This is a genomic window from Clostridium sp. 1001283B150210_160208_E6 (assembly GCF_015669365.1).
Classification (GTDB): Bacteria; Bacillota; Clostridia; order Clostridiales; family Clostridiaceae; genus Clostridium; species Clostridium paraputrificum.
In genome coordinates, this window is sequence record NZ_JADPAA010000003.1 from 9,327 (window position 1) to 66,997 (window position 57,671).

The window sequence follows — 57,671 nt, forward strand, 5'->3', positions numbered from 1 at the left end:
AAGGCGGTAAAGTTAAATCATCAGCTTTCGGATATATGGATGCAGATGATGCCTTAAGGTATAATCAATATTGGGATGATGTAGCAAAGGGATTGTATAATAATCCTTATGGCAGAAAGTTATCTTTAGATGAAATATCAAGAATGCAATGTGGCTTTGATAAAATAGCACAAAAGAATTGGAAATATGAACCAGGATTAGATAGATATAATAATAGAATTCTTGATTATCATAATGAAAATGCGATAAATAATGCTATAAAGGGTGGAAGTTCATCTACATACTCAGGAGAAGAATGGTGTAGATATTTTAGAGAGACATATGGTTCAGATAATGTAGTATGGGAAAACGCAACACCATCACAGCTGGCTCGAAGCTGGCAAGGTACAGGAAAGTATATTGGTATTGATGATTATATAGACACAACTGTACCAAAGGGAACTATATTATATAGAGGAGAGCCGAATGGAACAGAGTACTTTACTACTTTAGATGCAATTGAAGATGCTGGAAGAGATGCAACAAATGTATTTGAGGGCTTACAGGTAGAAAAGAATCCAATACATGGCTATAGAGGAGAAATGCAAGGGTATGTTTTTAATGAGGATATTGCCAGTGCATATGGAATAACAAATGCGAATCCTCAATTTGGAAAGGGTGGATTGCCACAGTACTATATTCCAAATGTACAGGAGTTGATTGATAAGGGAATATTAACTCCTGTAGATAGCATCAAATTGACCAAGTAAGGAGAAATGAAATATGATTGATAATAGTAATGGATATATTAATATATCAGATGAGTTAACGATTTTCCCGGGATTCTCATTTGAACAGTTTAAGAATACAAAGTTTTATGACAATCAAGACGGCGTAAGAATTATTTATTTGAATGAACACCAAATCATTAATGGAAGAAACTATATTGTTAGTTTGTTCTTTAGGGACAGAAAGATATATATGGTGTCTTTGATATGTTGTGATAAAGAATTTTCTGAACAGGATGAGAAAAAAAGAAAGGAATTGCATGATACAATACTAAGTGAATTAGGACTTAATTCCCATATGAAATATAATTGGGGTGAGATTTCATCAGATTTTGATGCCAGAAGTAATATAAGTAGTATCAATATTATTTATTTTTAATTATGGTTATACTTTAGGACTTCAAAACCCCTAACTCAAAAAGCTATTTTAATTTCTGTCTGTTCATGAAGTGAGTGACATACAGAGGTTAATAATAGCTTTTTGTCATTTACCTAAAGGGGAAAGGACAGCTTATAGCGAAATTTGCCACTAGGAATACAAAAGGATTTGTCTGACATTTTCTTGAGTTTATTTTGCAAAAGTTTGATTTGACTGACTTCTTATGAGTTGATAAAAAACAATCTTCCACAGAACCAAAGTTTACTTGATTATCTACAGATGCATATGAAGAAGAAGGGATAGCATATTGTTTTGGGTATGGAGCAGGTGAAGTAGCACAGTTTGTTGTAGGAAGTAAGTTAGCATCAAAATTAAAAGGCGGTAAAGTTAAATCATCAGCTTTCGGATATATGGATGCAGATGATGCCTTAAGGTATAATCAATATTGGGATGATGTAGCAAAGGGAGTATATAATAATCCTTATGGCGGAAAGTTATCTATAGCTGATGTAAGTAAAAATATAAATAACCATTCTAGTACTTTGTTTAAAGGTACTGAGGGGGTTAGTAACCCTAGAAAGATATCTGGAGTTGCTACTGGAGGAGAGAATTTATCTAATCCAATTAAATCTATGAGAGGCTCAAATGGTAATATAGGATTAGTGCCTAAAGAAGTTGCAGACAACTTACGCGGAAGAGAATTTAATAGTTTTGATGATTTTAGGAATGCCTTCTGGCAAGAATATTCAACTTCAAGTTATGCAAGTGAATTTAGTAAAGCTAATATTAAGCGAATGAGTCAAGGTTTAGCACCTAAAGCACCAGCATCACAACAATATAAAAATATTTCTAGCTATGTACTTCATTATAAAAATCCAATTTATAATGGTGGAGGAGTATATGATTTAGATAATATAATAATATCATCGCCACGAATGCATCAAGAAATATTAGATAAGGGATTCCACTTTAATAAATAAGGAGTGAAAATGTATGTTAAAAAAATTAACACGAGAAGAATTGATAAATCTAGTAAATAGAATAGTAGAGTGTGAAGGGTCAGAAGAAGAAATTGATGAAATGATAGAGGTTGTAAAAAGAAATGTACCTCATCCAGAAATAAGTGATTTAATATATTGGAATGATGAAGAACTTACTCCAGAACAAATAGTTGATAAAGCATTAGAATATAAACCAATTCAGCTTTAACAGTTGAAATAATACTTTTTACTGCATAATAAATAGATGATTAACTGCATAAAAAATAATAGATGTATAATCTAGTTAAATCAATAAGAGTAAGCGTATTTAATACTGCATAATATTAATACTGTAGTAAGAGAAGCACTAAATGAACTAGCTGAAAAATAAGTAGGCTAGTTCATTGCTTTTATAGTGATAAAATAGTGGGAGAGATTGAAAACAGTAGACTCTACAACTAAAAGATAATAAGACAGACTCTGCCCCAAGGGGGTAAGTAAAGCTGAGATAAATACTGCTGAAGGTATTAAAAACATTATTAATAGAAAAGGATATTCAGTAGATGATTTTGCTAAGTTATTACATCCAGATAGAATGTTAACAGATTCAGAAAAAGTTCTAGTTGATTCTATAAGAAAAGAGATAGGATTACCATCAGCAGACACTTTAATGTGTAAAGTAATACCACAAAGTGATATATATAAATATTTATATAATGAATATGACGGAGTAAGAGGTTTTACAGCGGTAAGTGAACATGGAGCTAATTTAAATACATTACTTGATAAATATAATGGAGCAAGATTGGATTACAATAATACTGCATTTAAAACTACAACTGGTGTAGATGGAGTTTCACAATCAGTAGGTTTACCAGATAAGTTCTATGGCACAATAGAATATAAAGCAAATGATGTTAGTGAAATATCAATTCCTGATTGGGCACCGAAACCAGGTGATTATCCTTATACGGGAAAAGCATTTACTGGGAGTACAGATATTATTTTACCAGAATATTTCCAAGGTACCAGAAAATTCATTGATGGAGATATAATTAAGATTATAGATAGTGATACTGGTAAAGTTGTACAACAATTTATTTATGATATGGATACTGATATAAAATGGGTTATGATAGGAGGAAATTAAAGTGATATATGCTGTTTACAAAAATAAAATATATCTAGCTAATATTAGACAGTCAAAAGTTAGACTTAAAACCAGGGTTGTAGAACCAGGATTTAATGAATTAGTTGATTTAGCAGGTAATATTCATAAGGGTATATTTATAAAAGAAATTGATATTAATGATGTAGATATAATATATGCAATAGAGCATAGAGTTTTATATAAAGGGAGTGAATATAAATGCTTAAAAGTAAATTCACAAACTTTAGATATAAATTATATAACCATTTATACAAGTGACTCTGATATTGCTAAAAAATATGGATTTACAAAAAAAGAACAATTTATTTTTGATAAAGATGTATCTTTAGATGAAATAGATGCATTAATTGAAATTAAGAAGCCTATATTAAAATTTAGTAATTTAAAAGGGCAAAAAATAACAATAAACCAAAAAGATATTAAAAATTATCTATCAAATATTATTGAATAATAACTGCAAAAAATTATAATAATTAAATTCATAATAATAGATAAAGAAATAATAGTAATATTTTTATAATAGAGATAAAAATAATTTATTGCATAATTTTAATAATGCAGTGAAAGAAGTTAAAAGGTTAATGTTTCAGTAAATGGAGCATTAATCTTTTTTTCGTGCATAGAAATATTTATAAAATAGATGATAGATATATATTATACTAAAGTGAAAGTTAGAAGAGCAAAATATAAAATTTTGATTCTCACTTTTAAATCTGATAAAAGAGTTAATGTTTCTAATGAAGGAAGTAGCAACTCTTTTTCTATAAAATTCAATTGATGTATAAAAAAGTAAGTGATAAAATTATAATTGATAATATAATTTAGAATGGAGTGTTTTTATGGCAGGTGGAGACACAATAAAATTCAATTACGAAGATATTCAAGTTTCTTATACAAAATTAATAGATATAAGCGAAAAAACGAAAGAAGCTTTAGATAGATTAGAAAAAGTTTGTGATGTAGCAGATCAAGATATGAAAGGAAAATATAGGGCTGGTTTTAAAGATAAAAAAGATGAGGTATTTAAAGAAGTTAAGGATGTTGCTGTAGACGGTGTAAGAAAAATAGCAAAAATAATGAATGTTACAAGCAAAGATATGGAAAAAAAAGAATTAGAGATAATTCAATGCCTAGAAAAATAATGGGGGAAAGTGTATGAGTAATCAAGAGATTTGTAATGAAATTAATTATATAAATCGAAAATTAGGTATATATAGTGAATATATCTTTACAGTTGATAGAGCTAAGAGAACATGTAGTTCTATTTCAAATGGATTAGAATATATAAAAACAAAACAAGTAGAAAAAATTTGTGAGAACTGTATAGAGGCATTAGGACAACAAGAAGCACTATTAGAAAAATTAGAATTATATCACAAGAATATATTAGATGTTTATGACAATATGCATTCAGAAGTTAGTGAAGCATCAGTAGCCATAAATAATGAGATAGATAGATTAGAAAGAAGAAAAAATTATCTATATTCTCAATTAGATTAAAGGAGTTAAAAAGATGCTTAGGAGTAATGATAATCTTTATATTAATTTGGATACAATAGAAATGTTAAAAGATTCATTTAATAAAGAAATAGAAAATTTAACAGAGTTATTTTTAGAATTAATAAATGAAGTCAAGATAATAGAAACTAGTGATATGTGGAGTGGGAAAAGTTATGATTCATTTAAAACTGAATTTGAAACTTGGAAATTAGATTATTTAGAAGGAATTACAAAACTACTTCAACTTAAACAATATTTAGAAGAAGTTAAGGCAGTAGGAGAAAGCTTAATTAGTGAAAGAAATTCTCTTACAACATTTTTAGAGGTGTAATATGTCAGATAATATTTTTCAAATTGATTATAGTAATTCTGATGACACAAAAAGAGAGGCACAAAGTTTTCTAAATTATTTCGAATATATTCAAGATTTATTAATTGATTTAGAAAGAGATATAAGTTCTTTAAGTATAGCATCATTATGGAGTAGTTCAGAGTTTTACTCAGAAAAAGCAATATTAGATAAATATATTAAAGAAGAAATATCTAGGTATAAAAGATTCAAAGAAGGATTTTGTGATTTTTATTCAAAGATAGAAGATTTAGATTCAAGTCTTGAATATATGATTGATAGTCAAATTAATTTTGTAGAAGATAATAAAAATTATGAGACTTATATAACATTATTACAATATAATCAAGAAGATGATAGTCAAGAAGAGTTATATGAATCGTTAAAAAAATATGGCTTATCAGATTCCGAAGCTATGAAGATATCTTTGCTATTTGATGTTGAAACAAGAAGATTGTTAGAAGAATTATCTAAGATGGATGAATGTGAATTAGAAAAGGCTGTCATTGATATAAAAAATAAGGCGATTAAGAGTCCAGAGGAAGTAGTATTAGTTGATTTACTATCATTAGATAAAGCAAGTGGATATCTTGATGCAGTAGGAAGTTTGAATAATATAATTGCAACTGGATCGGTTTCAGCTTTGCTTAGTAGCAAATATGTTGGAAAAAATATTAATAATTACAAATTAGATATAAAATCTTTAGACGGTCAAATAAATAAATTAAACCAAAGGATAAATACAAGTCAGTTGGGAAAAGTAAAAGTAGATAAGATGAAGGTAGATTTAGAGAGATTAAAAAGTATTAGAGATTCAAAAATAACTAAATCAACTAAGGTTGCTAAAGTAACAGGTACATTAGGAAAGGTTGTAGGAACAGTTACTAATGTATATACTGTTGTAACTATGTCTTTGGAGCAGTATGAGCAATTTACAAAAAATGGAGAAGAAATTGATGATATAGTAGCAGCAGTTGGAATAGATGTAGGTGGAATTTTAGTAGCAGGAGCAGCGGGACAAGCGGCAGGACAATATATTTGTGGGCAGTTGGCACTGCAGTTGGTGGCCCTGTAGGAACAGTAGTTGGTGGAGTAGTTGGAACAGTTGGAGGGTTTGTTATAGGTGCTACTGTTAATATAGTATATAGCACGGTGGTAGATCCAATTTTGACAGCAGCATATGATAATGTAGTAGAGCCCGTTGGCGAATGGGTAGAAGATAAATTAAATGATTTAGGAGATTGGTGGGATTCATTATGGTGGTAGAACAAGAAATTGATAAACTAATTAAAGAAAATAAAAGAAGTGAAGTTAGAAAAATAGTAGATGAGTATAAAAAACAAATTAAATTTCATGTAAATGCTCCATTTCTAAGAGAAAAAACAGGAACTTTTATTTTTGTTATTATAGGAATATTTCTGGGAATAGGTGCATTAGTAATTGGAGATGAAGTTTCATTAGTAGTAAAATTAATATATATAGTTCCTTTAATTATAAGTAGCATAACTATTTTAATATTATATTTTAAGGCAAAGAGTAGTGATTTTTCAGATGAAAAAACTATGGAGCTAATGCTTAACTTTATTTTGCTAGAGACTATTTGTATATGTTTTTTAAGTTCATATTTTTATCAATATTTTTTATTTAAAGATTTTACACAAATAGATTATTTAAAAAATATGGGATTTGTATTAGTATGCATTGGATTAATAACTATATTAACATTACTTGATGCACCAAAGAAGTTTATGAAAGAATTTAAAGTAGAAAAAAAGAAATATATATATCCAGGAGCGATATCAGGAGGATTAATATACACTTTAGTATTAATAGCAAATATAACTAAGCCATATACATTATTATTAATATTGGCATATGGATTAATTATGATTTTAACAAGATTTTATGTTTATGGTATGTTTAAATACAGTAAATATGATTATATAAAGAATTTAAAATACTAGTGTAAAGGAGAGGAAGATAATGGTGAAGTTATTACCATTAGGTTCAGTAGTTATCATTGATACAGAAAAAAGTGAAAAAATATTAATAGTAGGTAGATTAGTAAGAAAAGATATTGATAGTAATGTATTTGATTATTGTGGTGTAAGGGCTCCACTTGGCTTAAATGGAGAGGAACTAGTAATGTTTAATCATGAAGATGTAAAAAGATTAATGTTTGTAGGGTTCCAAGATGAGGATGAGTTGGTATACTCATCTACTATAACTAAACAAAGAGAGGATGTCAAAAAAAACAATACAAAGGATTGATAAGTTTCTAATATGTTATATATAAGGATTAAATTATAGTTATTTATATCCAGGTATAAGCATCACAGAGGTGAACTGTAACCTTTTAAGTAGACAGGGGGAAGTTTAAAAAGTGATGCTTTTTGTTAGATTGAGATGAGATTTATAAATGAATAAATATTTACCAATAAGGTCAGTAGTACCTTTAAAAAATGGATAACACAAATAAGGAATTAAAAAGAATAGATGAAAGGCTCAGTAAATTAAAAGATTATGAGGTGTAGACATGTTTAGAGAAATGAGAAGAAAAAAGCAAGAGCTATCACATGAGGAATGCATAAGTGTACTTAATAAATGCACATCAGGAGTTTTAGCTGTAGAAGGTGATGATAGTTACCCATATACTGTTCCTTTAAGTTATTCTATTAAGGGAGATGAGCTATATTTTCACTGTGCAAAGATTGGACACAAGCTTGATTCTATAGCAAGAAATAACAAGGTTAGCTTTTGTGTAATAGATAAGGATGAAATTATTCCTGAGAAGTTTACTACACATTATAGAAGCGTAATAGTATTTGGTAAAGCTAAAATAGTTGAGGATGAAAAGGAATGCAAAGATATACTTATGACTTTAGTAGAAAAGTATTCTAAGGGCTTTGAAAAAGAAGGAGCATTGGAAATTGAAAAGGCCTTAAAAGCTACAAACTTAGTTAAAATTAAGATTGAGCATGTTACTGGAAAAGTAGCAAAAGAGCTTATATAGGTATTATTGTAAAAGAGACTATATTGGAGTACTATAGTCTTTTTTTACTGTCTAGTAAATTATAAAATTTCAATTAGCTATAAATCAAAGGGGGGATTACATTCTGTGACTTGGATCTTGCTACGGAACAAGCAAAATAAATATCTACCCCACCTTTTTTAATCTTCATAATTGCTTCAAAAGTCTAGTGTATAATCTAAAGCTAATTCAAGGCGGAGGATTAAGTGATGAAAAAGAAGATGATTAAATATTTGACTATATTATTAATTTGTAACATTACAATAAATTATATTGAAAGTCCTATTAGAGTACATGCTGATACACTTCAGGAAAAGAAGGATAAGAAAGAGGATATAGAAAATAAGCTAGAAGATACTAAGGATGAAAGAAAAGTTATAGAAAAGGAAAGTGCAAAGCTTCAAGATGAGCTAGATTTAGTTAAGACTAGATTGGACAAGCTTAATGAGGAAATTAATACCCTTAATAAAGAAAATAAGAATATAGAAGAAGAGATATTAGAGGTAGAAAAAGTTCTTGAGGAAAATTATGAGATAATAAGAAGTATTATTAAAATTCAATATGAACAAAAGGTTGGGGGATATTTATCTATACTTTTAGAGGCTAAGGACTTTGGAAATTTCCTTAGAAGGTTAGAGGTAGTTTCAAATTTAATAAAGAATAATGATGAAACTATAAGAGAGATAAAAGAGCTTCAAGTTGAGTTAGAAAGCAAAAAAGAAACTTTAACTAAACAAATGGATGAGATTAATAAAAATAAGATAATAGTAGAAGAGGAAAAGGGTAGACTAGATAAATTAAATAAAGAAAATAAAGCTAAGGTTAAAAAATTAATTAAACTTCAGGGAGAGTTATCTTCTCAGATTAAACTTACAGAGAAAGAAATATCAGAGTTAGAGTCTAGAGGACAAGAAATAAATAATGAGATAGTTTCTTCTTCAGGTGGAGGAAGTTACAATGGAAGTAAGATGGCTTGGCCAGTAATAGGATATACTACTCTTTCGTCAAAGTTTGGATATAGAATACATCCTATTTCAGGAGAAAAGAAGCTACATACTGGAATTGATATTCCTGCACCAGCTGGAACTCCTGTAGTGGCTGCAAATTCTGGAACAGTAATAATATCTAGATATGATAACTCTTATGGTAATATGGTTGCAATTGATCATGGTGGCGGAATTGTTTCTTTCTATGCCCATAATACAGAAAGACTAGTTAAGGTTGGAGATAAGGTTTCAAAGGGACAGAAGATTTCAACTGTTGGAACAACAGGATATTCTACAGGAAATCACCTACATTTTGAAGTTAAGAAAAATGGAACTTTTGTAGATCCAATGAACTACTTATAGTGGGAGGGGAAATGATGAAGTCTTGGACAATAAAAGCACTATCTAAAGATGGTTTGAGAAGTATAAAAAGTAATAAGTTATTGGCTTTTGCAGCTATCTTAACTTCAGTAATATCATTTACCTTACTTGGAATATTTTATTCAATAATGGATATTACTAATGACAATATTATAAAACTTCAAGAGGAAGTAAGAGTTGTAGCTTTCTTAGAGGAGGATGTTGAAGAATCAGAAGTATTAAATATAAAAGAAGATATTGAAGAGTTAAGTGGTGTAGAAAGTGTTATATATGTTCCTTCAGATGAAGGGTTAGAAGCTTATAAGAGAGATATTGTAAGTGAAGAAGACGATGATATGATGAGAATAGTTGAGGAAGCAATAGATAAGGGAAAGAATCCAATTCCTGATACCTTAGAAATAGAAACAGAAAATATAAATATTAATGAAGAGGTAATGAATAAAGTATTAGAGTTAGAAAATGTTTATAAGGTTTCTGATGGAAATTTAATCACAGATTTTCTTAAAACAATGAGTAAATATGTAAGGATTTTTGGTATAGCACTAATTCTAATATTAGTTATTTCATCAACTATATTAATATCTAATGTAATAAAGGTTTCAGTTTTTGTTAGAAAAAGAGAAATTGGAATTATGAAGTATATTGGAGCAACTGATAACTATATTAGATTACCTTTCATAATAGAGGGGGCAGTAATAGGAGCTTTGGGAGCAGGAATTAGTGCTTTAATGGTATCCATAGTTCATTCATTGGTTAATACTAATATGTCTGAAATACTAGTTAGTTTTATACCAGGTTTTTATATTACACCTTTAGGAAACATAATGATTATTTTATTACCATTACTTTTCTTCATGGGAATAACTATAGGGGTTGTAGGAAGCCTAATATCATTAAAGAAATACTTAATAGTATAGAATAAAGTCTATAGGAATAGTAGTTTATTTAGCTACATTCTTATAGACTTTTTGTGGTATTCTATAGAAAGCTTATGGAGCAAATATGAAGATTCTCCATAAAAAATACATAAGTTATTGATAAGATTACAAATAATATTAAGAAGAACATTTAGGAGGAAGACATGTATTTAGATGTACTAATTGTTGAGGATGAAGAAAAAATTTTAGATGTAATAGAAGCTTATTTAAAAAAGGATGGATTTAATACAATAAGAGCAGTAGATGGTGAAGAAGCTTTAGAAAAGTTTGAAATATTTTCTCCTGATATTGTTATTTTAGATTTAATGCTACCTGATATTTCTGGAGAGGAAGTATGCAAAAGAATAAAGAAGGCCTCTAATACTCCTGTAATAATGCTTACAGCAAAATCAGCTGAAGAGGATATTTTAAATGGATTTTCTTTAGGATGTGATGATTATGTGGTAAAGCCTTTTAGGCCTAAGGAGTTAGTTGCAAGAGTTAATTCAGTATTAAAAAGAACTTTAGGAATAGATAATATGAGTGAGCTAATCTTTAATGATGGAGAATTAAAGATTAATTTAAAGACAGGAGAGGTCTTTAAAAATGATAATCTTGTTACATTAACTCAATCAGAATATAAAATATTACAAACTTTAGCTACAAATCCTAAAATAACTTTTACTAGGAATGCATTAATAAGCAAACTTAATGATGAATCAGGAGCTTTTGATAGAGTGATAGATACTCACATAAAGAACCTAAGGGCCAAGATAGAAGAGAATAGCAGAGAGCCAAAGTTTATAGTTACAGTTTATGGCGTTGGATATAGATTTGGAGGGGAAAATGAAAACACTAAATAGAAGAATGTTTCTATCTTTTATGATTATTTCCTTTGCAATCATATTTCCCATTAGCTTTACATTTAAATATATTATAGATAGAAGCTTCAACTCCTATATAGAAAACTGCAATGTTGAAAGAATGAATGAGGTAGCAACAAGCTTAAGTTATGCTTATTCTAACGGTAGTTGGAATAAGGGGGTTATAGAAGATGTGGCATTAAAAGCATTGGATGGTGGACTTATTATAAGTATTTATGATAATAAAAATAATTTAATTTGGAGCACTAATGAGGAGCATAAAGAACAATGTGAATCTATGATGAAAAATGCCTTTAGTAATAAATTAAACAATGGAATGCTGAGTAGAAGTTTTAAGATTATTAAGAATGGAGAGAAAATTGGAAGTGTAAATATAAGTCATTATGAATTTTACTATAGAGAGGTTGATACAATTTATTATGATACTTTAAACAAAGTTTTAATTATCATAACTATTATGGCAACTATTTTATCCTTAATTATAAGTTTAATACTTTCTAAATCCATTAATAAACCTATTTATAAGGTTATAGATACAGTTAAGCTATTAGGAAAAGGAAAATATAAGGAAAGGGTAGATAATAGCAGTAGTATAGTAGAAATTCAAGATATGATAGAGTCAATAAATATTATGGCAAAAAGACTGGACTCTCAAGATGCTATGAGAAAGAGATTAACTAAGGATATAGCTCATGAATTAAGGACGCCTATTACCATAATTTTAGGACAACTTGAAGCTATTAAGGATGGAATATGGGAGCCAACAGAGGAAAGACTTAATGGTATTTATGAAGAGATTCAAAGGATTGATAGGTTAGCAAATTCATTAAATAGTTTATCAAAGATTGAGGAAGAAAATGGGGCATTACATAAGGAAAAAGTGGAGATATCTGAGCTTATAGAGAATATATTTATAAATTTTGAAAAAGAACTTCATAATAAAAATATAGATGGACAGCTCCACTTAAGTAAATGCGAAATAGAAGTTGATAAGGATAAAATTAGTGGAGCAATTATAAATCTCATATCGAATGCTTTAAGATATACTGAAAATGGTGGCTCAATTAATATAAAAACATTTGTAAAAGAAGATCACTTATTTATTGAAGTAGAAGATACTGGCATAGGCATAGCAAAAGAGGATATTCCTTATGTTTTTGAAAGATTTTATAGAACAGATGAGTCAAGAGCAAGGGTTACAGGAGGTGCAGGTATAGGCCTTTCAATAACTTTAGCAATAGTTGAAGCTCATAATGGAATGGTTTATGTTAAGAGTGAATTGGGCAAGGGGAGTAAATTTATAATAGAGTTGCCTATTAATTCATAATTTCTTCATAAGACTTTTTTATAATCATATTAGATTTAAGAAAGGTGGAAAAATTTATGTTTGGATGCGGTATTTCTAATGTAGGAACAATGGGAGGTGGCTCATTAATATTTGGGCTTTTATATTTAGGTTTTAGAGTTGCTGTAGTTGGATTAATTATATATCTACTATTTAAATTATTTAATGGAGGAAACAGTAATAATAAAGCTATTAATGTTTTAAATGAAAGATATGCTAGTGGTGAAATAAGCTTTGAGGAATATGAAGAAAGAAAGAGTAATTTAAATAGAAAGTAACATAATTTTATAATTTCCTTACTTTAGAATGAGAGAAGTGGATATTTGTTTTGCTATTATTACGGAAGAAGCAAAATGAATATCCATTTTTTTGCAGAAAAATAATGTATAATAAGACTGTAGAATTAATTTTTAAGGGGGAATAGATTATGAGGAAGAAGGTATTTATAATACTATTAGTGATTATTTTATCTATAGGGGGATATGCACTTTATAAGGCAATAAATTTAGATCCAAGTATAAATTCTATTGAAGAGATGGATGTTATGAAGTTTGAAGGGGTAGAACATTTTCCAATGTTTAGTATAGAAGAATATTTTAAGGATAAAGACAAAGGTAATATAGCAAAAATATTAAATGCTTTAAAGGATAGAAGTAGGAAAAATGATAATGTTCTATTAGGGAATAGTAAAGGGTATGCTATTGATATGATGTATAAGAAAAAAAGTAATGAAGAAATTTTAACACAATATAGATATAAGCTATGGGTTAAAGATGAAAGTGTTTATATAACATTACATTCAAATGAACAAAAGTGTTATAAGTTAGATGATGAAAGCGCAAAGATAATAATTGAATATATGGAGTCTGTAGTTGGATAAAAAGCTCTGAGAAATCGGAGTTTTTTCTATTTAAGAATATCTTTACAGAAGAACAGATGTTCTGATATAATAGGTACGAACAGATGTTTGTATTGGAGTGGAAGTTATGAAAGTAGTATCAAAATCAATTGATGTTATAGCGTGCTTTGAAAAAGATGGGGGAGTAAAGCCTTTAAGGTTTAGAATAAGTGAAGATGAGGAAGAAAAAGTAATTAAGATAAATAGGGTAGTAAATAGGGAAATAGAAAAGCTTGCAGGAAATGTAATGGAGAAGTTTGTATGTATAGCTTCAGTTAATGGAGTAGAGAGAATTTTTGAAATTAAATATGAACTACTAACTAAAAAGTGGATTTTATTTAAGTTTTAGGTGAATTAATATGAGTAATAGAATAATATTTCATATTGATGTTAATTCAGCTTATCTTTCATGGACTGCAGTAAATCTTCTTCAACTTGGGAAAAGTACAATAGATATTAGAGAAGTACCTTCAATAATAGGAGGAAAAACAGAAGAGAGGCATGGAATAGTATTAGCAAAATCAATACCTGCTAAGAAATTCAAAATTAAGACAGGAGAATCTACTTATGAAGCTTTAAGAAAGTGTCCTAAGCTCTTAATATATCCTCCAGATTATGGTCTATATATGCAAAGCTCTAATGCAATGTATAAGCTTTTATGTGAATATTCCCCTAAGATACAAAGGTTTTCTGTAGATGAGGTATTCATGGATGTATCTCATTATAAAGAAAATTATATGGAAAAAGCATTAGAAATTCAAAGTAGAATAAGGAATGAACTTGGGTTTAATGTAAATATAGGTATAAGTACTAATAAGCTACTTGCAAAGATGGCAAGTGATTTTAACCCAAAGAATTCTATTCATACACTTTTTGAAAAGGAAATAGAAAAGAAGATGTGGCCTTTACCAGTAGAGGAGCTTTTTATGGTTGGTAGGGCGACAAAGAAAAAGCTTGAAAAGTTAAATGTAGAAACTATAGGTGAGCTTGCAACTTATAATGTTGAAATTTTAAAGAGTATATTTAAAAGCTTTGGGATAGTTCTTCATAATTATGCAAATGGAATAGATTCTTCAGAGATAAGAAGCACAAGCTATATAAATATGAAAGGTTTAGGTAATTCAACTACCATTCCATGGGATGTTACAAAGAGAGAGGAGGCTCTAAGGATTATTCTTTCTCTTGTAGAAATGATGAGTTTAAGGCTTAGAAAGTGTGATAGTTTATGTAGAGTGGTTGTAGTTTCTATTAAAAGTAATGCCTTTGAAAAATATAGTCATCAAAGGAAGATGGAGAATTATACAGATTGTACAATAGATATTTATAAAGAAATAGTTAAGGCTTTTGATGAAGCTTGGAGTAAGGAGCCTATTAGGCAGATAGGGGTAAGGGTTACTGATTTATGTTCTAATGAATTTTTTCAAACTTCACTTTTTGATGGTGAAAGGATTGATAGGCAAAGAGCACTAGATAAAACTTTAGATTCTTTAAGAAGTAGATTTGGAACTAAATCAGTTGTTAGATCAACTTTTATTAATTCTGGAATAAGTCCTTTAATTGGTGGAAATGGTGAAGAGGACTATTTGATGATGAGTAATAGAATATAGGGATAAAAAGGTAGTTATAAATTAAGTAAACATATACATTTTTTTTGTAAATATAGTTGTCAATTTAAAAATCATGTGATAATATAATTATACTGATATGAATATTGAAGGATTGTTACTGGTAAGGCAGGCAAAACCTATAGTTTATTGATTTTGAATAAGCTGTAGGTTTCGCTTGCCTTATTTTATTAGAAAGGTAGGTCTAACTAACAAATGAGAATCGATAAGATACTTAATAATAACGTTATTACATCTATAAATGAAAATAATGAAGAAGTTATAATTATGGGAAAAGGAATTGCCTTTAATAAAAGGTGTGGCGACATAGTTATAAGGGATAAGATAGAAAAAGTATTTGTATTATCCAATCCTAATATGAATAGAAAATTTATAGAATTAATAAGTAAAATTCCTTTAGAATATGCAGTTTTATCAGAAAAAATAATTTCTTATGCAAGAAAAGAACTAAATAAAACTTTAAATGAAAGTATTTATATATCACTAACAGACCATATTTATAATGCTATACAAAGACAAAAGAGTGGAATTATAGTAACAAATGGACTGATATGGGAAACTAAAAGGTTATATAAAGAAGAATATAAAATAGGACTTAAGGCATTAGAAATGATAAGCCATCAATTTGATATTAGACTTCCAGAAGATGAGGCTGCTTTTATAGCTTTACATATAGTTAATGCTAATTTAAATGAGGAAATACCAATATTAATGGATATAACAAAGACTATTCAAGAGATACTTAATATAGTTAAGTATAACTTTAATATAGAATTTGATGAAGAATCATTAAGTTATTATAGATTTATAACACATCTAAAGTTCTTTGCACAAAGACTATTTAATAATAAAACTATAAATGATGAAAAAGACAATGAACTATTTGATATAGTTAAGGAAAAGTATAGTGATGCATATAAATGCGTACTAAAGGTTAAAAAGTTTATTTTGGAAAAGCACCAATACAACTTAACTAAAGAAGAGATGTTATATTTAATAATCCATACTCAAAAGTTAGTAAACAAAAAATAGGGATTATTATTAAAATATAAAATTCTACAAAAGGAGTTGATAGACTATTGGCAGGAGCTAATAGAAATACTAACAGGATTGTTACTGGTAATGCAGGCAAAACCTTCAATTATACAATATGTTGGAGGAATGAAAAATGGAATTTGAAAGAATAGCAAAAGAAGTATTGGAGAACGTTGGAGGAGAAGCTAATGTTGCTCATGTTACCCACTGTGTAACAAGGTTAAGATTTAATCTAAAAGATGAATCTAAAGCTAATGTTGACAAGATTAAGAAAATTAAGGGAGTAATGGGAAATGTAAATCAAGGTGGTCAGTTCCAAGTTATTATTGGAAATAATGTATCAGAAGTTTACAAAGAGCTTATGAAGTTAGGAAAGTTTAAATCAACAAATGAAGATGTTAAAGGTCCTAAAAAGGGTATTGTAACATCTGCAATGGATACTATAGCAGGAATATTTACACCAGTCATACCTGCTATTGCTGGTTGTGCTATGATAAAGGCATTCTTAAGCTTATTTGTAGCCTTTGGATGGATTTCAACAGAAACACAATCGTATTATATTTTAAACTTTATAGGAGATGCGGCATTCTTCTTTTTACCAATGTTATTAGCATATACAGCGGCCGTTAAATTTAAGGCTTCACCATACTTAGCAATGGTTATGGGGGGAGTATTATTACATCCAAATTTTTCAGCATTAGTAAGTGCTGGAGATGCGGTTGTATTTTTAGGATTACCAGTTAGACTTGTTAAATATGGATCATCAGTTATTCCGATAATACTTATAGTTTGGTTAATGTCTTATGTTGAAAGGGTTGTAACTAAGATAGTACCTAAGGCCTTAAGGGTAGTATTTGTGCCACTTTTAGTTATTGTTATTACTGCACCGATCGGATTAATTGCTATTGGACCTTTAGGAGATATTATTGGTGGCGTATTAGCTAATGTAATAATGACTATTGATAGTAAAGCAAACTGGGCTCTGCCATTAATTATGGGTGGCTTATCACCATTACTAGTAATGACAGGTATGCATTATAGCCTTTATCCAGCTATATTTACTCAATTAGCTACTGCAGGATATCAAACAATTTTTCCAGGTATGTTGGTGGCAAATGTTTGCCAAGGGGCAGCAGCATTATGTGTTAGCGTAAAGAGTAAAAATTCAGATCTTAAACAATTAGCAGCATCAACTGGTGCAACCGCTGTAATTGGGATTACTGAACCTGCTATGTATGGTGTCAATTTAAAACTTAAAAAGCCTTTTTATGCAGTGTTAGCTGGTGGGGCAATTGGAGGTCTTTATGCAGGTATAACAGGAGTAAAGGTATTTACTCCAGGTGGTGCTGCTTTAGTAGGGGTTCCAGCATACATAGGTCCTGAAATTTCTAATATTATTAATATATTAATTGCTTCTGTTATAGGCTTTGTTGCTACTTTTACATTAACTTGGATTTTAGGTTTTGAAGATGAAGTTCAAGAAATAGATAAAGTTGAAGAGACAGATGAAAAGGAAGAAAATACAGAAGTTACACCTTTAAAAAATAAAGTTTCTATAAAGAGTCCTATAAATGGGGAAGCAGTTCCACTATCTTCAGTAAATGATTTAACTTTTGCTGAAGAAATCATGGGAAAAGGTATCGCTATAATACCAGAAGAAGGTAAAGTAGTGTCACCTATAGATGGTACAGTTGCAATGGTGTTTAATACTAAACATGCAATTGGCTTACAGACAGAAGATGGAGTAGAAATCTTAATTCATGTTGGATTAGATACAGTAAATTTAGGAGGACAACATTTTAATAGTTTTGTTAAGAGCGGAGATACAGTTAAAGTTGGAGATAAATTACTTGAATTTGATATTGAAGCAATAAAGAAAGCAGGTTATGACACAATTACTCCTATAATAATAACAAATACTACAGATTATTTAGATATTATATCTAGCAATGTAGCTTCTGTTAAAGCTGGAGATGAGATTATAACTATTTTATAGGATGTTTTATAAAGGTAACTTTAAAACGTAAGATAGAATTGGGAGGATTTAACAATGTATAATAATTCTGATAAATTTCCAGAAAATTTTTTATGGGGTGGAGCTGTAGCAGCTAATCAATGTGAAGGTGCATGGAATGTTCATGGTAAAGGAATAAGTACTGCAGATGTTACTACTGCTGGTGCGTTAGGAGTACCAAGAGAATTCACAGATGGAATAGTGGAAGGAAAATATTATCCATCACATGAAGCCATAGATTTTTATAATAGATACAAAGAAGACATAGCATTATTTTCAGAAATGGGTTTTAAGTGTTTTAGAACATCAATAGCTTGGACTAGAATATTCCCCCAAGGTGATGAATTAGAGCCTAATGAAGAAGGTCTAAAATATTATGATGATCTATTTGATGAATGTCTAAAAAATGGAATAGAACCTGTAATAACAATTTCTCACTATGAAATGCCTTTTGGATTAGTTGAAAAGTATGGTTCATGGAGAGATAGAAGATTAGTTGATTTTTATGTGAATTATTGCAATGTAATATTTAATAGATATAAAAATAAAGTTAAGCATTGGATGACTTTTAATGAGATAAATGTAGTAACACTTCATCCATTTATGTCAGCTGGAATTAAGATAAAAGAGAATGAAGATAAAGAACAAGTAGTTTACCAAGCAGCACATCATCAATTTATTGCTAGTGCAAAAGCTGTTAAACTAGGGCATGAAATAAATCCTGATTTCAAAATTGGATGTATGATTCTTTATCCACTAGCATATGCTGAAACTTGTAATCCAGATGATGTTTTAGCTGCAAATAATTTTATGAATAAGCATTATTTCTTTAGTGATGTTCAAGCAAAAGGATATTATCCACAATATATGAAGCAATACTTCAAGAAAAATAATATTGAAATAAAAATGGAAGATGGAGATGAAGAAATACTAAAAGAAGGAAAAGTAGACTTCATCGGATTTAGCTACTATATGACATTCGTTGTAAGTGGAGAAAATAATGGCAAAAAGCTTACTGGCGGTAATATGATGAAGGGAATAAAAAATCCTTATCTTAAAGCTTCAGATTGGGGATGGCAAGTAGATCCAGTTGGATTTAGAATATCATTAAACAATCTTTATAACAGATATGAAATACCATTATTTTGTGTAGAAAATGGATTTGGAGCTGTTGATACAATAGAGGAAGATGGTTCTATTAATGATGACTATAGAATTGATTACTTAAGACAACATATATCTGAAATGAAGAAGGCTATTACAATTGATGGGGTAAAAATGATTGGGTATACTCCATGGGGATGTATAGACTTAATTAGTGCTGGTACAGGCGAAATGAAAAAACGTTACGGATTTATCTATGTAGATAAAGATAATGAGGGTAATGGCACTCTTGAAAGAAGAAAAAAGAAATCTTTCTATTGGTATAAAGACGTTATTAAATCAAACGGAGAGATATTATAATTATTACCTAGTAGATGCTGAATTTTCAGCATCTACTTTTTTTATTTAAATTAGAATAAGTATTTATATTAGGGGAGAAAGTATAAAAATTATATTAAAACTAATTGATATTGAAGTGGAGAAATAAGAGTTATATAATGAAAATTATGGGATTTGAAGTTAGTTATTGAATTTTTAATAAGTAATTAATAAATTAGGGGAGAGGATAAAATATGAAACTTAATCTTATTTATTTTAGTCCTACAGGAGGAACAAAAAAGGTTTTAGATATTATTAGTGAAGAATGGAATTGTGATAAGAGAGAGATTGATTTATCTTTAGCAGAAAATACTTTTTCTAAGTATAGTTTTGAAAGAGATGATATTTGTATTGTTGGAGTTCCTTCTTTTGGTGGACGTGCTCCTCAGGTAGCTTTATCTAGAATTAAACAAATGTCTGGTGGGAGTGCAAATACTATATTGGTAGCTGTTTATGGGAATCGTGCATATGAAGATACTTTATTAGAGCTTGAAGATACATTAGAGCAATGTAATTTTCATTGTATTGCAGCTATTGCGGCTAATGCAGAACACTCAATTATGCATGATTTTGGCAAAGGTAGACCAGATGTTCAAGATGAAAAAGATTTAAAGGGATTTGTAAAAAAGATTAAAGTAGTCCTTAATGAAAATTGTGAAGAAAAAGTTGTACAGGTTCCAGGTAATAATCCATATAAAGAATTTAAGGTTATTCCATTTATTCCGATGGTTAGTAAAGAATGTAATAAATGTGGACTATGCATTAAAAACTGTCCTACTAATGCAATATGTAAAGATAATCCACTATTTTTAGATGAATCAAAGTGTATTTCATGTATGCGTTGTATATCTATTTGCCCTAAGAATGCACGAATGTTAGATAAAGAAAGGTTATCTTTATTGATACAAAAACTAGAGAAGGTATGTAGTACTAGAAAGAGCAATGAACTTTTTATTATTTAATAGAGAAAAGAGGCATTTATGCCTCTTTTTTTCTATAATCAATTGGAGATATTCCTGTAATTTTTTTGAATGTTGTACTATAGTAACTTTGATTTTTAAATCCAGTAGCAAGAGCAATATCTAAAAGTGAATATTGCGTGTGTTTAAGCATCTCTTTAGATTTTTCAACTCTAAATGTATTTAAAAAGTTGGTAAAGGTAAGTCCAGTTTCTTTTTTAAAGACATTACAAAAATAACTTTTATTTATATTAAACTTAGAGCATAAGTTTTCCATGTCTATTTCTTCATCGTAGTTATTATGAATATGCTTTATTGCGTTTAGAACAAATGGTGAATAGGCGTATTCACAGTGCATACTCATAAATTTATCCTTAGCTATTAATATTAATAAATCCCTAAGATAATTTATGCAACATTCATTCTTTATATAAATAATGCCATCTCTATTTAAATCCTTATTAGTTGTAACAGGACCAAAGATAAAAATAAGTGGTATTTGACATCTAGTAAATAGAGTAACTACAGAAAAGATTAGGTTTTTTTCCACTTTTATATTAATTGGTTTATTTTCTTTAAGCTCTTTTAATTTATGAATAATTTCTTCCTTTGTAAAAATACTTAAAGTTTCTTTTGTGTGTTTGTAGTTAAATATAAACTCAAAGTTTTTATTAAGTACAAGTATTGGAATAGAAGTACAGTAATAAAAGTCTTTAGCTATATCTTCAAATAAAAACATATAAAATTTCTCCTGACCTATAAAACTTAATATATTAAAAAAAATAGAAAATATAGTGAAAAGTTCTTAGTTATATCTATGTTAATATAAACGTAGTTGAAATTGATTCTCATTTATTATTGATTAAAAAATAAGTTTTGTCAATACACAGAGATATAGGAGGAGAAATAATGGTAAGAAATAAAGTTAAAAAGTTTTTAGCTGCTGCTTTAATAGTAGCAGCAACAATAAGTGTTGGAGGAAACATTGTACAAGCTTCAGTGGTATCGCAAGAAGGGAGTTTTGTAGAACTTGCATCTCAAAGCTTAAAAAATGGTGAGTATGAGGTGAATAATGTTACAAATTATGTAGAGGAATCCAATACTACAGGTCAATCAATGGCTAGAAATGCTGTAAAAGAGAAGAGCAAAGTTATAGTAAAAGACGGCGTTATATCAGTAACAACATATTTTAGCGAAGATCTTTTCCCTATGATGAATAACTTTAAGGTTAGTATAAATGGAAATGACTTAAATGGAAAAGTTGATAGTAAAAGTATGTCAATAACTTATGAAATACCTTCATTAGATTCAAAGGTTTTAATGGAGATGTTTATTGTTGTAATGGGAAGACAGGTAAGTTTTAACTTAAGCAATAACTTAGATAGCTTAAAGTTAATAAAAGAATATGAAACAGCTGAAAAGGTTGAAAACGGAAATTATACAATAAAAAATGATGTTAAGTATACAGGAACAGGAAATGCAGAGACAGGGAATGCATCAGCAAGAAAAACTTTAAAAGATGTAAGTGATATAACAGTAAAGGATGGAAAGTATAATTTAACTTTAAACTTTAACGAAAGTTCCTTTGGTTTTATAGGTGATATTAATATTAAGGTAGATGGAAGTGAGGTTAATCCAGTTATTGACAGAGAAAATGCCAAGGTATCTTTTGAAATCAACTCATTAGATAGCAAGATAGATGTAAGTGTATTTGTAACAATGATGAATAGATATACAGATTTTGAAACGATACTTTTACAAGATACATTAGTTAAAAGCGATTCATCAGAGAATAATGGGAATGATGCTGTAACAGGTCCATCAACTGGTGGATCAACAGGAGGTTCTACAGGTAGTACAGCAGGAGGAGCTACAGGGGGCAATACTGGAAATACTACAGGAGGTACAACTACAGAAACTAAGGTAGATGATGAGGTTGTAATTATAGAGGGGAAGCTTTATACAATTAAAAATAAGGTAACTCATTCTAACCCAACTGGACAAGCTATGGCTAGACAATATTTAAATGAATCATCTTCATTAGAAGAGATAGATGGAAAATATTACTTAACTCTAACTTTTACAGGTATGGATTATATGAGTAACCATAAATTTATTATAAATGGAAAAGAGGTATCTGCAAAGGCAACTAAAATAGATAATAAGACTACAAAATATAGATTCAAAATTCCATCATTAGATGTAACCATAAAGGTAAGCACATATGTTGCACCAATGGGAAGAAATGTAGACTTTGATGTAACTTTATTGGAGGATACTAAGGCATTTGTAAAAGAATTTACTGTAGAAAAGCTACCTCAAACAGGTGGAGCTTTAAGTAGTGATGTTTTATTAGGTATGGGTATAGCAATGTTAGGGTCAGCAGGATTATTAAAGAGAAAGAAAAAATAGTTTTTTAAGGGAGGGGATTTATCTCCCTTTCCCCTTTTAATAAAGGAGTAAGAATTATGAAGAAGTATATTTCTAATATTCTTATAGTTTTAGGAATTGTATTTATCTTAGTAGCGCTAGGAAGTAAATATATAAACATAAATGAAGTTAAAAAATCAGAAGAGAGTTTAGTTAATAAATTAGAAGAAGTAGAAAATAAAGAAAATGTTTATGAGGATATAAAAGTAGGGGATGAAATAGGAAAAATTACTGTTCCATCTTTAAATATTGAAGGAATTATAGTTGAAGGAACTGGTGATCAAGAGATAAAGCATAATATTGGTCATTTTGATGGGACTTCAATGCCAGGAGAGGAAGGAAACTTTGCCATTGCTGGTCATAGTAGTACTATTTATAACAATGTTTTTAACAATATGTACAAGATTAATGTTGGAGATGAAATGATAGTAACTGCGCTAAATGGTGAATTTATATATAAAGTCAGTGAAAGCTTTGTTGTAGAACCAGAGGATACAACAGTTTTAAATAGCTTTGTGGGAAGAAAAGAAATTACCATAGTAACATGTACTAATGGAGGAAAAGATAGATTAATCATAAAAGGTAATTTAGTGGAGGAATAAAAATGAAGTTAAAGAAGTTAGGATTATTAACAGTAGTAGGAGTATTAGGATTATCTTTAGTGTCTTGTGGATCAAAAACTGATGGAAATACAGGAGCATCAAAAGAGAATAAAGAAACTTCAGTGGTAGAAGAGCAAACAGAGGTAGTAGTAGGAACTTCAGTAGCAGTTGTACAGATATTAGATAAGCTTGGAGTAAAGGTAGCAGGTGTACCTACATCATCATATGATTTACCTGAATCTACGAAGGATGCTACTAAAGTAGGTAATCCTATGAGCCCTGATATGGAAATAATAAAGTCTTTAAGCCCAGATGTAGTAATATCTACAGATACTTTAGGAGATGATTATGAAGAGTTATTTAAATCAAATAATATACCAAGTCTTTTTGTTAATTTAGATAGCGTAGATGGTCTTAGAGAAACAATTAAAACATTAGCTGAGAAGTTTAATAAGATTGAAAATGGTGAAACAATATTAGCTGAATTAGATGAAAAGGAAAAATCTCTTAAGGAAGTTGCAAGTGAAAAGGGTGAAAAGAATGTAATGGTAGCATTTGCAGCACCAGGGGGAGTAAGTATGTTAGCTACTGGAGAAAGTTATGTTGGAAACTTAGTAGAAATGGTTGGAGCTAAAAATATTATTTCAGATACAACAGGACCTTTTGTTACTTATAATAAGGAAACTTTATCACAAATGAATCCAGATATGGTTTTAGTTATGACTCATGCACTTCCAGAGCAAACACAAAAAGAGTTTGCAGAAATGATTAAGACAGATACAGCTTGGAAAAATATTGGAGCAATTAAGGAAGGTAAGGTAGTTTATCTTGATAGTTCCAAATTTGGTATGAGTGCAAACTTAAATGTTATTGAAGCTTTAGACGAACTTAGCAAAATAATATTTGAATAAAGAGGACATTATGAAAAAGAAGTTATATATAATAATATCCTTAATAATTCTTTCAATACTACTATTTACTTCACTTGTACAAGGAAGTATAGATATTACTGTAAAAGAGTTATTTGAAGGTATTTTGGGAATCGATATAAGCAATAATTATGAAATAGTTAGAGATTTAAGAATGCCAAGGGTATTTATTGCTGTACTTATTGGAGCTAATCTTTCAATAGCAGGGGTTCTTTTACAAGCTGTAATAAGAAATCCATTAGCAGATCCTTATGTAACAGGAATTTCTTCAGGAGCATCTCTGGTAACAGTAGCTGTTATGATATTTATGCCTAGTATTGGTATGATGAGACCTATTTTAGGCTTCTTAGGAGGTGTGATTTCTTGTGGAGTAGTTTATATATTTGCATATAAGAAAGAACTTTCTCCAATTAGAATAGTACTTGTAGGTGCAGCTATTAATGCACTATTTGGTGGATTCACATCTATGATGACAACAAGTCTTGGAATGGGTGCATCAAATATTCAAAGATGGCTTCAAGGAAGCTTAGCTGCTGTTAAGTGGAGTGATGTAAGCATAATATTAATTTATTCAATTATAGGAATTTTACTAGCTTTACTTTTAAGTAGGAGCTGTAACATTCTTATGCTTGGAAATAAAAATGCAAAGAGCCTTGGGATAAATGGTGATGTACAAATGATTATAATTACAGGTATTGCTGTATTTTTATCAAGTATCTCAACATCAATTGGAGGTGTAATATCCTTTGTTGGTCTTGTGGTTCCGCATATCTGCAGAATGATAATAGGTTCTGACCATAAATATTTAATACCTTTTAGTGGACTTGTTGGAGCAAATCTATTGCTACTTGCAGACACTTTAGGAAGAGTAATTATGAAACCTTATGAGGTTCCAGTTGGAATTATAATGGCTATAATAGGAGCTCCTTTCTTCCTATATATCCTAAGAAGGAGTGACATAAAATAATGATTAAAGTTGAAGGAATAAATTTTTCTTATAATAAGAATGAAGAGTTTATAAATGATTTATCAGTTGAATTTGAGAATGGAAAAATCACAACAATACTTGGGCCAAATGGAAGTGGAAAATCTACCTTGCTTTCTTTGTTATGTGGGTTGAATAAGGCTAAATCAGGGAGCATTTTTATTGATGGGAAGGATATAACAAAGCTTAAGTATAAGGATATTGCTAAAATTGTAGCAACTGTTCATCAGCAAAATTCTGTGCCTAATGATATTACTGTAAGAGATTTAGTAAGCTATGGTAGACTACCTTTTAAGAAGAGATTTGAACATATTAATAGGGATGATGAAAAAATAATTAATTGGGCATTAAAAGAAACTGGACTTGAAGGAATGGAGGAAAAGCTTGTAATGAGCATGTCTGGAGGGGAAAGGCAGAGGGTTTTCATTGCAATGGCATTAGTTCAAAAACCAAAGATTCTTTTTCTTGATGAACCAACAACTTATTTAGATATATATCATCAAATAGAAATTTTAGAGTTGGTTCAAAGATTAAATAAAGATCATGGAACAACAATAGTTATGGTTTTACATGATATTAACCAAGCTATTAAGTATAGTGATAATGTAGCTGTTATGAAGGATGGGGCATTAGTTAAGGAAGGAAGAGCTAATGATATTATTAATGAGAATTTAATTAGGAAAGTCTATGGGGTAAGTGGAATTATGGAAGAGGTTAATGGAGAAGTTTACTATGTGCCAGAGAAAACTTGCTTAGGATAAGAAGAATGAGTTGGAAATTCTATTTATAAATTTTATTATTAGTAATCTCAATTTTAAAATTTAATTTTTATAAAATATATATGAAGAAATAAATATTTAAATATTGTTATAAATATATGTTTATATAAATATGTACAAATTTTATTTCAAATGACTTTAAAAGATGATAATATATAACCAAAAACTTATGGAATGGAAATGATTCAAATGGAATTACGAGTACTGAGATATTTTCTTATGGTAGCAAGAGAGGAAAACATTACGAAGTCTGCAGAGCTTTTACATATTACTCAGCCAACTTTATCACGTAAGCTAGCACAGTTGGAGGAAGAGTTAGGGATAAAGCTATTTAAAAGGGGACAACATAGTATTACTCTAACAGAGGATGGAATGCTTCTTAAGCGTCGTGCTCAAGAAATTATTGAATTAACAGAAAGAACAGAAAAAGAGTTATCTAATGTTACAGAGAATTTATCAGGGGAAGTTGCTATTGGAAGTGGAGAAACAAAGAGTGTTCATGTATTAGCACGTATTATGGCAAACTTTAGAAAGGAGCATCCAGATGTAAGTTTTCATATGTATAGTTCAGTGGCTAATGATATTAAAGAGAGAATGGAGAAGGGCTTTCTAGATATAGGTTTATTAACAGAACCTGTTGACGTTAGTAAATATGATTTTATACGTATGCCAGAAAAGGAAAAGTGGGGTGTTTTGGTAAGAAAAGATTCTCTTTTAGCAATGAAAGGAGTTATTTGTCCAAAGGACCTGGTGGGAACTCCTATCATTATATCAAAACGTCAATTAGTACAAAATGAATTAGCAAGTTGGTTTGGTGAGTATTATGATCAAATGGAAATTGCATCTACATATAATCTTGCTTATAATGCAGCAATTATGGTTGAAAATAATGTAGGAGTGGCACTTTGTTTTCATTTTGAAAATAGGTTTGAAAATTTGGTCTTTTGCCCGCTTTCACCTCAACTAGAAACAGGGAGTGTTCTTGTATGGAAGAAATACCATGGGTTCTCAACAACAACAAAAGCATTTATTCAGTATATTCAGAAATGCCTATAATGCATTTCTAAGCATGCGGAAAAAGTATTAGGAAATTTAAAATAAGAGTATTAGAATTAAGATATCCTTGAGAATAGGGTATCTTTTTTCATTAAGGAAAGGAGTTTGAAAATATGGAAAGTAATATAAAGGTAGGAGGAATAATATGGGGAGAATTGAGCAATGCAAGGAAAAATTTAATGAATTATTTGGAGTAGATCCAGTTATAAATGAGGGTAATGATCCAGAATTTATGAGAATATTACAGAGATTTATTTTTGGGGAAGTATGTTATACAGGAGATTTAGATAATAAGGTAAGAGAACTTGTTACAATAGTTGTATTAACTGTTAATCAGACATTACCACAGTTGAAGGCTCATACAAAGGCAGCTTTAGATGTAGGATGTACACCAGTTGAAATTCGTGAGGCAATATATCAATGTGCTCCTTTTATTGGATTTCCTAAAACTTTAAATGCCATTACTACAATGAATGAGGTATTTAGTGAAAATAATATAGCATTACCTTTAGAAAGCCAGCAGACTATAAAAGATGAGGATAGATATACAGAAGGTCTTAAGATTCAAGAGCCTATTTACGGTACAGAAATTTTAGATAAGTATTCATATCTTCCAGATGAATATGCAAAGGCTATACCAAGGTTTTTAACAGAACTTGGTTTTGGTGATTTTGCTACTAGAGGTGGCATGGATGGAACACTAAGGGAACTTCTAATTTTAGTTGCATTGTCGGCTTTAGGCGGTGCTGATTTACAGGTTTATAGCCATGCCCTTGGAGCTATAAAAGTTGGAAATAGTAAGGAAACTATAATTTGTGCATTACTTCATGCTATGCCTTATATGGGATTTCCAAGAATGCTAAATGCATTAAATGCAATAAAGCCAGTAATTAAAGATTAATAATACTATTAAAAACTGCTGAGTATATCAGCAGTTTTTTTATTCTTTAGGAAATTATATCTATTATTAAATTGTGGATAACCTCAACAATTTAGCGATACACTCATTCATTTCTTCCTAAAGAATAAAAAATAAAATTATATGCGCCTGGTCTTTTGCTCACATGCGTTTCCAAAAGCCAGAGTGCGCTGAAAAAAATCGACGACTCGGCAAGCTCGTCTTGACGATTTTTTTACTGTCTAGTAAATTATAAAATTTCAATTAGCTATAAATCAAAGGTATTATTACATTTTCATATTAAAAAATGTAAAATAAAGGATAGTGATTTTATAATTTCCTTACCTTTAGTACGCGTGGGGTGGATATTTGTTTCCATGTGACTTGGAGCTTGCGACGGAACAAGGGAAATAAATATCCGCCACACCTTTTTTACTGTTTAATTATATAAAAAGTATGATAAAATTTAATTGTAATAAATGGAAGGGAAAAGGGGATTAGATGAAAGATAAAAAGATAAGAACTGGTTTTGTACTTTTATCAGATGAAGGCTTTAATATAAAAGAGTTTAAGAGAAACTTATATAGAGATTGGGAAATTATGATTAAGGAAGAAGAGCAAAGTGACATTTTAATATTTGAAGTAAGTGATATTAAGGTTGTATGTGCATTAATTAACTCACCTGTTCCAAATAAAGAAGCAGAAGGAAATGCAATGAATAATTATCTTTGGAAAGAGGGGGAAGAGGAAACTGCCAAGCATAAGGCTCATATAGTTGTGTCAGTTACAAAAGGAGAAAATCCAATAGGAAATAGTATTGTATTTACTATGGTGGTTTCTTCTCTATTGAAGTTAAAAAATGCGATAGGTATATATCAATACCCAACAGTTTTACCTTCTGATTTTTATATAAGATGTGCCGAGGATTTAAAAGAAAAAGTTCTGCCTGTATTAAATTGGATATATATAGGTATTTATCCAAGTGAAAAAGGATTTTCAGCCTATACTTGTGGAATGGACTATTTTGATAAAGATGAGATTGAGGTTATTAACTCAAAAACTACACCTTCAGAGTTATATGGATTTATCTATGATATAGTATCCTATGTTCTTGAGTATAATGCAGTACTTAATGATGGAGAAACAATAGGGTTTTCAGAAAAGGAAAAGCTGCCTATAACTAAGTCAAAAGGAATTGCAGTAGAGGGGAATAGTATAAAAATAAAATATAAGTAGAAAAATAAAATGTACGAAAGGAATTTAAATTAATAGAAAAGATGATGTGTAAAGAATGTTATAGTGATAATCCTAGAATTACACCATTAATGAGGTCTAGGGAGTGCTTAGAAAATCATATTCAATATATATGTTCAACTTGTGAAAGATGTATATGTATTAATATATGAATCTAATTTATCTAATAATACTTTAGTAGGAGAAGTAAAGAGATTAAGTAAAGAAGAGATAGATAAATACTTAAAGGAGCAAAGTGCAAAGTAATATTTGAAATCTGAGGGAATGTATCAAAGATACATTCCTTTTTCATTATCTTTAGTACGAAGGGAATAGATATTTATTTTTCTGTGACTTGAGCTCGCCACGGAACAAGACAAATAAATATCTACCCCACCTTTTTCATGTATAGAATGTGTACTTTAGTAAAAAAATAGTATAGATATTATGTAATTAAGGACGGTGAACTAATGAATAACATATATCACAAGAGCTTAAATCGTATTTCAATAATATTATTATCTTTAGTAATTTTATCTACCTCAATATTTATAAACCTTCAAAAGAGAGAAGATGTGCAATCAACTTTTTTAGAAGATGTAAGTAATGATATTATTCCAAAACCTTTAAGTTATGTAAAGGGTAATGGAAAGTTTATTTTAAATAAGGAATCTTCTATATATATAAAAGGAAAGAATAAAGAAGAAACAGAGGAAATACGAATAGTAGCAGAGTTTTTAAGAGAAAAGTTAATAAGTCCAACAGGATATGAATTAAAAATGGTTGAAGGGGATAATCCTCCATTAGGAAGTATTTACTTAACTACTGTAGGAGGCAATGAAACGGAAGGAAATGAAGGATATAATTTAATAACAACAAAAGAAAAAGTAGAGATTATAGCGTATAAGCCAGAGGGTATTTCTAGAGGAATTCAAAGCTTAAGGCAGTTATTACCTCCAGATATAGAGAAAAATAGTTTAGTTAGTAATGTGGAATGGAGTGTGCCAGCTTCCAATATAAAGGATAAACCTGAATATGGTTATAGAGGATTAATGATTGATGTAGCTAGGCATTTCTTCTCAGTAGATGAAATTAAACGTCAAATAGATCATGCATCTTTATATAAAATAAATAGAATCCATTTACATCTTAGTGATGATCAAGGGTGGCGTTTAGAAATTAAACAGTATCCTGATTTAACTAAAATAGGTGGTAGCACGGAAGTTGGTGGGGGAAAAGGAGGATATTATACTCAAGAGCAATTTAGAGATATAGTAAAATATGCAAGAGATAGATATGTAGAGATAATTCCTGAATTTGATATGCCTGGTCATAGTAATGCAGCCTTAGCTTCTTATGGATTTTTAAATCCAGATGGCAAAAGGAAGCCTTTGTATACAGGAACAGAGATTGGTTTTAGTTCTTTTATGACACATAGTGAAGAGACTTATAAGTTTTTAGATAATGTATTTAAGGAAGTAGCAGCTATTTCTCCTTCAAAATACATTCATATAGGAGGCGATGAAGCCCTTAGCACTAAGAAGGAGGATTATGATTATTTTGTTGGAAGAGTAGCTAAAATGGTTGAAGCTTTAGGAAAAACTCCAATAGGATGGGATCCAATCGATACGTCACCAGAGATAAACTCAAGTGTAATACTACAAAATTGGAAGGATTCAAATGAAGCAGCAAGAAAAAAAGAAATGAAAATGAATATTTCAATTTCTAGTAAAGCATATTTAGATATGAAATATAATAAGGATACTCCATATGGGTTAGATTGGGCAGGTTACATACCAATAGAAACAGCATATAGTTGGGATCCAACAGATTATTCACCAAAGGATCTTGTACTAGGTGTGGAAGCACCACTATGGACAGAAAATATTTTGAATCAACAGCAAATGGATTATATGATATATCCTAGATTATTAGGATATGGAGAAATTGGCTGGACTCCAAAGAAAGATAGAAATTGGAGTGAATATAAAATAAGATTAGAAAAGCAAGGAGAAAGATTGAAGAACCTAGGAATTAATTACTATAGAGATAGTAGTATATGGTCTTAAAATAGGAAATAATAAAATATTTCTCAGGAAATAATTGGAAATAAATACAAGAAAAAAGAGCTAGTACATTATTATACTAGCTCTTTCTTTTTGCCCACTAATTTATCTATTATTATTGCTAAAGCGCCGTCTCCGGTGATATTAGTGGCAGTACCAAAGCTATCTTGAGCTGCATGTAATGCAATCATTATAGACTTTTCTACAGAACCAAAACCTAACATCATTTCTAAAATACCAAGTGCAGCCATTACACCACCACCAGGTACTCCAGGTGCAGCTACCATTGTAATACCTAACATTAATATGAAAGGAAGAAAACTACTAAAGGTAGGAGTTTGTCCATTCATATACATTACCCCCATAGATGTTAAAACTAATGCTATAGTATCACCTGCTAAATGGATTGTTGCACATAGAGGTATAACAAAATCTGCTATCTCTTCACTTACATTATTATTCTTTGTAGATTCTAATGTGACAGGAATTGTAGCAGCAGAAGATTGAGTACCAACTGCTGTAAAGTATGCAGGTATCATATTTTTAATAAGCTTTAAAGGATTTTGTTTTTTAAAGCTACCAGCAATTAAATATTGAATTAAAATATACCCAACTTGTAAGGTAAACAATATTATATAAACAATACCAAACGCTTTTAAGGTAGTAAATATCTCTCCACTAAAGCTTAGTTTTGCAAATATTGAAAATATATAAAAGGGAACAAGAGGTATTAATACATTCTTTATTACCATTTCTACTATAGAACTAAATTCTTCAAATACTTTTAATAAAGTACTATTTTTTATGCGAGATAATCCAACTCCTAGTATAAATGCAAATACTAAAGCTGACATTATGTTTAGCATTGGTGGAATGTCGATAGTGAAATAAGGAGTTAAGTCTACAGTGCCTTGCTCAAGTAAAATTCCCCCATTTATGAACTTTGGTAGTAGACTAAATCCAATAATAAATGCTAAAAATCCAGCAATTAAAGTAGATGTATAAGCTAGTACGATAGTTAATAATAAAGTTTTACCAGACTTGTTCCCTAAAGAAGCAACTCCAGGAACTATAAATCCTATAATTATTAGTGGAATAATAAAGGATAAGAAGTTTCCAAATAAACCACTAAAGGTAGTTAATATTCTCATAGGAAATACTATAGAAAGGGATTTACAAATAAGCCCCAGGCTAACCCCTAGTATCAAAGCTATTATAATTTTATTTATTAGTGAAAATTTTTTCATATGTTTAAGCCCCTTTAATTATGTCCTTATGTAAGAAACATGTGTTTTGTAATTGAATACACTATACTATGGATAAAAAGAAAAGTCAACCCCAATATTTAGATTTTATTTTAAAGTTTATATATAAATAAAAATAAATATAAAAAGTTATTAATATATTGTTAATAAACATGAAAAGTATGAAATTTATAGTATAATTTAATATAAATTGCCTAAATAGTGCAAAAGATGAAAAGGGAGGAATGGGAATGAAGGGAACAGTTGTTGCAACTTGGCTTAATACAACTAGAAAATTATTTGGTGATGATGTAGTTAAGAATGCAATGTCTTACGCTGGTTGGGGTGAACATAAGATATTCTCACCAATAGAAAATGTGGAAGATGATAAGGTCAATAAATATATAAAGTACATATCAGATAATAAGAACATAACTACAAAAGAGTTATGGAGAAAAATTGGACAAGATAATATTATATCCTTCAGCAAGGATTATCCAGCATTTTTTAAGCATGAAAATGCATACTCATTTTTAAAATCCATGTATGATGTGCATGTAGTCATGACAAAGAAATTTATAGGGGCAAAACCTCCTATATTAACAATTACACCTATTTCTAGGAGAGAAGCTATATTTACATATAACTCTTCAAGGGGAATGTTTGAATATTTTCTTGGAATGCTTGAGGGGGTAGGAAATTACTTTAATGAAAAAATTCAAGTTGAAGAAATATCTAAAACAAAGACATCATTAGAATTAAAATTAATATTTAATCAGGATATTCATTACAATAAAGAGTATAAGTTTAATACACTTATGTCCTTAGGTTTTATTAAAAACTTTGGAGTAAAGGCAGGATTATTTACTGGAATTACATTATTTGTTATCTTAATACCTTTAATGGGAGTTAGCAATATAATTAAATCCATTATAGCTAGTATAATAGCAGGTGGATTAACATACTTAGGAACAAATTTAATGTTATCACCCTTATCACAGCTTAAAGAAGAGCTTAATAGATTAGTGGAAAATAGATATAACATAGATGAAAGCATTAAAACTAATGACTTTTTTGAGGATATTTATGAAAAAATTAAAGAACACAAAAAAATAATACAATCAGACTTTGTAAGCTTTAAGGGATTAACAGATGAAATGAGCACATTTATTAAAAAAATAGATTTAATAAGTGCATCAATGCAACAAGCATCTGAAAGTATAGATGAAGTGGTTGGACAAGTTGCTAATAGTGCAGTTGAGCAGGCTGGACAAACTGATGAGGTAGTAATGTCTTTAGAAGAGAATATAAATGCTTTAGGTAAAATAGTTCAAGTAGAAAATAGTTATAAGAATAATTTAGAGGAAGTATTAAAGAAAATTAATAAAAGCAATTCAGGTGTAGAAAAATCAAGTAGAAACATAGGAGTGACATTAGAAAGCTTTAATGATGTTAAGGTAAAAAGTGAAGATTTAGAAAAAAGAGCAAATGACATAACAAAGATAGTATCTATTGTAGCAGGAATAGCAGAGCAAACAAATTTACTTGCACTTAATGCATCAATTGAAGCTGCAAGAGCTGGTGAACAAGGAAAAGGATTTTCTGTTGTTGCAGAATCTATAAAGAAGCTATCAGAACAATCAAAAGAATCAGTTAAAGAAATAAATACAAATTTAGTACATTTTAAAGGTAATATTGAATCACTAGTGGAACAAATAGAAAATCAATATTTTATATTGGAAAAAGAAACATTAAACCTTCAAGATGTAGAAAATTTAAGTTTTGATGCTAATAAATCTATTAATTATATTGCATCATCTATGATAAACACTATAAATGATTTAAATGAACAATCAAAATCTATTGAATCATTGTCTAACAACATAAAGAATTTATCATCAATTGCAGAAGAGAACTCAGCATATTCAGAGGAAGGAAGTGCTAGCGTTACTCAATATACACAGGAGATTAATAATCTGACTGAAAATATATCAAACTTTGAAAAGATAGCTAATATGTTTAAAGAAGAATTGGAAAAATATAAGATATAATAAAAAGCACTGTATAAAAGTACAGTGCTTTTTTTGAGTGGGAACATTAATTTGTAATAATAGCTACTAAAGCTTTAGGGTCACTTAAAACAGAAATATCTTTTGGAATAGATATGTCTTGAAGCAGTATTCTATTATCAAAATTCATATTAGAAACATCAATATCAATTGACTCAGGAATTTTTTCAACATCCCCTTGTAGTTCAATAGATGTAATATGTGTTTCTAATACCAATCTTTTTGATTCTAAGTTTTCCTGTCCACTAAATTTTATAGGAATTTTCATTTTAATTCTTTCGTTAGGTTTTGTATATTGAAAATCCACATGTATTATTTCATTACGATAATTCTTTTGAAGATCTTTGACAACACAGTTAAGCTTTTTTTTGCCTAAGCAAATAGGGATTATAGAGCCCTTGTTATTGGTTTTTAATAACCTTTTTAAATCAGAACTATCAATTTTAATAGGAATTGGATTTTTTAGAAATTCACCATAAATAATACCTGGAGTTAAACCTACTCTCCTTAAATTCACCTTATTTTCATTATTCTCTCGCTTACATACATTAAAAGTTAAATTAGACATAATAAACACCTCATAAATTAAATATATTAAATAGTTTATTAGGCCCTTAGAAGTTAGGAGATCTTTAACTAAGATAGACACTTAACTAACTAAAATAAGGGCCTAAGAGCAAAGATCCTCATATGCATCATCCTCCTTTATGTCATTGTAGGACAGATTATGGAATAAAGCAAAGCAGGTAAAATAATACTTCCATAAAATAAGTGAAATAAAAAAGTTTAATGATAATAAAGGTAGTGATAAATTAACGTTAAGGAAAATAAAGAGATATATATTATGGAACTGGGAAATATTCCTAAATAACTGATAAATTTCAAACTATTAGATAATTTAAGATATTTCATCCTTGAGATGTTTCAATTTTATAAGATTTAGTGTATCCACATTTAGTTATTTCCCTTATTAAAAAAATAATCTTAATAAGAAATGTATAAAGTCACTAGAATTGAATTAAATGAATACCATATAGGAGAAAGGAGTTGATATAAATTGTCATTAGAAATATTTGATTATGAAAGAAATGATATGTCTATTTATGAACAGTGCCAGAGGTGTATGTCTTACCATACAATTATTCAAATGAAAGATGGTAGTAGCTTTGATGGAATTGTAGAGGGGATAGATGGAAATATGATTTTTGTGTTAGTTGGCGAAGATGTAATGACTGATGAGAAGGCTAATGAAATGACAAGACAACCTAGACAACCTTTTGGACCAATGAGAAATAGATATAGAAGATTTAGAAGAAGGCCATTTCCTATTAATGCAATAGCTGCTTTAGCCTTATTAAGGTATCCATTTATAGTACCACCGTATCCATATTATCCATATTATCCTTACTAGATTATATATACTTATTTACAAAAAAGCTTAAATTAATTCCAATCATAAGTAATAAAGAAAAGTCCACTCTATTAATTTAGAATGGACTTTTCTAATATATTAAGAAATTTATACTTAAACTTAGAAGATAATTGACATAAAAAATTCAAGATAAATGTTAATTGAAATTAACAAATAATTATTATTAATTAAATTGCTTTTTTTATATATTAGTGTTATAGTTAGGAAAAGTATAAAAGTTATAGAGGAGATTATAATATGAGTAAAGTTTTATATATTAAAGCAAATATAAAAAAAGAAGGAGAATCAAGAACTTTTAAAGTTTCTGATTACTTTATAGAAGAATATAAGAAAAATAATCCAGGGGATGAAGTAATAGAATTAGACCTATATAAGGAAAATATAGATTTTCTAAGACCTGATGATTTAAATGGTATTTTTGGACCTAAAACAGAAGAAAGTAGAAATCATCCAATTTTAAAATATGCTTATCAATTTGCAGAAGCAGATAAATATATTATAGCAGCACCTATGTGGAATTTAAGCATACCTGCAATACTAAAGGCTTACATTGATTATATAAGTGTAACAGGAATTACATTTAAATATACAGCTGAAGGTCCTGTTGGTCTTCTAAATAATAAAAAAGCAATACACATAGTTTCAAGAGGTGGTGAATACAGTAATGCTTCATACGAAATGGGAGATAGGTATATAAGAACAATATTAAACTTCTTTGGTATAAAAGATATAACTACTTTAGCAATTGAAAATGTAGATGTAATTGGTGTTAATGTAGAAGAAAAAGTAGAAGAAGGAAAAGCTAAGGCAAAAAAAATTGTAAAAGAGTTTTAGTGAAAATGCTAGGAATTTACTTCCTAGTATTTTTTTTGTTCTTTAGGAAATTATATTTATGATAAAGATAGAAGGAGAAGGTTATGGAAAAGTTAAAAACTAATGCGGAAAATCAGTATAGTTCATTAATTTTTAATGTACTAAAATGGATTGCACTAAGTATAGCAATGGCTGTGCCCATAGGGGTTATAGTTGGTTTATTTAATATCCTATTAAGCTGGGGAAATAACTTCAGAAAAGAACATGAATTTATGATTTACCTATTACCCTTTGCTGGATTGATTATAACCTTTTTATATTTACATACAAGAAGAAATGCATATTCAGGAGAAAATTTATTAAAATCTGAAGTTCAGTCAGCTGCAAAAGATATTCCATTTTTTATGTCTATTGTAGTATTTATAGGTTCATTTTTAACAACCTTATGTGGAGGTTCTGCTGGAAAAGAGGGATCAGCTGTTGCAATGGGGGGCACATTAGGAGATTTTATGGCAAGAATCTTTAATTTATCTGATGATGAGCAAAGAACCTTAGTAATTTGTGGTGTGGGAAGTGCTTTTGGTGTAATATATGATGTGCCTTTTGCTGGAGCAATTTTGGGTATGGAGTTAGTGTTAAAAGGAAAGTTTCATTATCAAGCCTTAATACCTGCATTTTTGACAACTGTATTTTCAAACGAAATAGCTAATCTTATAGGTAATAAGGAAGTAGTCTATCCTCAATTAAACTTAGGAGAATTAAGTATTATACTGCTTTTAAAGCTAATTTTACTTGGGATAATATGTGGTATTGCTGGGTTTATATTTAATTTAGTATTAGATAATAGCAGTAAGCTATATGACTTAGTTACTAAAAATCCATATATAAAAGCAATTTTAGGAGGGATAATAACAATAGTCTTATTCTTAATCATTGGCGATAACTATAATGGATTAGGTCAATCTTTCATAAATGACTCCTTTAATAATAGGGTAAGTATAATGGATAGTATATGGAAGGTCTTATTTACAGCAGTAGCTTTAGGGTCAGTTTTCCAAGGAGGAAGAGGAAATCCAACGTTCTTTGTAGGAGCAACACTTGGTAGTTCTGTTTCAGGGTTAATAAATCTTCCGTTAGAATCTTCCACAGCATTAGGGATGATTGGAGTTTTTTGTAGTGCAACATCACTTCCAATTACATCAATGGCTATGGCCCTTGAATATTTTGGTGGAGGAGAAATGGTAGCTATTATCATAGTTATGACTATAAGTTATATAATATCAGGATTTTATGATATTTTAGTTAAAAATAAACTTCCCAAAGAGAAGGGGAAACTATTTGAAGGAAGTGTTCATGAGAATAAGTAAAAAGAGAATCTTTAAAATAGATTCTCTTTTTAAAATAGAATATTTAGGCTAAAAGGTGATTCTTTAAAAATTATATCCATAAAGGAAGATATTTAAACTTTCATTTATTCTATTAAAATATATCTTCTTTTCATTTAATCTTTTAAAATTATTTTTATCATAAAATTGATAGTTACATCTTGTATCGGTATATAGGTACATAGACTTTACTTTCATCGATTTCATGTAGTCAAAAAGATAATTCATTAAAGATTTTCCTACACCTAACCCCCTAGATTCTTTCGATACAATGAAAAGTTGTATGCATCCTTGAAAATTATTTTCATTTCCCTTAAAAATTTCTTTATAAGTCTTTTGAATTTTAGAGAATTCCTTTAAATCTTTTTTATTATCATTTTTTGTAAACATAATTTTAATTAAAGAGCTTATTAAACTTATTCTATTATGAAAGCTTTTTATTTTATTTTTATCCTTATTAGCATTTCCTAAAATGATTCCAATAACTTTACCATTTTTAATAGCTACTTTACTAAAGCTACTATCTAATATACATTCTTGAAGATAAGAATTTAGTATTAAGTTTAAAAAGTTGGGATCTTTTATAAATTCACTAAATCCAAAAGCATCACCTATTAACTTTTTTATTATTTCATAATCTCCTTTGCGTAATTCTCTGTACATAACCTTATTATTCATAATATTTCTTCCTTTCAAATCTTAAAATTAGTATATAATTATGTTAATGTCTCCTCTTAGAGGAGAGTCAATAAGTATTAGAAAGTTGGATGTGATTAAATGAAAGAGTATTATTCAATAGGCGAAGTCTCAAAAATAAAAGATATTACAATAAAGGCTTTAAGATATTATCATAAAGTGGGAATCTTGATACCTAAATATATAGATGAAGAAACAGGGTATAGATATTATTCTATAGATCAATTTGTTCATATAGATATAATTAAAGGCTGTAGAACTCTTGGAACAAGTATTTTAGAACTACAGGATATATTTAAAGATCCAAATACAGAAAAACTTTTAAAGTTTCTAGAGATAAAAAAGAAGGAAGCAGAAGAAAAAATTAAATTAATGAATGAAGTAATAAGCAACATTAATATATTAAGTGAAAGCATTAAAACATCAAAAAAGATAGTAGATAATGATGAAATTGTAATAAAGCATTTTAATAAGAGATATATAGTTTTTGCTCCATTTAAAAGTTCTAAGGAGTTAGAGGAACTTATTTATTACTCAAAATTAGATAAAATAATTAAGGAAAATAATATGGAAATAACTTTAGAGAGGGGAATAATCTATGATATTAGTTCAAGTGGAGATGTTAAATCAAAATTTGCATTTATTGGATTGAAGAATGAGGTTGAAGAAGAAAAAAACATAAGAGTATTACCTGAAGGAGATTATTTAACCTTAGTTTATAATAAAGAAAATCAACTAGAGTGTAGAGAAAATATAATGAAATATATAGAGAAAAATAATATAAATATAACTGAGTTAATAGAAGTTGAACTTTATCACGATTTGTTTAATACGAATAACTATAGTTGTCAAATACAGATATATATAGATAAGAATCATATATAGCCAAATTATTTTTAGAGGATATTAAGAAATAGTTAAGGTTCTTTTAAGATAATTTCTTTAACATATAAAGCATAGCTTATAAACGAAGGGGATAAATATGAAGAAAAAACTAAATAAAAAAATAGTGCAAATGATTCAAATTCCAATTATAGTAGTAATATTATTTTTTGCATTAAGGGAATTATATAATATTTTTGTTGATATAGATGTTAATCTATTCAATATGTATTCTGACAAGTTAACAGTTACTAATATAATGATAATTATAGTATTAGGGATAATATCATATTTACCATTATCATTTTACGATTTAATAATAAAAAAGAAGGTACAAATAAACCTAAGTACAAGAAAAGTGTACAAGTATTCTTGGATTGCAAGTTCAATATCTAACTTAGTTGGATTTGGTGGAAGTTCAGCTATATTCTTAAAAAATCATTTTTATAAGAAATACGTGGATGATTCATCAAAACTCATAAAAGAAACATCTAAGGTTGTTGGATTAAACCTATCAGGATTTTCTTTGGTATGCTTAATATATTCTTTATGGAGCTTAGTAAATGGAAGAAGTTTTGATTATGTATTCTTCATATCAGCTTTAATAGGTCTATATATTCCTATTATTTTTATAGGGGCTACCTACAAGGTATTTAAAAATGGAAATAAAGAAAATTACTATATTACATTAAAAATAATGTTTACTTCAATTTTAGAATGGGCAACAACTATACTTTTAATATATGGATTGATTGTAATTTTAGGAATAAAGGTGACTTTATCACAATTCTTCCCTATATATGTTATGGCTATAATAGTAGCTATGATAAGTATGGTACCTAGTGGTGTTGGTACTTTTGATTTAACACTACTAGTAGGACTTAAAGAGTTCAATGTACCTTCAGAGCAAGTTCTATTACTTATAATCTTATATAGATTAAGCTATTACATAATTCCTGTGTTAATAGGACTAGTTTTATATTTATCAGATTTGTACATGAAGATAAATGAAGAAGCAAGAGAAATTATATCAAGGTTAAATTCGAAATTAGCTCATTGTGTTTTGAAAATAATGTTATTTATTACAGGAATATCGTTAATATTTGGTAATAATATATACTTAAAACGTTATTTTCCTCATAAAAGTGAAATCTTAAATATGGATATAGTAGAGTTATCTATATCTTTAAGTATAATAATAGGATTTATTCTTATAGTATTATCAACTATACTTCATACAAAAACTAAAGAAGTTTATTATTTTATGGTTTTTGTATTTGCTGTTATAACTATGGGAGGATTCTTTAGCAAGTATAATATTCATGAATGTATATTTATAGGACTTGTTTGGATATTAATATTATTTAGTAGGAAAATGTTTTATAGAATAGGTTTTATTTATACATGGAAAAATGCAATTAAAGATATAGCAATTATTTTATTAACCCTATCAGTATATTTGGTATCAAGTTATTCAAAGGTAGTACATTATATACATAGAAAGATACCTATTTTAAATTTAGAAGAAATAGTAAAAAGCTTTTATAAAGATAATTTAGTAAGTTCCGTTTTTATTGGAGCAACAATAGCTTTATTATTAGTTATGCTTTTAATATTACTCAATAGATTAAATAAATTTCCAAAGAAAGAATTAGATAAAGAAAAGGTTAAAAAAATTATTGAAAATTATGGTGGCTCTAGACTTATTCACTATGTATTTTTAGGAGATAAGTATATATACATAAATAAAAATGAAGATGTGCTTTTTCAGTATGATATATCTGGAGATAAAGTTATAGTTTTAGGTAATCCAGTAGGTAATAAGGAGAACTTTTTTGAGGGGATACAGGAATTCTTAGAGTTTGCTGATTTATATGGATATACTTTAGTTTTTAGTGGAATTGATGTTGAAGTAATGGGCGAACTTCACGATTTAGGTTATGAGTTTATGAAGCTTGGTCAGGATGCATGGATCGAATTGGATAAGTTTTCTTTAGTAGGTAATAAGAATAAAAGTAATAGACAAGCTATAGGAAGAATAACCAAGGCTGGCTATGAATTCTCAATTGTTAGTCCACCTTATGATGATGAGCTATTTAATGAAATAAAAGAGGTTTCAGAAGAATGGCTTAATGGACAAAAAGAAAAAGGATTTTGCGTAGGTTTTTTAGATAGAGATTATATAGAAATGGATAAAGTTGCTATTGTAAGGAATTCTGAAGGAGAACTTAAGGGTTTTGCTACAATAATGCCAATGTATGATGGTGAGACCTTATCTGTTGATCTTATGAGGTTTAAGAAAATTGAGCTTAATGGAATTATGGACTATATGTTTGCAAATATTTTTGAGTATGCAAAGGAAAATGGGTTTAAATATTTTAATTTAGGACTTGCACCATTAGCAGATGTAGGAAGAACTAAGCATGCTTTTTTAAGAGAAAAGATAGCCTACCAAATATTTGTATATGGTAATTTTGTATATTCATTTAAAGGACTTAAAAAATTTAAGGAGAAGTATGCTACAAGATGGGAAGATAGATATATAGCATACAAGAAAGGAAGTTCTGTTATAATAACTGTTATTCAATTAATGCTTGTACTTACAAAAGAAAAAGATGAGTTTTGTAAGTAGGGTTAAATTGTAGTTTAGTATAGTTTTTAGATAGTCTCATTTGGCTTTGAGAAATAGTAGTGAACCTTTATCATTAGAAAAGTATAAAATAGATATATACCAATATTTTTAGAGGTAATATGAAAAATAATTATTCGGATTTTAATAATATATTTGGAAATGAATCAGAATATAGTTCTTTTAGTGAACGTGATATTGAAGAATTAAACTTGTTAAGTTATCAGCATATAGCAGATATTATTTCAATTATAGGAGATTTACTTTCATATATATCTACTATTGAAAGTATTAATCTAATTCATAGTAGGTATACAAATGAAACTGAAAATGTTCCAAATCCTGATATACCTGCTGTTCAATCTCTTGAATTATTGGTAATTTCAAGATTTATATATACTCAACTTGGATTTATTCGTTTTGACCATTTAAAAGAGAGAAAGGCGAAAGGAGAAGTGGACTTTTCTCTTGAACCAGATATATATGTTAATATTTCAAATATACTTAGAACATCAGGCACCTTATATGCTTTGTTAGCTGCATATGGTATTTACGAAAGGGATTTATCTCAACCTATCATAGGAATATAATTTGTTAATTAATAAAGAAGCTGAATTTTTAGCTTCTTTATTTTTTTACAATTAAAAGATTATGTAACTCTTTTAGGATTTTTGAATAGTATATATTAAGTACAGTAAGTAAATAAATTTAGGGGTGTTAAAAATGAAATGTATTAGAGAAAGATCATATATGGGTCACAATTATTATAGAGGATGGAGTAAATCATCTTGCGAATCAGAAAGACAATGTAAAAGATCAAGAAAGTCATTTTGCAAATCAAGAAGCAAATCATTTAGTAAATCAAGAAGCAAATCATTCAGTAAATCAAGAAGTAGATCATTTAGTAGGTCTAAGAGTAGATCTTTTAGTTGGTCAGCAAGTAGATCATTTAGTAGATCATTTAGCAGATCATTTAGAAAATCAAATTGTAGATCTAGGTGGTCATGTAGAAAATCACACAGAAGAAACTATTAAAAGTAAATAGTTTTAAATAAGTATATTGCTATGGATAAGTTATACGAATTTGGAGAAAAGGTAAATGGGTATTCTGTAATTAAGCAATTAGGCGAAGGTAGATATGGAATTGTTTATCTAGGAGAAAATGAGAATCATGAGAAGGTCATAGTAAAACAATTAAAGTTGGATATGATTAAAAAAACAAAAAGAAAACTCATCTATGAAAAGAAAACATTAAAGATGTTAGATGATCCTAGATTTCCAAAGTTTATATCTAACTTTAAAGATGAATATAGAGAAGGGTATATCCTTGAATATATTGAAGGAAAGGTAATTGAAGATCTATTACTTGAGGATAACCATAGGTTTTCAAAGGAAGAAATATATGAATATTGCAGTAAAATTATAGATATGATTGAAACTTTGCATAAGAATCATATAGTTCACCGTGATATTAGACCTCCTAATTTAATATTAAAGGAAAACAATGAATTAGCCTTAATAGATTTTGGTCTTGCTAGGATAATAGATAAAAGACACTATGAAAAAGAGTTAGACTATTGGTATTTAGGTGATTTTCTACTTCATCTTTATTATTCATCATATGAGCCTGAAAATGAAGAAGAACTCCCATGGTATAAAGAGCTTGATTTAAATAACGAAGAGCTTATATTCTTAAAAAGGCTTATGGGTATTAAAAAGTGCTATAGTAATATTAGAGAAATTAGAGAGCAACTTGATAAAATTAAAAGCGTAAGTATGTAATAAAAAAGGCCATGTGATTCATATATCACATGGCTGTTTTTAATTATAATGAAGGTGAGGCTATGAATAATTATATAGAAATTTTAGGCGTATATGAAGATAGTTTTAGGATTAATGTCTATTCAATTAATTATTTTAGAATGATTGGACTTATAGATGTTGACATAAGATATGATTATGGAATTGAGAGGGTAACTTTAGCATTTTATAGGTCATCAGGAACAAATGGTGGAAAGATTAATGGACTATGGTACCCAATAGTAGGTATAAAAATAAAGTCAGGAAGATTTACAGAGTTTACAGAGTTAATTAATTATATTTTAACTAAAACTACCAATGGAGATGAAGTTAAGAAGGGATGGTTAGCAAAGTCACCATTCTTTTATAATCATCAGAAAGAAAATAAAAGAATAAAAGGCTTCTCTAGAGGAAAGCATTATGAAAGTCTTTTAAGGGTTGGAGAAACTTTAAGAGATCTTTATGAAGAGTGGGAGTTTGAGGATATGGAGTCTTTAACACCAAAGTCATTAAATGATGCAATAACTTCTTTAGAGATTTATCCTAATAATACACATAGTCAGAGGGATAATTTCGAAAGATTTATATGGGATATATGTAATGGGAGATAATTAAGAAATAATAATAATAAAGAAACACTGCTAGGGCTGGTGTTTCTTTTTTTATAAATAATTAGGAAAGTATGTAAAATTAATTTTAATCTTATCTTTACATTTTATTACATTTAATTAATATGCATATAATAAAAGTTTTATATTCTTAAGTTGTCCAATTAAATTATAAGAGGAGAGTTTAAGATGAAAAGTAAGAAGTTGAAAAAGATAATATCAATGACATTGGTTTCTGCACTAGTTGTTGGAGTAGGAATTACTGCAAGAGCTGAGAATGGAAAAGCCGTTGATAATTCTATTGCACATGTTAAGACAATTGAGAGTGATAAGACTGTAATAAATAATGATACAAGCTGGAGATATTTAGATAATGGAACAGATCCAGCAGTAGGAACGTATTTATTCGATAATTTTAAAATTAAATCCGCCTGGACACTTCCTAAAGATATTGAATATGAAGGCCAAAACATTGGATTTGATGATACTTCATGGAAGATAGCAAAAGGGCCTTACGGAGCAAAAAATGGAGAAGCAATAAACGGAGCAAATACAGTGTTACAGCACTATAATGGAAAAACTTCTTCTGGCAAGGACAGAGCAATTGAAACATATTTTTTTAGAACTGAATTTAATGTAGACAACTTAGAAGATGTAAAGAAAATAAAAGCTAGTTTTACTTTTGATGATTCAATAGTTGTATACATTAATGGTAGTGAAGTTAAAAGATATTTAGTGCCAGAAGAAAAGCAAGAAAATAATATGTTTTATGCTGGAAATGGAAATGGAAGTCCGATAACAGAAGAATTTGAGCTAACAGATTTATCAATGCTTAAGGAAGGTAAAAATGTTATAGCTGTTGAGGTTCACCAAGATAGGGAGACAAGCTCTGATATATATTTTGGATGTAATTCACTTATTTTAAGTTCAGAAGAGATTGAAAAGGAAGAACCAAAAGTAAGTGATATTTCACTAACTGTAGGAGCAGATGAGTCAGAAGTAAATTTTACTTGGTATACAAACTTTGATGGAGAAACTGAGCTTCAAGTTGCTAAAAAATCAGATATGAATGGCGATACTTTCCCAGTAGAAAAAGCTAAAAGCTATAAGGGAGAAATTACTAAGATAGATGATATAAATAGAAGTAATAAGGCATCTGCTATAAACTTAGAAGAAAATACAGATTATGTTTATAGAATAGGAAAAGAAGGGGTATGGTCTGAGGTTAATAATTTATCAACTAAAGATACTAATAAGTTTAATTTCTTATTGGCAGGTGACCCACAAATAGGCTCTGGTAGCATAGAATCTGACATTAATGGATGGACAGATACTTTAAACAAGGCTATTTCAAAGTTCCCTGATGCAAGTTTTCTTATTAGTGCTGGAGATCAAGTTAACAAAGCAGGAAATGAAGCTGAATATGATGGATATTTAAGTCCTGAAGTATTAGAGTCATTACCAGTTGCAACTAATGTAGGTAATCATGATGTTGGAATTAACTATACACAACATTTTAATGTACCGAATTTAAGTACTTTAGGAAGTAATGCAGCTGGAGGAGATTATTCCTTTAGATATGGAAATGCATTATTTATATCATTAAACTCAAACAATACAAGTTCTGCTGAACATGAACAATTTATTCAAGAGACAATTGAAAAAAATAAGGATGCAAAGTGGAGAATAGTTACCTTCCATCACTCGATTTATAGTGTTGCTAGTCATTCTTTAGAGGACTCAATTTTAAGTAGAAGAGAAACTTTAGTTCCAATTTTTGATAAGAATGATATAGATGTTGTTTTAATGGGACATGATCATGTATATACAAGATCTTATCAAATGGAAGGTTTTAAAGAATTAAAGAATCAAACTTTAGATAATGAAGGTAATGTAGTAGACCCAGAAGGAACACTTTATTTAACAGCCAACTCTGCAAGTGGTAGTAAATACTATAATATTTTAGAAAATGAAGATTTTACTTATGCAGCGGTAAAAGATCAAAGTAAGGTTCCTTCAATTTCAAATATTGAAATGACAGACAACTCATTTAAAGTTGTAACCTATAGAACTGATAATATGGAAGTTATTGATGAATATTCAATAGTAAAAGATGTTGAGGAAGATAAAGAGGATAATGGGTCAACAGGAGAAGAAAATGGAGAAACACAAAATCCAGGAGATAATGAAACTACTAAACCAGAGTCGGATAAAACTGATGAAAATAAAACTGAAAGTTCTAATCCAGTGAAAACTGGTGATACAGTAGAAAATCCATTTGTATATATACCGTTAATGGTGCTAGCTTCAGGTTCAATTCTTTATCTAGTACTAAAGAAAAAGAACTTACAAGAAAGTAAGAATTAGAATATAAATTATTAGTTTAGCTTTGCTTAAATGCAGAGCTAAACTTTCTATTTAGGAGAGAGAGATGTTAAAAATGTTAAGCAGAACTGATATTGTAATAACGTGGTTAATAGGTGTATTTATACTTTGTACAACATTATTAAATAATACCTTTAAAGATGATTTTAAGAAGTATGATAATAGTACTTTAAGTTATGAAAAGGCAAGGGTAATAAGCGTTATAAAGGAAAATTTAGAGGAAGAACAAATATCTAATAGGAGATATTCTGGTATTCAAGAATTAGAAGTAGAGCTTTTAACAGGGAAACTCAAAGGAGAAAAAGTAGAGGTAACAAATTATATAACTCAAAAGCATAATGTAGTTGCCAAAGAAGGAAAAGAAATTATGGTATGCGTAGATAGACCAAGTGAAGATTTTTATAAGGTTAGTATATATAATTACAGTAGAAATAATTATATATATATTATAGTTATTGTTTTCTTTGTAATTATGGTTTTAATAGGTAGGGGTAAGGGATTTAGATCTATGATAGGTCTATTGTTTACTTTTTATTCAATTATATTCTTTATGATTCCCTTTATATACAGAGGATACTCCCCAATTATTTTATCAATAATCGTATCAATAATTTCTACAATTGTAACATTGTTTTTATTAAATGGATGGAGTAAAAAGACTATAGTAGCCACACTAGCAACCTGTGTAGGTGTAATAATTTCAGGTGTGATATTCTGTCTTATATCAAATCTTTTGAACATATCTGGGTTTAATTTAGATGAGGCTGAATCTTTAATTCTTATAGCTCAAAATACAGGACTTAAAATTAGGGATATACTATTTTCTGGAATATTAATTTCATCATTAGGAGCTGTAATGGATGTAGCAATGTCTATAGCATCTTCAATTTATGAAATAAATGAATTAAATAGTGAGTTAGATATGAAAACTATTTTTAAGTCTGGAATTAATATAGGAAGAGATATGATTGGGACAATGTCTAATACTCTAATTCTTGCATTTGCAGGCACTTCATTAAGTACTATGCTTGCTTTGTATTCCTATAATACTCAATTTAATCAACTAATGAGTTCTGATTTTATTGCAATAGAGTTTGCACAGAGTATATCAGGAAGTATTGGAATAATATTAGCGGTGCCAATTACATCATTTATTTCATCTTATGTTTACAAGAGGAAAATAAGATAATCAAGATAATTAGGAAATTCTATTGATGCTTTAATTTCCAAATTATAATTTTAAGTAGTGAAGAGCTTATAGTTTTACTTTATAAGTGTTTTAAGTTATTATACCCTTATATTATAATTTATAAAATGGTGAGGTGTGCATGAAAAAGTTTGAGTTTATAAATGGAGGAAAGGAATTGTTAGACCTTGTAGAACCATTGTGGAACAAATTAAATAAACATCATGAGTCTAATTCCAATAACTTTTCTGATAAGTATAAAAACAATTCTTTTAAGTTGAGAATAAGTAAGTTTATAGAGAATAGAAATATAAAGGTAAATGTTGATTTAATAAAGGATCAAGAAAATAATAAATACATTGGTTATTGTATTTCATCCCTAAGTGAAGATTTATTAGGTGAAATTGATTCCCTATTTATTGAAAATGATTATAGGGGATGTGATTTAGGGGACGAGCTTATGAATAGGGCTATAGAGTGGCTGAATAAAAATTGTGCTAAATCTAAAACTATAGTTGTTATTGATGGAAATGAAAATGTATTAAATTTTTATAGAAGATATGGATTTTATAGAAGTAAAATAATATTAGAAGAGAAATAATAAGTTAGAGATACTGCATTGTTCATAGATGGACATGCAGTATTTTTGTTAAAAGATTATCTGGAATAATATGTTATAATATATATATAAGAAACTTTTTAGATATTAAATTAGTTTATTATAGGGTTTAAAATGTAAGATTATTGATATTGCTGTACTTGTATATATGGTTATTATGACTTTACTTAGCAATTTTATTTTAAAAGATAAATAGTTTTAATGAGGAGAAGTTATGGATATTATTACTGTTAATAAAGAAAATTTAGATAATGAGCATATTTGTTGCGCAATTTCTAGCAATAAGGATTGTCAAGTAGCTTCAAAGAAAGCTTGGCTTTTAAAAAGGTTTGATGATGGGCTTGTTTTTAAGAAAGGTGATGTTAGAGGAAAGTGTTTTATAGAATATATTCCTGCTGAAAAGGCATGGTGTCCAATTAAAGCTGAGGAATATATGTTTATTAATTGTTTTTGGGTATCTGGAAGATACAAAGGGCAAGGGAATTCAAATGTACTATTAGAAGAGTGTATTAAAGATAGTAAGGAAAAAGGTAAAAAAGGACTTGTAGTTTTATCTTCAAAGAAAAAGAAACCATACCTTTCTGATCCAGAATTTTTAAGGTATAAAGGTTTCAAATTGGCAGATAGTTTAGAATCATATTTTGAACTTTTGTATCTACCTTTTTATGAAGATTCAAGTAAACCTTCTTTTAAAGATAGTGTAAAGAAACCTACTATTGAAAATGAAGGATTTGTACTTTATTATACCCACCAATGCCCATTTACTGCAAAGTATGTACCTATAATTGAAGAGATAGCTAATAGTAAAGGAATCAAGTTTAAAAGTGTATTGTTCGAAACATATGAAGAGGCACAGAATTCTCCATGTCCATTTACAACATATGCTTTATTTTATAATGGAGAATTTGTAACCCATGAAATTTTAAATGAAAATAGATTTGAGAAGATAGTCAATAAGAGAATAGAGATAGAAAAGTAAAATAATGAAGTTATTTATGTTAGAATATCGTATCGCTAGTGATAGTATGCGATATTTTTTAGTTATATTAAATTTAGAAAAAACATATTCTATGCTTTAAATAGTAGTGGAGAAAATAGCAATGAATTTATAATATATGATATAATTACATATAATGGCAAACATGGTGTGAAAATGATGAAAAAAGTAATTTTAATAATAAATATAAACTTAATTATATAATTTACTATGAAAGAAAAGTAAAAAAAGGGGATAGGGGATAATGAGTGGCAATGATTTTAAATTAGATAATCTTAATGAGGGAAGTATTATTAATAAACCTACAGATTCATATAGTAAATATGATACTAATATATTGAGTAATGCAATAAAAAATATAGCATGGGGATTTGCTCTTACTTTAGCTACATTTAGTATATTTAAATTACAGTATATATTACCAACAATAGGAGTAGGACTTTTATATATCGGTTTACGCGATATACATAAGGAAAATAAAGCTCTTAATATAGCTTGGATTTTTTCTATAATAAATATTATAGTTGATATTTTTAATTTAATATGTACTAATACACCCTTAGGTGAAAGATTCAATAATATTACAATTGAAGTATTATTTGAAACTATATTTCAAGTAAGCTTTCTTTTAATATTTCGTAAAGGTTTAAAGCAAGTTTTTGAGAAAGCAGATATTAAACCAAGAAAAGATCCTATTTTAGGAATAATTATTTGGAGGGGTATTATTGTAATTTGCATAGTATCTGGTTTAGGTAGCCTTTGGTGGATATTTATTATTTTAAATTTAAGTTATTTGTATTATTTCTGTTCTCTTTACAAATTAGGTAATTATTTTAATACAATAAACTATAAGCCATCAGAAGTGAATAAAAAGATAAGTAATAGGAAATTTCTTTGTATATATTATATTGGATGTGTAGTAGCAGTGTCTATTTGTTGTTTACTGTCTAACCATATTAAATTAAATTCTATAGAGTTTGTTACTCCTCAAAATTCAGAAACTAGAGAAATGCTTATAGATAAGGGATTTCCCAGGGATATTATTAAAGATATATCAGATGAGGAGATAGCTTTGTTAAAGGATGCAATAGTTATAAAATCATCTAATGAAGTGTTGATGTTTGATTATGAAGAGGAAACTATTGAAGATGATTTAGGAGTTCGTACGTATAACAAGATACCAGGTAAATATAATTTAGAGGCAACGACTATTTACGCTGAATTAAAGAATAATGAAATGTATGTCATTGAATATTTCAAATGGAAAGATGGAAAATCATACTGGCATGACGGATTTTCAATTAGTAATACTCAGAAATTTGAGTTAATAAGTGGCAGATTACTATTTGAAAAAAAGGGTATAAACTATTCTGCTGAAATACCAAGACTAAAGAACAAAAATGTTATAGAGAATGATTGGTTTGGTGATGAAATTGCTTATGATAAAATTAGTGGAGCTGTAAACTATCCTTTTGGATCTGATAAACAAAGAGGATATGTATTTTATAGACTAGATATTGATGAAGGTATGTTTAATGGATCAAATATAGTTAATTATATACACTATAAAGGTCCATTTAGAATCCCTTATGTTGAAACAGAACAACAAAATTTAACGTTTAGTGATAGACTAAGACAACATTGTACAAATTTTAAAACTCATTTTTTTAGGTGATTGCTTGATCTTAATTATAGTTATAAATTTTAAGAATTATTTGATAAACGTATAGGAGAAGAAATATGGAATACATGGGAAACGAAAGTTATTGGGATAAAAAGTTTGAAAATAGGGGAGGGAATCCTTTAAAACCAGAAGAAGCTTTAGTTAAGAACATAAAGTATCTTAAAAGTGGAACTGTTCTTGACTTAGCTTGTGGAGATGGTAGAAATAGTTTCTTTTTATTACAGGAAGGATTTAATGTTACTGGAGTAGATTTTAGTATTAAAGCACTTGAAAGGCTACATAAATTTGCAGCAAGGAATAATTATAAAGTTAATACTAAGAAAATAGATTTAAGTAAAGCTGATGCTTTAGATAACTTAGAGGAATTTGATAATATAATTATAAATCATTATAGATTAAGTAAGGAGCAATTAAGTAGTATAAACAAACATCTTAGAATAGAAGGTGTTTTATTCATTAGTGGTTTTTGACAGAAACATGTGCCAGATTCAAAGATAAGAGAAGAAGACTTAATACAGCCATCAGATTTTGATGGGTTAAATGAAAGCTTAGAATTGGTTAAGTATAATGAGACAATAGATGAGAGAGGATCCTTTGTTACCTATATTTATAGAAATCAAGGAGACTTAGATAATTAGAAATTGAATAGGTGATAGAAGTGAAAAAGAAGTTAATTATTGTAAATGGAGTTATGGGAGTTGGAAAAACTTCAGTTTGTAGAATGCTTTATAAAGAATTAGATAATTCATTTTGGCTAGATGGGGATAATTACTGGATGATGAACCCATTTACAGTAAATGAAGAAAATAAGACTATGGTTTTAGATAATATAATTCATATTCTAAATAATTATATAAGAAATTCTAGTAGCAAATATATAATATTTAATTGGGTCATTCATACAGATGAAATAATGGAGGAAATATTAAAAGGCCTTAATACTTCTAATGTAGAAATCTATAAGATCACTTTAATGTGTTCTGTGGAATCATTAGTATCAAGAATTAAAGGAGATATTATTAAAGGTTTAAGAGATGAAGATAATATAAGAAGAAGTCTTGAAAGGCTAGTATTATATGAGAAAATGAATACAATTAAGATTGATACAACAAATAAAGAATTAGAGGAAGTTGTTAGCGAAATAAATAAGGTTATAAAAAAGCAGTAAAATTAAATTTACTGCTTTTTTAGTGAAATTATACTATCGTAGACAGTTTCTTTTGTACTTTCATTTTGCTTTTCTATTACTATTCTAATACAGTTAGATTTAGTATCAGGTGCATTTGTAGTTATCTTATGATTATCTTTATTGCTATTCCAAGTTTGATTAGAAATCATAAGTAAATCTCCATTTTCATCATAAATGAAAAATTTATAAAGATAATTATCTTCTAATTTATAATTTATATCTAATATCATATCAAAAGGACTTAAGTTTATTGAATTAATAGTTACTAAATCATTTTTTTGTTGTGAAAATTCTATATTTTTTCTTAGGTTCTTATTAACTGTAACAGGCACTTTAAATGCCCAAGAACCAACTTTTTTATAGCTTTTATCTGTAGTATTTATTCCGTAATTCTCTAAATATATAATTTTGGATTGGAATATAAACTCTGATGGTATTTCAGTATTTAATAAATCTAAGTTATATTTTCTAACTCCAACAAAAGTATTCTCATTTATAAATTTGCCTTCCAGTCCTGCAAAACCTGATCCGCCTAGTTCAATATCGCTAAAATTAACCTTATTATAAGACTCTTCTGTAATTAATTGATTCATATCCATTTTTCCTGTATTTCCCCAAGAGGTATATTTAAATGAATCTTTATTTTCAACAATATATGTTACATATAAAGATTGACCGTCACATAGTATTTCAGAAAGTGTAATATCAACTCCATTAGAAGTGGTTGTTTCATTTACAGAAGTTGCATATTGAGAATAGTTTCCGGGGAAGAAAAGATTTTTTTCGATAGCTTCAAATACATTACCTATTATAGGAAGTTTAGCTGCTAAAGCAGGATTTGCTATACCTAAAGCTAATATTAATGCTATAGTAGCACAAATAGCACCGGTTAGTTTTTTCTTCTTATTGATTTTTGCTTCTGAAATTTCAAAAACTGCTTTTTGTACACCATTATGAATTTTTATATCAATATTTTCAGGTATTTTAATATCATCATATCCATTAAAATTCATCTAAATATCCCTCCTTTAAAGTATTATTTAATTCTTCTTTTGCTCTTCTTAAATGGCTTTTAACTGTATTTATTGGTATACCCATGATATATGAAATATCTTGAATGCTCATATTATTAAAGTATTTTAGAATAATGACAGTTTTATATTTTTCTCTTAACGTATCAATAGCATTGTATAAGTCTATTTTTTCTTCTATAGATATTTTTTCTTTACTAGATGCCATGGGGATATCATTGTTTAAGTATATAATTTTACTGTCTTTTTTTAGGTAATCAATAGCTACATTTATTAAAATCCTTGTTATCCAAGTCTTAAAAAAAATAGGTTTTTTAATTTTAGCAATATTTAAGAAGCCTCTATAAGCACATTCTTGTAATATATCTAATGCTTTATTCTCATCCTTAACATAGCTATATGCTATTTTGTAAAGATAAACTTTATAAATCTTATATAATTCTGTAAATGATTCTGGGTCACCCTTTTTGGCTTTATTAACAAGAGTTATTTCTAATGAATCTTTTTCTTTTGTTTTAAAAGGTAAAGAAAATACTTTCTCCATATTAATCTCCTTAAGTTACTAAAATTTAAGCATTAATGCTATATCTATTAGACAAGTATTCTAAATTAAAAGTTGCAAATAAATTAAAATATCCTAATAGTAATATTTTAACATGTAAAAATATACATTTGATTAAGAATTTAATGTATAATTGTGATATAGAATAATAAAGGGGGAGATATAGTGGATTATGCTATAATGGGATTTCTTTGTGGTGTAAGTATAGTACTAATGATGAATGTTAGTAATCAAAAAGATCAAATTAAAATCCTAAATAATAAATTGAATAGGATAATAAATCATTTAGGAATAGAAGATGAGGAGCTTAATAAGATAAATGATGAATTAAATAAATTAATAATAGAAGGGAAGAAAGTAAAGGCAGTTAAGCTATATAGAATGACAACAGGAGCTGGTCTTAAGGAGTCGAAGGAATATATTTATGCTTTAGCAGATAAGTTATCTGTTGAACAGTAATATGGTTTTATAAATTGGAGTGAGAATAAATGATATTATATTTTACTGGAACAGGAAATAGTCGTCATATTGCAAGGTTAATAAGTAAAGAAATAGATGATGAAGTCATATCAATTAATGAACTTATAAAGAGTGGTAGTAATAATGAAATAAAATCAGATAAACCATTTGTCATTATAGCGCCTACTTATGCATGGAGAATTCCTATGGTAGTAGAAAAGTTTATTAAGAATACTAAGCTTTCTGGAAATAAAAAGGTGTATTTTATTCTTACATGTGGAGCTGATACAGGAGATGCTACTTCATTTTTAAGGGATATCTCTGAGGAAAAAGGGCTTGAGTTTATGGGGCTAAGAGCTTTGGTTATGCCTGATAATTATATTGTTATGTACAGTACTCCTAGTGATGAAGAGAATGAAAGTAGAATTGAAAATGCAGAGGAAGAAGTTAATAAAATAGTTAAGTATATAGTTAGTGGTAGAAAATTTGAGGAACATAAAACTACTATTATTGATAGGATGAAAAGTAATTCTATCAATAAAATGTTTTATAAAATATATGTAAACCCAAAGGGATTTCATACAACAGATAAGTGTATAAGTTGTGGTAAATGTGAAGGGTTATGTCCTTTAAATAATATTATCCTAGTAGATGGTAAGCCAAAGTGGGGGGATAATTGCACTCATTGCATGGCATGTATTTGTGGATGCCCAACATATGCTATTGAATATAAAAATAAAACTAAGAATAGAAGACGATATTACCTTAAATAGTTATATTAACAAAAAAGAATAGTATTTAGCTATTCTTTTTCCATTTAAATTCTAATTTTGTAATTGGCTTTTGAATTTCATCCTTAAAAGCCCTATGAACTGTAATTAATTCATTCTCATCATTTCTTAAAATGTCTGTATTAAAGTGTAGAGTTGAACCTTCACTAGCTTCTTTCTTAAATAGAACTTTTATACCTGATAGTTCATATTGGTCTAAAAGCTCCTTAGGTAAAGTATCAATTGCCATTTCAATATACTTAACATTATTAACGTGATTATTTGAATCAATATCACTATGTCTAACAGTATAATCTCTTGTAATACTAGAAGCTTCAAGCTTTATAAAATCATCTAATGGCATGATTTCATCCAACTCTTTTTCTACCCCATAAAGTTTTAATTGTTCAGGAGAAATCTTTGCTGGACGTCTTTTTTCAATGTCAATTAACATTGCAGTAGAAATTCCAGATAAAATTATCTTGCCTTCTGAGTTTTTTATTGTGCAACGTCTGTAACCATAAAGCTTTTTAATACCTATGGCTTCAGTTTCAACAGTTATTACATCTCTAAATTTGGGGTATTCTAGAATTTTTAAATCATATTTTAATAGAACCCACACACAATTATGTACAAGTCCATGATCAGTTTCTCCTAGGGTATCAGTTTGAGATATTACAACATCCCATAAGTAATTCATTAAAGATGAATATTTACAATTCATATTAGAATCTACATCGTATATGTTTATAGTATAATCTTTGGTAAATGTATTGCTCAAGTTTAATACTCCCTTCTAATTATAATTAGCATAAGTTAATTATATGTAAAGTTATTCCATAAAGCAAATAGCATTGAAATACTAATTTTCAATGCTATTTTAATAAAATTAATGTTTTTTGTTATCCAATAGTATTTTTAAGAATATATAATCACTCCTTCAAGATAAGTATATTTCTCACTATATTTGTTATCAATGTAAAAGGTAAATATGATATAATCGAATGAGAAATTAGGTTAAATAGGAGAGAGTAATGTTTAAAGTAGCTATTTTTGATTTAGATGGTACATTGCTAAATACAATCGATGATTTAGCAAATGCATGTAATTATGCTCTTAGTAAATTCTCATTTCCAACCCATGAGTCTGAGAAGTATAAAACTTTTATTGGAAATGGATTGTACAAGCTTGTGGAAAGAGCTCTTCCACTTGAATATAGGGATAGTGAAACAGTTAATATGGTATTAGATGTGTTTAATAAATACTATAATGAACATATGATGGATATGACTAGGCCTTATAATGGAATAATTGATCTTTTAGACCAACTAATAGATGAAGGAATTGGACTAGCTGTTGTATCTAATAAGAAACATGATTTTACATTGGAGATAATACATAAATATTTTTGTGATAGATTTAAAATAGTTTTAGGATTAAGAGAAAACTATAAAGCTAAGCCTGATCCAACATCAGTTTTAGAAGTAATTGATGAATTTGGCATAAGTAAAGAGGAATGCATATATATTGGTGATTCAAATGTTGATATA

64 protein-coding genes (1 of these 64 only partly in view) are annotated in these 57,671 nt (G+C 28.6%); 57 read left to right on the forward strand and 7 right to left on the reverse strand.

Features of this window, described 5'->3' with window-relative positions; all coding sequences use genetic code 11:
- The 26 genes from I4V16_RS17400 to I4V16_RS04910 form a co-directional block, all read left to right on the forward strand.
- Window positions 1-749 (forward strand): hypothetical protein (locus I4V16_RS17400; RefSeq protein WP_243282786.1); only part of this gene is annotated, 749 nt, incomplete at its 5' end.
- A 13-nt stretch (window positions 750-762) separates the two neighbouring features.
- Complete coding sequence (locus tag I4V16_RS04790; RefSeq protein ID WP_099329533.1) at window positions 763-1,146, forward strand: hypothetical protein; 384 nt, start codon at window positions 763-765, stop codon at window positions 1,144-1,146.
- 410 nt (window positions 1,147-1,556) lie between these two features.
- The gene (locus I4V16_RS17320; protein WP_205686215.1) at window positions 1,557-2,126 is read left to right on the forward strand and encodes a hypothetical protein; all 570 of its coding nucleotides are present in this window, start codon (window positions 1,557-1,559) and stop codon (window positions 2,124-2,126) included.
- Window positions 2,127-2,139: 13 nt separating this feature from the next.
- Window positions 2,140-2,355 (forward strand): bacteriocin immunity protein, encoded by a 216-nt coding sequence (locus I4V16_RS04800; RefSeq protein ID WP_099329532.1) that lies wholly within the window; start codon window positions 2,140-2,142, stop codon window positions 2,353-2,355.
- Window positions 2,356-2,721: 366 nt separating this feature from the next.
- Window positions 2,722-3,276 (forward strand): hypothetical protein, encoded by a 555-nt coding sequence (locus I4V16_RS04805; protein ID WP_242974247.1) that lies wholly within the window; start codon window positions 2,722-2,724, stop codon window positions 3,274-3,276.
- Window position 3,277: 1 nt separating this feature from the next.
- On the forward strand, window positions 3,278-3,748 hold the full coding sequence (locus tag I4V16_RS04810) for a hypothetical protein (RefSeq protein WP_099329531.1): 471 nt from the start codon (window positions 3,278-3,280) through the stop codon (window positions 3,746-3,748).
- A gap of 388 nt (window positions 3,749-4,136) precedes the next feature.
- Window positions 4,137-4,439, forward strand: coding sequence for a hypothetical protein (locus I4V16_RS04815; RefSeq protein WP_099329530.1), 303 nt, complete (start codon window positions 4,137-4,139; stop codon window positions 4,437-4,439).
- A 13-nt stretch (window positions 4,440-4,452) separates the two neighbouring features.
- A complete protein-coding gene (locus I4V16_RS04820; RefSeq protein WP_099329529.1) occupies window positions 4,453-4,797 on the forward strand; it encodes a hypothetical protein in 345 nt (114 codons plus the stop codon).
- 13 nt (window positions 4,798-4,810) lie between these two features.
- A complete protein-coding gene (locus tag I4V16_RS04825; protein ID WP_099329528.1) occupies window positions 4,811-5,128 on the forward strand; it encodes a hypothetical protein in 318 nt (105 codons plus the stop codon).
- A 1-nt stretch (window position 5,129) separates the two neighbouring features.
- Window positions 5,130-6,221 (forward strand): hypothetical protein, encoded by a 1,092-nt coding sequence (locus I4V16_RS04830; protein WP_195617312.1) that lies wholly within the window; start codon window positions 5,130-5,132, stop codon window positions 6,219-6,221.
- Complete coding sequence (locus tag I4V16_RS04835) at window positions 6,185-6,412, forward strand: hypothetical protein (protein ID WP_195617313.1); 228 nt, start codon at window positions 6,185-6,187, stop codon at window positions 6,410-6,412. Before I4V16_RS04830 ends, I4V16_RS04835 begins: the two co-directional genes overlap by 37 nt.
- Window positions 6,403-7,110, forward strand: coding sequence for a hypothetical protein (locus I4V16_RS04840; protein WP_099329527.1), 708 nt, complete (start codon window positions 6,403-6,405; stop codon window positions 7,108-7,110). Before I4V16_RS04835 ends, I4V16_RS04840 begins: the two co-directional genes overlap by 10 nt.
- Window positions 7,111-7,129: 19 nt before the next feature.
- On the forward strand, window positions 7,130-7,417 hold the full coding sequence (locus tag I4V16_RS04845; protein ID WP_099329526.1) for a DUF4176 domain-containing protein: 288 nt from the start codon (window positions 7,130-7,132) through the stop codon (window positions 7,415-7,417).
- A gap of 265 nt (window positions 7,418-7,682) precedes the next feature.
- Complete coding sequence (locus I4V16_RS04850; RefSeq protein WP_099329525.1) at window positions 7,683-8,159, forward strand: pyridoxamine 5'-phosphate oxidase family protein; 477 nt, start codon at window positions 7,683-7,685, stop codon at window positions 8,157-8,159.
- A 227-nt stretch (window positions 8,160-8,386) separates the two neighbouring features.
- Window positions 8,387-9,526, forward strand: a complete 1,140-nt coding sequence (locus tag I4V16_RS04855) for a M23 family metallopeptidase (RefSeq protein ID WP_111937526.1) — start codon at window positions 8,387-8,389, stop codon at window positions 9,524-9,526.
- Window positions 9,527-9,540: 14 nt separating this feature from the next.
- On the forward strand, window positions 9,541-10,461 hold the full coding sequence (locus tag I4V16_RS04860) for a permease-like cell division protein FtsX (protein WP_195542411.1): 921 nt from the start codon (window positions 9,541-9,543) through the stop codon (window positions 10,459-10,461).
- A 164-nt stretch (window positions 10,462-10,625) separates the two neighbouring features.
- On the forward strand, window positions 10,626-11,324 hold the full coding sequence (locus I4V16_RS04865) for a response regulator transcription factor (RefSeq protein WP_195542410.1): 699 nt from the start codon (window positions 10,626-10,628) through the stop codon (window positions 11,322-11,324).
- On the forward strand, window positions 11,308-12,672 hold the full coding sequence (locus I4V16_RS04870; RefSeq protein WP_195542409.1) for an ATP-binding protein: 1,365 nt from the start codon (window positions 11,308-11,310) through the stop codon (window positions 12,670-12,672). Before I4V16_RS04865 ends, I4V16_RS04870 begins: the two co-directional genes overlap by 17 nt.
- Window positions 12,673-12,728: 56 nt before the next feature.
- Window positions 12,729-12,968, forward strand: coding sequence for an SHOCT domain-containing protein (locus I4V16_RS04875; protein WP_065254833.1), 240 nt, complete (start codon window positions 12,729-12,731; stop codon window positions 12,966-12,968).
- 149 nt (window positions 12,969-13,117) lie between these two features.
- On the forward strand, window positions 13,118-13,570 hold the full coding sequence (locus I4V16_RS04880; protein ID WP_111937528.1) for a hypothetical protein: 453 nt from the start codon (window positions 13,118-13,120) through the stop codon (window positions 13,568-13,570).
- A 106-nt stretch (window positions 13,571-13,676) separates the two neighbouring features.
- Window positions 13,677-13,937: a hypothetical protein gene (locus I4V16_RS04885; protein ID WP_111937529.1), complete on the forward strand. Its 261-nt coding sequence runs from the start codon at window positions 13,677-13,679 to the stop codon at window positions 13,935-13,937.
- Window positions 13,938-13,947: 10 nt separating this feature from the next.
- Window positions 13,948-15,195: a DNA polymerase IV gene (locus I4V16_RS04890; RefSeq protein WP_195573380.1), complete on the forward strand. Its 1,248-nt coding sequence runs from the start codon at window positions 13,948-13,950 to the stop codon at window positions 15,193-15,195.
- Window positions 15,196-15,408: 213 nt separating this feature from the next.
- The gene (locus tag I4V16_RS04895; protein WP_195966545.1) at window positions 15,409-16,245 is read left to right on the forward strand and encodes a PRD domain-containing protein; all 837 of its coding nucleotides are present in this window, start codon (window positions 15,409-15,411) and stop codon (window positions 16,243-16,245) included.
- Between the two features lie 136 nt (window positions 16,246-16,381).
- Complete coding sequence (locus I4V16_RS04900) at window positions 16,382-18,244, forward strand: beta-glucoside-specific PTS transporter subunit IIABC (protein ID WP_195573382.1); 1,863 nt, start codon at window positions 16,382-16,384, stop codon at window positions 18,242-18,244.
- 54 nt (window positions 18,245-18,298) lie between these two features.
- Window positions 18,299-19,726 (forward strand): 6-phospho-beta-glucosidase, encoded by a 1,428-nt coding sequence (locus I4V16_RS04905; RefSeq protein WP_099329515.1) that lies wholly within the window; start codon window positions 18,299-18,301, stop codon window positions 19,724-19,726.
- A gap of 212 nt (window positions 19,727-19,938) precedes the next feature.
- Window positions 19,939-20,706 carry a 4Fe-4S binding protein gene (locus I4V16_RS04910; protein WP_195966546.1) on the forward strand — a complete coding sequence of 256 codons (768 nt, stop codon included), beginning with the start codon at window positions 19,939-19,941 and terminating at the stop codon, window positions 20,704-20,706.
- A 16-nt stretch (window positions 20,707-20,722) separates the two neighbouring features.
- On the opposite strand, the gene I4V16_RS04915 is transcribed toward I4V16_RS04910, so the two are convergent.
- Window positions 20,723-21,442, reverse strand: a complete 720-nt coding sequence (locus I4V16_RS04915; RefSeq protein ID WP_099329513.1) for a helix-turn-helix transcriptional regulator — start codon at window positions 21,440-21,442, stop codon at window positions 20,723-20,725.
- A gap of 170 nt (window positions 21,443-21,612) precedes the next feature.
- Between I4V16_RS04915 and I4V16_RS04920 the strand changes: the two genes are divergently transcribed.
- The 10 genes from I4V16_RS04920 to I4V16_RS04960 all read left to right on the forward strand — a co-directional run bounded on the left by I4V16_RS04920 (window position 21,613) and on the right by I4V16_RS04960 (window position 31,684).
- Window positions 21,613-23,115, forward strand: a complete 1,503-nt coding sequence (locus tag I4V16_RS04920; protein ID WP_195573384.1) for an NEAT domain-containing protein — start codon at window positions 21,613-21,615, stop codon at window positions 23,113-23,115.
- A gap of 56 nt (window positions 23,116-23,171) precedes the next feature.
- Window positions 23,172-23,735 (forward strand): class D sortase, encoded by a 564-nt coding sequence (locus tag I4V16_RS04925; RefSeq protein WP_099329511.1) that lies wholly within the window; start codon window positions 23,172-23,174, stop codon window positions 23,733-23,735.
- A gap of 2 nt (window positions 23,736-23,737) precedes the next feature.
- Entirely contained in the window at window positions 23,738-24,646 is a 909-nt protein-coding gene (isdE, locus tag I4V16_RS04930; RefSeq protein WP_099329510.1) for a heme ABC transporter substrate-binding protein IsdE, read from the forward strand.
- 10 nt (window positions 24,647-24,656) lie between these two features.
- Window positions 24,657-25,631 carry an iron ABC transporter permease gene (locus I4V16_RS04935; protein WP_099329509.1) on the forward strand — a complete coding sequence of 325 codons (975 nt, stop codon included), beginning with the start codon at window positions 24,657-24,659 and terminating at the stop codon, window positions 25,629-25,631.
- On the forward strand, window positions 25,631-26,410 hold the full coding sequence (locus tag I4V16_RS04940; RefSeq protein WP_195542403.1) for an ABC transporter ATP-binding protein: 780 nt from the start codon (window positions 25,631-25,633) through the stop codon (window positions 26,408-26,410). Before I4V16_RS04935 ends, I4V16_RS04940 begins: the two co-directional genes overlap by 1 nt.
- 207 nt (window positions 26,411-26,617) lie before the next feature.
- Window positions 26,618-27,484, forward strand: a complete 867-nt coding sequence (locus tag I4V16_RS04945) for a LysR family transcriptional regulator (protein ID WP_195573386.1) — start codon at window positions 26,618-26,620, stop codon at window positions 27,482-27,484.
- 145 nt (window positions 27,485-27,629) lie between these two features.
- The gene (locus I4V16_RS04950) at window positions 27,630-28,385 is read left to right on the forward strand and encodes a carboxymuconolactone decarboxylase family protein (RefSeq protein ID WP_099329506.1); all 756 of its coding nucleotides are present in this window, start codon (window positions 27,630-27,632) and stop codon (window positions 28,383-28,385) included.
- A 498-nt stretch (window positions 28,386-28,883) separates the two neighbouring features.
- Window positions 28,884-29,618 carry a DUF4261 domain-containing protein gene (locus I4V16_RS04955; protein WP_099329505.1) on the forward strand — a complete coding sequence of 245 codons (735 nt, stop codon included), beginning with the start codon at window positions 28,884-28,886 and terminating at the stop codon, window positions 29,616-29,618.
- Window positions 29,619-29,759: 141 nt separating this feature from the next.
- The gene (locus I4V16_RS17575; RefSeq protein WP_271805999.1) at window positions 29,760-29,882 is read left to right on the forward strand and encodes a hypothetical protein; all 123 of its coding nucleotides are present in this window, start codon (window positions 29,760-29,762) and stop codon (window positions 29,880-29,882) included.
- A gap of 203 nt (window positions 29,883-30,085) precedes the next feature.
- Window positions 30,086-31,684, forward strand: coding sequence for a family 20 glycosylhydrolase (locus I4V16_RS04960; RefSeq protein WP_195966547.1), 1,599 nt, complete (start codon window positions 30,086-30,088; stop codon window positions 31,682-31,684).
- 71 nt (window positions 31,685-31,755) lie between these two features.
- Here I4V16_RS04960 and I4V16_RS04965 read toward each other — a convergent pair whose 3' ends face one another.
- Complete coding sequence (locus I4V16_RS04965; RefSeq protein WP_195573389.1) at window positions 31,756-32,928, reverse strand: dicarboxylate/amino acid:cation symporter; 1,173 nt, start codon at window positions 32,926-32,928, stop codon at window positions 31,756-31,758.
- A gap of 248 nt (window positions 32,929-33,176) precedes the next feature.
- Between I4V16_RS04965 and I4V16_RS04970 the strand changes: the two genes are divergently transcribed.
- Window positions 33,177-34,976, forward strand: a complete 1,800-nt coding sequence (locus I4V16_RS04970; RefSeq protein WP_195966548.1) for a heme NO-binding domain-containing protein — start codon at window positions 33,177-33,179, stop codon at window positions 34,974-34,976.
- A 46-nt stretch (window positions 34,977-35,022) separates the two neighbouring features.
- Here I4V16_RS04970 and I4V16_RS04975 read toward each other — a convergent pair whose 3' ends face one another.
- Window positions 35,023-35,562 (reverse strand): 50S ribosomal protein L25, encoded by a 540-nt coding sequence (locus tag I4V16_RS04975; protein ID WP_049178901.1) that lies wholly within the window; start codon window positions 35,560-35,562, stop codon window positions 35,023-35,025.
- Window positions 35,563-36,051: 489 nt separating this feature from the next.
- On the opposite strand from I4V16_RS04975, the gene I4V16_RS04980 reads away from it, so the two are divergent.
- From I4V16_RS04980 to I4V16_RS04990, 3 genes are all read left to right on the forward strand, one after another.
- Complete coding sequence (locus I4V16_RS04980) at window positions 36,052-36,405, forward strand: hypothetical protein (protein ID WP_049178900.1); 354 nt, start codon at window positions 36,052-36,054, stop codon at window positions 36,403-36,405.
- 258 nt (window positions 36,406-36,663) lie between these two features.
- On the forward strand, window positions 36,664-37,260 hold the full coding sequence (locus I4V16_RS04985; RefSeq protein WP_195966549.1) for an FMN-dependent NADH-azoreductase: 597 nt from the start codon (window positions 36,664-36,666) through the stop codon (window positions 37,258-37,260).
- Between the two features lie 83 nt (window positions 37,261-37,343).
- The gene (locus I4V16_RS04990; RefSeq protein ID WP_195966550.1) at window positions 37,344-38,606 is read left to right on the forward strand and encodes a chloride channel protein; all 1,263 of its coding nucleotides are present in this window, start codon (window positions 37,344-37,346) and stop codon (window positions 38,604-38,606) included.
- 63 nt (window positions 38,607-38,669) lie between these two features.
- Here the strand turns inward: I4V16_RS04990 and I4V16_RS04995 are convergent, their stop codons facing one another.
- The gene (locus I4V16_RS04995) at window positions 38,670-39,302 is read right to left on the reverse strand and encodes a GNAT family N-acetyltransferase (RefSeq protein WP_195617317.1); all 633 of its coding nucleotides are present in this window, start codon (window positions 39,300-39,302) and stop codon (window positions 38,670-38,672) included.
- A 99-nt stretch (window positions 39,303-39,401) separates the two neighbouring features.
- On the opposite strand from I4V16_RS04995, the gene I4V16_RS05000 reads away from it, so the two are divergent.
- The 14 genes from I4V16_RS05000 to I4V16_RS05060 all read left to right on the forward strand — a co-directional run bounded on the left by I4V16_RS05000 (window position 39,402) and on the right by I4V16_RS05060 (window position 53,278).
- Window positions 39,402-40,205: a MerR family DNA-binding transcriptional regulator gene (locus I4V16_RS05000; protein ID WP_049178896.1), complete on the forward strand. Its 804-nt coding sequence runs from the start codon at window positions 39,402-39,404 to the stop codon at window positions 40,203-40,205.
- A gap of 97 nt (window positions 40,206-40,302) precedes the next feature.
- Window positions 40,303-42,834, forward strand: coding sequence for a bifunctional lysylphosphatidylglycerol flippase/synthetase MprF (mprF, locus tag I4V16_RS05005; RefSeq protein ID WP_049178895.1), 2,532 nt, complete (start codon window positions 40,303-40,305; stop codon window positions 42,832-42,834).
- Window positions 42,835-42,953: 119 nt separating this feature from the next.
- Window positions 42,954-43,421, forward strand: a complete 468-nt coding sequence (locus I4V16_RS05010; RefSeq protein WP_049178894.1) for a hypothetical protein — start codon at window positions 42,954-42,956, stop codon at window positions 43,419-43,421.
- A gap of 133 nt (window positions 43,422-43,554) precedes the next feature.
- Window positions 43,555-43,866, forward strand: coding sequence for a hypothetical protein (locus tag I4V16_RS05015; RefSeq protein ID WP_153061834.1), 312 nt, complete (start codon window positions 43,555-43,557; stop codon window positions 43,864-43,866).
- Between the two features lie 30 nt (window positions 43,867-43,896).
- Window positions 43,897-44,613 carry a protein kinase family protein gene (locus I4V16_RS05020; protein WP_049177749.1) on the forward strand — a complete coding sequence of 239 codons (717 nt, stop codon included), beginning with the start codon at window positions 43,897-43,899 and terminating at the stop codon, window positions 44,611-44,613.
- Window positions 44,614-44,675: 62 nt separating this feature from the next.
- The gene (locus I4V16_RS05025) at window positions 44,676-45,242 is read left to right on the forward strand and encodes a hypothetical protein (RefSeq protein ID WP_049177755.1); all 567 of its coding nucleotides are present in this window, start codon (window positions 44,676-44,678) and stop codon (window positions 45,240-45,242) included.
- A 186-nt stretch (window positions 45,243-45,428) separates the two neighbouring features.
- Window positions 45,429-47,606 carry a metallophosphoesterase family protein gene (locus I4V16_RS05030; RefSeq protein WP_195542455.1) on the forward strand — a complete coding sequence of 726 codons (2,178 nt, stop codon included), beginning with the start codon at window positions 45,429-45,431 and terminating at the stop codon, window positions 47,604-47,606.
- Between the two features lie 64 nt (window positions 47,607-47,670).
- Entirely contained in the window at window positions 47,671-48,813 is a 1,143-nt protein-coding gene (locus tag I4V16_RS05035; protein ID WP_195616984.1) for a YibE/F family protein, read from the forward strand.
- A gap of 139 nt (window positions 48,814-48,952) precedes the next feature.
- Complete coding sequence (locus tag I4V16_RS05040) at window positions 48,953-49,411, forward strand: GNAT family N-acetyltransferase (protein ID WP_049177745.1); 459 nt, start codon at window positions 48,953-48,955, stop codon at window positions 49,409-49,411.
- Window positions 49,412-49,643: 232 nt separating this feature from the next.
- Window positions 49,644-50,408: an N-acetyltransferase gene (locus I4V16_RS05045; protein ID WP_049177744.1), complete on the forward strand. Its 765-nt coding sequence runs from the start codon at window positions 49,644-49,646 to the stop codon at window positions 50,406-50,408.
- Between the two features lie 262 nt (window positions 50,409-50,670).
- Entirely contained in the window at window positions 50,671-52,101 is a 1,431-nt protein-coding gene (locus I4V16_RS17405) for a hypothetical protein (protein ID WP_242979723.1), read from the forward strand.
- Window positions 52,102-52,166: 65 nt separating this feature from the next.
- Window positions 52,167-52,580, forward strand: coding sequence for a methyltransferase domain-containing protein (locus I4V16_RS05055; RefSeq protein WP_243282787.1), 414 nt, complete (start codon window positions 52,167-52,169; stop codon window positions 52,578-52,580).
- A 9-nt stretch (window positions 52,581-52,589) separates the two neighbouring features.
- Complete coding sequence (locus I4V16_RS17410) at window positions 52,590-52,748, forward strand: hypothetical protein (RefSeq protein ID WP_243282788.1); 159 nt, start codon at window positions 52,590-52,592, stop codon at window positions 52,746-52,748.
- Window positions 52,749-52,768: 20 nt separating this feature from the next.
- Entirely contained in the window at window positions 52,769-53,278 is a 510-nt protein-coding gene (locus tag I4V16_RS05060) for an AAA family ATPase (protein ID WP_049177740.1), read from the forward strand.
- Between the two features lie 8 nt (window positions 53,279-53,286).
- Here the strand turns inward: I4V16_RS05060 and I4V16_RS05065 are convergent, their stop codons facing one another.
- On the reverse strand, window positions 53,287-54,312 hold the full coding sequence (locus I4V16_RS05065; RefSeq protein ID WP_049177739.1) for a DUF4179 domain-containing protein: 1,026 nt from the start codon (window positions 54,310-54,312) through the stop codon (window positions 53,287-53,289).
- A complete protein-coding gene (locus tag I4V16_RS05070) occupies window positions 54,302-54,874 on the reverse strand; it encodes a sigma-70 family RNA polymerase sigma factor (RefSeq protein ID WP_049177736.1) in 573 nt (190 codons plus the stop codon). Before I4V16_RS05070 ends, I4V16_RS05065 begins: the two co-directional genes overlap by 11 nt.
- Window positions 54,875-55,057: 183 nt before the next feature.
- On the opposite strand from I4V16_RS05070, the gene I4V16_RS05075 reads away from it, so the two are divergent.
- Window positions 55,058-55,351 (forward strand): 50S ribosomal protein L7/L12, encoded by a 294-nt coding sequence (locus tag I4V16_RS05075; RefSeq protein ID WP_111937541.1) that lies wholly within the window; start codon window positions 55,058-55,060, stop codon window positions 55,349-55,351.
- Window positions 55,352-55,380: 29 nt separating this feature from the next.
- Window positions 55,381-56,124, forward strand: a complete 744-nt coding sequence (locus tag I4V16_RS05080) for an EFR1 family ferrodoxin (RefSeq protein ID WP_111937542.1) — start codon at window positions 55,381-55,383, stop codon at window positions 56,122-56,124.
- 25 nt (window positions 56,125-56,149) lie between these two features.
- Here the strand turns inward: I4V16_RS05080 and I4V16_RS05085 are convergent, their stop codons facing one another.
- Entirely contained in the window at window positions 56,150-56,902 is a 753-nt protein-coding gene (locus I4V16_RS05085) for an acyl-ACP thioesterase domain-containing protein (protein ID WP_049177732.1), read from the reverse strand.
- Window positions 56,903-57,155: 253 nt separating this feature from the next.
- On the opposite strand from I4V16_RS05085, the gene I4V16_RS05090 reads away from it, so the two are divergent.
- Window positions 57,156-57,671, forward strand: partial view of an HAD family hydrolase gene (locus I4V16_RS05090; RefSeq protein ID WP_049177730.1) — the 5' portion only. It continues 135 nt past the right edge of the window; 516 of the gene's 651 nt are visible here — the first part of the coding sequence; its start codon is at window positions 57,156-57,158; its stop codon lies off the right edge, out of view.

What these genes read in the sequence shown, in the direction of transcription:
- I4V16_RS04790 (WP_099329533.1), top strand. Translation starts at nt 763, where the DNA reads ATGATTGATAATAGTAATGGATATATTAATATATCAGATGAGTTAACG.
- I4V16_RS17320 (WP_205686215.1), top strand. Translation starts at nt 1,557, where the DNA reads ATGGATGCAGATGATGCCTTAAGGTATAATCAATATTGGGATGATGTA.
- I4V16_RS04800 (WP_099329532.1), top strand. Translation starts at nt 2,140, where the DNA reads ATGTTAAAAAAATTAACACGAGAAGAATTGATAAATCTAGTAAATAGA.
- I4V16_RS04805 (WP_242974247.1), top strand. Translation starts at nt 2,722, where the DNA reads ATGTTAACAGATTCAGAAAAAGTTCTAGTTGATTCTATAAGAAAAGAG.
- I4V16_RS04815 (WP_099329530.1), top strand. Translation starts at nt 4,137, where the DNA reads ATGGCAGGTGGAGACACAATAAAATTCAATTACGAAGATATTCAAGTT.
- I4V16_RS04820 (WP_099329529.1), top strand. Translation starts at nt 4,453, where the DNA reads ATGAGTAATCAAGAGATTTGTAATGAAATTAATTATATAAATCGAAAA.
- I4V16_RS04825 (WP_099329528.1), top strand. Translation starts at nt 4,811, where the DNA reads ATGCTTAGGAGTAATGATAATCTTTATATTAATTTGGATACAATAGAA.
- I4V16_RS04830 (WP_195617312.1), top strand. Translation starts at nt 5,130, where the DNA reads ATGTCAGATAATATTTTTCAAATTGATTATAGTAATTCTGATGACACA.
- I4V16_RS04840 (WP_099329527.1), top strand. Translation starts at nt 6,403, where the DNA reads ATGGTGGTAGAACAAGAAATTGATAAACTAATTAAAGAAAATAAAAGA.
- I4V16_RS04845 (WP_099329526.1), top strand. Translation starts at nt 7,130, where the DNA reads ATGGTGAAGTTATTACCATTAGGTTCAGTAGTTATCATTGATACAGAA.
- I4V16_RS04850 (WP_099329525.1), top strand. Translation starts at nt 7,683, where the DNA reads ATGTTTAGAGAAATGAGAAGAAAAAAGCAAGAGCTATCACATGAGGAA.
- I4V16_RS04855 (WP_111937526.1), top strand. Translation starts at nt 8,387, where the DNA reads ATGAAAAAGAAGATGATTAAATATTTGACTATATTATTAATTTGTAAC.
- I4V16_RS04860 (WP_195542411.1), top strand. Translation starts at nt 9,541, where the DNA reads ATGAAGTCTTGGACAATAAAAGCACTATCTAAAGATGGTTTGAGAAGT.
- I4V16_RS04865 (WP_195542410.1), top strand. Translation starts at nt 10,626, where the DNA reads ATGTATTTAGATGTACTAATTGTTGAGGATGAAGAAAAAATTTTAGAT.
- I4V16_RS04870 (WP_195542409.1), top strand. Translation starts at nt 11,308, where the DNA reads ATGAAAACACTAAATAGAAGAATGTTTCTATCTTTTATGATTATTTCC.
- I4V16_RS04875 (WP_065254833.1), top strand. Translation starts at nt 12,729, where the DNA reads ATGTTTGGATGCGGTATTTCTAATGTAGGAACAATGGGAGGTGGCTCA.
- I4V16_RS04880 (WP_111937528.1), top strand. Translation starts at nt 13,118, where the DNA reads ATGAGGAAGAAGGTATTTATAATACTATTAGTGATTATTTTATCTATA.
- I4V16_RS04885 (WP_111937529.1), top strand. Translation starts at nt 13,677, where the DNA reads ATGAAAGTAGTATCAAAATCAATTGATGTTATAGCGTGCTTTGAAAAA.
- I4V16_RS04890 (WP_195573380.1), top strand. Translation starts at nt 13,948, where the DNA reads ATGAGTAATAGAATAATATTTCATATTGATGTTAATTCAGCTTATCTT.
- I4V16_RS04895 (WP_195966545.1), top strand. Translation starts at nt 15,409, where the DNA reads ATGAGAATCGATAAGATACTTAATAATAACGTTATTACATCTATAAAT.
- I4V16_RS04900 (WP_195573382.1), top strand. Translation starts at nt 16,382, where the DNA reads ATGGAATTTGAAAGAATAGCAAAAGAAGTATTGGAGAACGTTGGAGGA.
- I4V16_RS04905 (WP_099329515.1), top strand. Translation starts at nt 18,299, where the DNA reads ATGTATAATAATTCTGATAAATTTCCAGAAAATTTTTTATGGGGTGGA.
- I4V16_RS04910 (WP_195966546.1), top strand. Translation starts at nt 19,939, where the DNA reads ATGAAACTTAATCTTATTTATTTTAGTCCTACAGGAGGAACAAAAAAG.
- I4V16_RS04915 (WP_099329513.1), bottom strand. Translation starts at nt 21,442, where the DNA reads ATGTTTTTATTTGAAGATATAGCTAAAGACTTTTATTACTGTACTTCT.
- I4V16_RS04920 (WP_195573384.1), top strand. Translation starts at nt 21,613, where the DNA reads ATGGTAAGAAATAAAGTTAAAAAGTTTTTAGCTGCTGCTTTAATAGTA.
- I4V16_RS04925 (WP_099329511.1), top strand. Translation starts at nt 23,172, where the DNA reads ATGAAGAAGTATATTTCTAATATTCTTATAGTTTTAGGAATTGTATTT.
- isdE (WP_099329510.1), top strand. Translation starts at nt 23,738, where the DNA reads ATGAAGTTAAAGAAGTTAGGATTATTAACAGTAGTAGGAGTATTAGGA.
- I4V16_RS04935 (WP_099329509.1), top strand. Translation starts at nt 24,657, where the DNA reads ATGAAAAAGAAGTTATATATAATAATATCCTTAATAATTCTTTCAATA.
- I4V16_RS04940 (WP_195542403.1), top strand. Translation starts at nt 25,631, where the DNA reads ATGATTAAAGTTGAAGGAATAAATTTTTCTTATAATAAGAATGAAGAG.
- I4V16_RS04945 (WP_195573386.1), top strand. Translation starts at nt 26,618, where the DNA reads ATGGAATTACGAGTACTGAGATATTTTCTTATGGTAGCAAGAGAGGAA.
- I4V16_RS04950 (WP_099329506.1), top strand. Translation starts at nt 27,630, where the DNA reads ATGGGGAGAATTGAGCAATGCAAGGAAAAATTTAATGAATTATTTGGA.
- I4V16_RS04955 (WP_099329505.1), top strand. Translation starts at nt 28,884, where the DNA reads ATGAAAGATAAAAAGATAAGAACTGGTTTTGTACTTTTATCAGATGAA.
- I4V16_RS04960 (WP_195966547.1), top strand. Translation starts at nt 30,086, where the DNA reads ATGAATAACATATATCACAAGAGCTTAAATCGTATTTCAATAATATTA.
- I4V16_RS04965 (WP_195573389.1), bottom strand. Translation starts at nt 32,928, where the DNA reads ATGAAAAAATTTTCACTAATAAATAAAATTATAATAGCTTTGATACTA.
- I4V16_RS04970 (WP_195966548.1), top strand. Translation starts at nt 33,177, where the DNA reads ATGAAGGGAACAGTTGTTGCAACTTGGCTTAATACAACTAGAAAATTA.
- I4V16_RS04975 (WP_049178901.1), bottom strand. Translation starts at nt 35,562, where the DNA reads ATGTCTAATTTAACTTTTAATGTATGTAAGCGAGAGAATAATGAAAAT.
- I4V16_RS04985 (WP_195966549.1), top strand. Translation starts at nt 36,664, where the DNA reads ATGAGTAAAGTTTTATATATTAAAGCAAATATAAAAAAAGAAGGAGAA.
- I4V16_RS04990 (WP_195966550.1), top strand. Translation starts at nt 37,344, where the DNA reads ATGGAAAAGTTAAAAACTAATGCGGAAAATCAGTATAGTTCATTAATT.
- I4V16_RS04995 (WP_195617317.1), bottom strand. Translation starts at nt 39,302, where the DNA reads ATGAATAATAAGGTTATGTACAGAGAATTACGCAAAGGAGATTATGAA.
- I4V16_RS05000 (WP_049178896.1), top strand. Translation starts at nt 39,402, where the DNA reads ATGAAAGAGTATTATTCAATAGGCGAAGTCTCAAAAATAAAAGATATT.
- mprF (WP_049178895.1), top strand. Translation starts at nt 40,303, where the DNA reads ATGAAGAAAAAACTAAATAAAAAAATAGTGCAAATGATTCAAATTCCA.
- I4V16_RS05010 (WP_049178894.1), top strand. Translation starts at nt 42,954, where the DNA reads ATGAAAAATAATTATTCGGATTTTAATAATATATTTGGAAATGAATCA.
- I4V16_RS05015 (WP_153061834.1), top strand. Translation starts at nt 43,555, where the DNA reads ATGAAATGTATTAGAGAAAGATCATATATGGGTCACAATTATTATAGA.
- I4V16_RS05020 (WP_049177749.1), top strand. Translation starts at nt 43,897, where the DNA reads ATGGATAAGTTATACGAATTTGGAGAAAAGGTAAATGGGTATTCTGTA.
- I4V16_RS05025 (WP_049177755.1), top strand. Translation starts at nt 44,676, where the DNA reads ATGAATAATTATATAGAAATTTTAGGCGTATATGAAGATAGTTTTAGG.
- I4V16_RS05030 (WP_195542455.1), top strand. Translation starts at nt 45,429, where the DNA reads ATGAAAAGTAAGAAGTTGAAAAAGATAATATCAATGACATTGGTTTCT.
- I4V16_RS05035 (WP_195616984.1), top strand. Translation starts at nt 47,671, where the DNA reads ATGTTAAAAATGTTAAGCAGAACTGATATTGTAATAACGTGGTTAATA.
- I4V16_RS05040 (WP_049177745.1), top strand. Translation starts at nt 48,953, where the DNA reads ATGAAAAAGTTTGAGTTTATAAATGGAGGAAAGGAATTGTTAGACCTT.
- I4V16_RS05045 (WP_049177744.1), top strand. Translation starts at nt 49,644, where the DNA reads ATGGATATTATTACTGTTAATAAAGAAAATTTAGATAATGAGCATATT.
- I4V16_RS17405 (WP_242979723.1), top strand. Translation starts at nt 50,671, where the DNA reads ATGAGTGGCAATGATTTTAAATTAGATAATCTTAATGAGGGAAGTATT.
- I4V16_RS05055 (WP_243282787.1), top strand. Translation starts at nt 52,167, where the DNA reads ATGGAATACATGGGAAACGAAAGTTATTGGGATAAAAAGTTTGAAAAT.
- I4V16_RS05065 (WP_049177739.1), bottom strand. Translation starts at nt 54,312, where the DNA reads ATGAATTTTAATGGATATGATGATATTAAAATACCTGAAAATATTGAT.
- I4V16_RS05070 (WP_049177736.1), bottom strand. Translation starts at nt 54,874, where the DNA reads ATGGAGAAAGTATTTTCTTTACCTTTTAAAACAAAAGAAAAAGATTCA.
- I4V16_RS05080 (WP_111937542.1), top strand. Translation starts at nt 55,381, where the DNA reads ATGATATTATATTTTACTGGAACAGGAAATAGTCGTCATATTGCAAGG.